Origin of the sequence: Pseudomonas sp. RV120224-01b (assembly GCF_003208145.1) — a bacterium.
Classification (GTDB): domain Bacteria; phylum Pseudomonadota; class Gammaproteobacteria; order Pseudomonadales; family Pseudomonadaceae; genus Aquipseudomonas; species Aquipseudomonas monteilii.
On record NZ_QKMQ01000021.1, the window covers coordinates 56,067 to 111,473 of the forward strand.

Genomic DNA, 55,407 nt, shown 5'->3' on the forward strand with positions numbered 1-55,407 from the left:
TATCGGGGAACAGCGTTTTGCCCTGAGCGTGCACGAGGTCATCGAGGTGTTGCCGCGCCAGCCGCTGAAACCGATAGCCCAGGCGCCAGGCTGGGTCGCGGGCATCCTTTCCCATCGTGGGCAACTGGTACCGGTGATCGACCTTGCTGCGCTGAGTTTTGGCCAGCCTGCGGCGCACCGCACCAGTACCCGTCTGGTGTTGGTGCATTATCGGGGTGGCCTGCAACTGGGTCTGATCCTGGAGCAGGCCACCGAGACGTTGCGCTGCCGCCCCGACGAGTTCCAGCCCTATGGTGTGGACAGCGGCGAAGCCCCGTACCTGGGGCCGGTACGCCAGGATGACCAAGGCCTGCTGCAACGTATCGAAGTCAACGATCTGTTGCCTGATGCCGTGCACCAACTGCTGTACACGGTCGAGCCGACAGGGATGCCGACATGAACGAACGTTTCTTCCGCTTCTTGCGCGAGCGCATTGGCCTGGACGTCGAATCGGTGGGTGCGCCCATGGTCGAGCGCGCGCTGCGCCAGCGTTGCGTGGCCATGAACGCCATCGACCTGGATGATTACTGGCTGCGCCTGCAGCAGTCGGCCGATGAGCAACAGGCGTTGATCGAAGCGGTGATCGTCCCGGAAACCTGGTTCTTTCGCTACCCGGAATCCTTCACCGCCCTGGCCAGCCTGGCACACAAGCGCCTGGCCGAGTTGGCCGGGGCACGGCCACTGCGCCTGCTCAGCCTGCCTTGCTCGACAGGCGAGGAACCCTATTCGCTGGCCATGGCCCTGCTCGACGCCGGCATCGCGCCGGGGGCGTTTCTGATCGACGGCATGGACATCAGCCCCAATTCGGTGGCCAAGGCCGGGCAGGCCGTATACGGGCGCAACGCCTTCCGGGGCAGCGACCTGGGCTTTCGCGAGCGCTACTTCGACGCCCTCGACGAAGGCCATCGCCTGCATGAGCGGGTGCAGCAGCAGGTGAGCCTGCAAGTGGGCAATGTGCTCGACCCGGCGTTGGCCACCCGCGATGGCCTGTACGATTTCGTGTTCTGCCGCAACCTGTTGATCTACTTTGACGTGGCGACCCAGCAGCGTGTGTTCGAAGTGCTCAAGCGTCTGCTGCATCCCCAGGGTGTATTGTTCATCGGCCCGGCCGAAGGCAGCTTGCTGGCACGGATGGGGATGCGCCCGCTGGGCATTGCCCAATCGTTCGCCTACGTGCGCCAAGAAGGCAGTAGCGCCCCGCAGGCCGTGGCCCCGGCACAACCTGCACGGCGTACCGTGCTACCGCAGGCTCCGACGGGTTATCCACCCCCCGTCGCGCCATTGCCGCGTCCGTTACGGGCAGTACCGGTAATCGCTAGACCCGCGCCGGCCCGCGAACCCAAGCGCGAGGACGCAAACGAACTGCTGGCCAGTATCGCCCGGCTTGCCAATGCTGGCGCCAGCGAACAGGCGCGTGCCGAATGCCAGCGCTACCTGGGCCAGTACGCGCCCTCGGCACAGGTTTACTACTGGCTGGGGTTGCTCAGTGATACCGACGGCGATGCGCAACAGGCACTGACCCACTACCGCAAGGCGCTGTACCTTGAGCCGCAACACCCTGAGGCGCTGGTGCACCTGGCGGCCTTGCTGGCGGCCCAGGGCGACCAGGCCGGTGCCCGACGCCTGCAGGAGCGTGCAGCGCGGGTTGGCCGGGAGCCTGAACGATGAAGGGTGACACTGCGATGCAGCTACTCGCCGAAGACGACGCGCACATCGACGATTGCTGGAACCGCATTGGTGTGCACGGGGACAAGCAATGCCCACTGTTGGCGCGTCATGTTCACTGCCGCAATTGCGACGTGTATGCAGCTGCGGCCACACGTCTGCTTGACCGCTACGCACTGATGCAGGACCACCAGGCCGCGGCGGCGCAGCCGGTCGAGGAAAACACCGGCCGTTCCATGCTGTTGTTCCGTCTGGGCGAAGAGTGGTTGGCACTGGCCACCGCCAGCCTGGCCGAAATCGCCCCGTTGCAGGCTGTGCATTCGCTGCCGCACCAGCGCTCGCGGGTGTTGCAGGGGGTTGCCAATGTTCGCGGTGCCCTGGTGCCGTGCCTGTCACTGGCCGATTTGCTGGGCGTACAAGCCGGCACCGCCGAACAACGTAGCGGCAGGGCGATGCCACGCATGCTGATACTGGCTGCCGAAGGTGGCCCTGTGGTGATGGCCGTTGAGGAAATCGACGGTATTCACCGGCTCGACCCGCTGCTGCTGGGCAGTGGCCAGGACGCCACGCGCTTCACTGCCGCAGTACTGCAGTGGCGCGGTCGTAGCGTGCGAGTGCTGGACGATCAACACTTACTGTCTGCCGTGCAGCGGAGCCTGTCATGACCCCAGAGCAAATGCGCGATGCATCGTTGCTCGAACTGTTCAGCCTGGAGGCCGAGGCGCAAACCCAGGTGCTCAGCGCCGGCCTGATGGCGCTGGAGCGCAACCCCACCCAGGCCGACCAGCTCGAGGCCTGCATGCGCGCCGCCCATTCGTTGAAGGGGGCCGCGCGTATCGTCGGGGTGGATGCCGGTGTGAGTGTCGCCCACGTCATGGAAGATTGCCTGGTAGCCGCCCAGGAGGGCCGCTTGCGGTTGAGCGCCGAGCACATCGACGCGCTGTTGCAGGGGACCGACTTGCTGATGCGCATCGCCACACCAGGCGATACCGTGGCGCAGGCGACCTTGCCGGTATTTCTTGCGCAAATGGCCAGCTTGCTCGACCCGGGCGCTGCGACCGTGCCTGCGGCGCCGCTGGCTGCCCCGCTGCAAGCGGAACCGCAGGTGGCAACCTTGCAGTCTGAACCGCTGGTAGTGCCAGTCGACCTGGCTGAACCCGAGCCGGAGCCCGAGCCTGCCCTGCGGCGCAAGCCCGGCAAGCGCGTTGGCGAAGGGGCCGAGCGGGTACTGCGTGTCACCGCCGACCGTCTTAACAGCCTGCTCGACCTGTCCAGCAAGTCGCTCGTGGAAACCCAGCGGCTCAAGCCGTACCTGGCCACCTTGCAGCGCCTCAAACGCATGCACGGTCAGGGCATGCAGGCGCTCGACGGCCTGCGCATGCAACTGGAGGACAGTGGCCAAAGCAATGAGGTGCTCGAAGCCCTGGCGCAAACCCAGCGGTTGCTGGCGGAAACCCAGCAGATCCTGCAGCAGCAGGCGGCCGACCTGGACGAGTTCGGCTGGCAGGCCAGCCAGCGTGCACAGTTGCTCTACGACACCGCCCTGGCCTGCCGGATGCGCCCGTTCGCTGACGTGTTGACCGGGCAAAGCCGTATGGTGCGTGACCTTGGGCGCTCGCTGGGCAAACCGGTGCGACTGGTGGTGGACGGCGAGAAAACCCAGGTCGACCGCGATGTGCTGGAAAAGCTCGAAGCGCCCCTGACCCACCTGTTACGCAATGCCGTCGACCACGGTATCGAGCTGCCAGAAAGGCGGCTGCTGGCGGGCAAGCCAGACGAGGGCGTGATCCGCCTGCGCGCTTCGCACCAGGCCGGCATGCTCAGCCTGGAGTTGATCGACGATGGTGCCGGCATCGACCTGGAGCGCCTGCGCAGCAGCATCGTCGAACGCGCCCTGTCACCTGCCGACACGGTGGCGCGGATGAGCGATGCGGAGCTGCTGACGTTCCTGTTCCTGCCCGGTTTCAGCTTGCGTGACAAGGTCACCGAAGTGTCCGGGCGCGGCGTGGGGCTGGATGCGGTGCAGCACATGGTTCGCGAACTGCGCGGCTCGATCGAGCTGACGCAGGTGGCGGGGCAGGGCTGTCGCTTCCACTTGCAGGTGCCGCTGACCCTGTCGGTGGTGCGTAGCCTGGTGGTCGAGGTGGGCGGTGAAGCCTACGCTTTCCCGCTGGCCCATATCGAACGCACGCTGGAAGTGACCGCGGAACAGATTGTTCAGATCGAAGGCCGTCAGCACTTCTGGCACGAAGGCCGGCACATTGGCCTGGTGGCGGCCAGCCAGTTGCTCAACCGCCCAGCCGGGCACAGTGACGAAGCCAGCCTGCGGGTGGTGGTAATCCGTGAGCGCGAGCAACTGTACGGCGTGGCCGTGGAGCGGCTGGTGGGCGAGCGTGTGTTGGTGGTGATGCCTCTCGACCCACGGTTGGGCAAGGTGCAGGACATTTCCTCCGGCGCCTTGCTGGATGATGGCTCGGTGGTACTGATCGTCGATGTCGAAGACTTGCTGCGCTCAGTGGAAAAACTGCTCAGCACCGGCAGCCTGGAGCGCATCGAGCGCGGCAGCAGTGGCGTTCGTGGCGTGACCCGCAAGCGGGTGCTGGTAGTCGATGACTCGCTGACCGTGCGCGAACTGCAGCGCAAGCTGCTGGGCAACCGTGGCTATGACGTGGCGGTAGCGGTAGATGGCATGGACGGCTGGAACGCCCTGCGCGGCGAGGACTTCGACTTGCTGATCACCGACATCGACATGCCGCGCATGGACGGTATCGAACTGGTGACCCTGGTGCGCCGTGATCAGCGCCTGCAATCGCTGCCCGTGATGGTGGTGTCCTACAAAGACCGTGAGGAAGACCGACGGCGTGGCCTGGATGCCGGCGCCGACTACTATTTGGCAAAGGCCAGTTTCCACGACGATGCGTTGCTGGATGCTGTGGTGGAGCTGATCGGAGGTGCTCAGGGATGAAGATCGCCATCGTCAATGACATGCCCATGGCCGTCGAGGCGCTGCGCCGGGCAGTTGCCTTGGAGCCTGCGCATCAGGTGGTGTGGGTAGCCAGCAATGGCGCCGAAGCAGTGCAACGCTGCGCCGAGCAACTGCCGGACCTGATCCTCATGGACCTGATCATGCCGGTGATGGACGGCGTGGAGGCCACCCGACGGATCATGGCCGAAACCCCGTGCGCCATCGTCATCGTTACGGTCGACCGCAAGCAGAACGTGCATCGGGTGTTCGAGGCCATGGGCCATGGCGCCCTCGACGTGGTCGATACGCCGGCGCTGGGGGCGGGTGATGCCCGTGAAGCGGCCGCACCACTGCTGCGCAAAATTCTCAATATCGGCTGGCTGGTCGGCCAGCAGCGAGCCCCGGCAGCAAGGCCGGTGGCTACACCGCTGCGCGAGGCTTCCCAACGTCGCGGGCTGGTGGCGATCGGCTCGTCGGCGGGCGGCCCGGCAGCGCTTGAAGTATTGCTCAAGGGCTTGCCGGCCGCGTTTCCGGCGGCCATCGTGCTGGTTCAGCATGTGGACCAGGTGTTTGCCGCCGGCATGGCCGAATGGCTCAGCAGCGCAGCAGGCCTGCCGGTGCGCCTGGCCCGTGAAGGCGAACCGCCGCAGCCCGGGCAGGTGTTGCTGGCCGGTACCAACCACCACATTCGGCTGCTACAGAACGGCCAACTGGCCTACACTGCCGAACCTGTCAATGAAATCTACCGGCCCTCGATCGATGTGTTCTTCGAGAGCGTGGCACGTTACTGGAATGGCGATGCGGTGGGTGTGCTGCTTACCGGCATGGGGCGCGACGGCGCCCAAGGCCTGAAACTGATGCGCCAGCAGGGTTTTCTGACCATTGCCCAGGACCAGGCCAGCAGTGCGGTGTACGGCATGCCCAAGGCCGCTGCGGCCATCGATGCCGCCGTGGAAATCCGCCCGCTGGAACGCATCGCCGGGCGCTTGATGGAATTTTTCGCAAAATGACGAAATGTATTGAATCACGCCGCCAGACCGGTCGTGATCGGGTGAACAGGTATGAATGATTTACCGATCGAAGGTTTCGCGACCCCCAACGAAAACTCGGCGATGGTGCTGCTGGTCGACGACCAGGCCATGATCGGCGAAGCGGTGCGGCGTGGCCTGGCCAATGAAGACAACATCGACTTCCACTTCTGCGCCGACCCGCACCAGGCGGTGGCCCAGGCCATGCGCATCAAGCCCACGGTTATCCTCCAGGACCTGATCATGCCTGGCCTGGACGGCTTGACCCTGGTGCGCGAGTACCGTAACAACCCGGCAACCCAGGACATCCCGATCATCGTTCTGTCGACCAAGGAAGACCCGCTGGTCAAGAGCGCGGCCTTTGCCGCCGGTGCCAACGATTACCTGGTCAAGCTGCCGGACACCATCGAACTGGTGGCGCGCATTCGTTACCACTCGCGCTCCTACCTCACCCTGTTGCAGCGCGACGAGGCTTACCGCGCCCTGCGCGTCAGCCAGCAGCAGCTGCTTGATTCCAACCTGATGTTGCAGCGGCTGATGAACTCCGATGGCCTGACCGGGTTGTCCAACCGCCGCCATTTCGACGAGTACCTGGAGCTGGAATGGCGCCGAGCGATGCGTGAACAGCAGCAGCTGTCGTTGCTGATGATCGACGTCGATTACTTCAAGGCCTATAACGACAGCTTCGGTCACCTGGCCGGTGATGAGGCACTGCGTCAGGTCGCCGAGGCCATTCGAGGCTCCTGTTCGCGTCCTACTGACCTGCCAGCGCGTTACGGTGGCGAAGAATTCGCCCTGGTGTTACCCAATACCTCGCCAGGTGGCGCTCGCCTGGTGGCGGAAAAGCTTCGTCAGACGGTGCTTGGGCTGAACATCCCGCACAGCGCGCCCCATGCTGATTCGCGGCTGACCGTGAGCATTGGCCTGGCGACCCAGACGCCCAGCGTTGGCAGCCATTGCCGGCAACTGATTTCGGCTGCGGACAAGGGGTTGTACCTGGCGAAGAATAATGGCCGCAATCAAGTGGGCGTCAGCTGATTGATAGTCAAAAGGCAGAGGCAAACCAGTGCCTCTACCTCTGCTGCCTACGGTGTTTCGAGTTAGCGGACTACCTTGTATGTCTCGGATACCTTCTCGTGTTCTTCTTTGCGACCATCGTTGAACTCGTAGACTAATTTATAGGCAGGCGTTGCCTCGGTGCCAAAGTGCCCATCTACTAGTTTGAGCCCAAATTCGCCGGGCTCGGCACTCGACCCTAATCCAACTCTAAATTCCTGAAAGGATGTTCTGTTGTTGGTCCTGGAGTAGATGGTTACGTAGCAGGACTTAAGGTTTGGTACCGCTGAATGGCCTGGGTATTTGAAGACTGCGTAAACGTATTCGTGGGGTAGTTGCAGGTTCAATGTTGGGCTTTTGCCGGGTTTTAGTTTTTCGTTACCGTAGGGTGATTGTATGCCTGCGTTTTCAATGTCTTTAGGGGCTTCTGACTGTTCGTTAGAAAATGAGAGGCTGTATTTGACTTCTTCTACAGGGGGCGGCAGCTGCGTGAGGTGATTTTTTTTGGGATTGTTGCTCATGTTGCATCTCCGGGGCGTTGATTCAGGGGTGGCGTATTACTGCTTTCAGGTTCGTATGTTGTATTTCACCGGTTTCGAATTACCGGTGCAACTGACAAAAAAGACAGGTGCTCCCTGTGCGTTTGCGCGTTAAAGTTACCTGTTTGACTTCACTGGACTGAGTTCGGCTGGCGATGAGGCCAGCAGTCGCATTGCCGGGCGCGGCTTTATCCGCATTCGGTGATTGAATACGCGGTGAGCGCAGTAAAAAGTTCGGATTGAGAGTGCAATTGATTTTCAGCGTATTCTGCAATCCCGTGCCACAGGTATAGCGACTAAATTTTGGTATTGCCTGGCTCCGCAGTTACCAATATATCGTGCTCTCGGGTACCGATGATAACGTTTTCGCCTGGGTTTTTCAGAATGGCTACGAACTGAGCGCGCCCCTTGATTGTGTCGCCGGGCTTGGGCTTGATGAACAATGGCACGCTTCCTGTCAGCTTTTGCTCATCTCTTGTGAGGTGCCAAGGGTCGAAGTTATCGCCAAACTCAAACATTGCCAAGACTTCAATCAGCCGGTCCGGGTCCTCGCATTCGATGCCAGGGTATGTGTAGGTGTAATGGAGTGTGTTGTCGGTGAGGCGCTGGATGTTGATCTGGTGCGGCGTCGTAGTTTGATCCTCTTCTTTGAAGTGGAGCTCATCAAGCGGTTTGACCGGCGTGCAGCGTGCATTTCCGGTGGTGATCCCGTTCTGCAAGATTTTAAAGAGAGTGTTTGCTATCGCTTGTTGGTTTGGCTTTTTGGGTGCAGCCGACTTGCCCGACGTTTTTGCGGTTTTACTCATGGCTTGCCTCATGCATTGAGCGTTTGTAGGGAGTCCCTACGCTTCACCAAGTGTGTGCGGGTCTATTCGACTAGGTTATGTGTGATGGGACAACTGGCAAAAATGACAGGTGGTCCCGTACCGCATTTCATCAGGCCGCTCTTTGGGAATCTCGCTGTGTTGTCAGCCCGAGGTGTTCATTTCTGGTCCGAGACCAAACGCGATGAACCTGCTTGCCGGTAGTGGAACCCACTCGGAAACCGCGCCGCCCGGCGGGCCTGCCGCCGTGCTCAAGACTGGGTTATACTCGCGGGCTTTTCACCGAATTCGCACGAGAGCTGCCCGCCCATGGAAATCCAACCGATCCTGAACACCATCAAGGACCTCACCGAGCGTTCCCAGTCCATTCGGGGGTATCTTTGACTACGATCACAAGCATGACCGCCTGATCGAAGTCAACCGCGAGCTGGAAGACCCCAACGTCTGGAACAAGCCCGAGTACGCCCAGGCCCTGGGCCGTGAGCGTGCCATGCTGGCGCAGGTTGTCGAGACCCTGGACAAGCTGTCCAACGGCCTGGGCGACTGCCAGGACCTGCTCGACATGGCCGTCGAGGAAAATGACGAAGGCGCCGTCAGCGACGTCGTGACCGAGCTGGAAGGCCTGGAAGAAAACCTGGCCCAGCTTGAGTTCCGTCGCATGTTCAGCGGCGAGATGGACATGAACAACGCCTACCTGGACATCCAGGCCGGTTCCGGTGGTACCGAAGCGCAGGACTGGGCCAACATCCTGCTGCGCATGTACCTGCGCTGGGCCGACAAGCGTGGTTTCGACGCCACCATCATCGAGCTGTCCGAAGGCGAAGTCGCCGGTATCAAAGGCGCGACCGTGCACATCAAGGGTGAATACGCCTTCGGCTGGCTGCGGACTGAAATCGGCGTGCACCGTCTGGTGCGCAAGAGCCCGTTCGACTCCGGTGCCCGTCGTCACACCTCGTTCTCGGCAGTGTTCGTGTCGCCCGAAATCGACGACAAGGTCGAGATCGAGATCAACCCGTCCGACCTGCGCATCGACACCTACCGCTCCTCCGGTGCCGGTGGTCAGCACGTGAACACCACCGACTCGGCCGTCCGTATCACCCACGTGCCGACCAACACCGTGGTGGCATGCCAGAACGAACGTTCCCAGCACGCCAACAAGGACACCGCCATGAAAATGCTGCGGGCCAAGTTGTACGAACTGGAAATGCAGAAGCGCAACGCCGCCTCGCAGGCGCTGGAAGACAGCAAGTCGGACATCGGCTGGGGCCACCAGATCCGCTCGTACGTGCTGGATGACTCGCGCATCAAGGACTTGCGTACCGGCGTCGAGCGTAGCGATTGCCAGAAGGTGCTGGACGGCGACCTCGACCAGTACCTGGAAGCGAGCCTCAAGCAAGGGCTGTAAGCCGCACACCACTGCCGCGATACCTGGCTACCCGCCGGTATCGCGTGCCCTGCCCGAAAAGGGCAACGAATACCTGATGGAAAGAATGACGACATGAGCGACCTCAAGACCGAATCGCAAGACCTGCAACAGGAAGAAAACGCCCTGATCGCCCTGCGCAAGGAAAAACTTGCCGCCGAGCGTGCCAAGGGCAACGCCTTCCCCAACGACTTCCGTCGCGACAGCTACTGCAACGACCTGCAGAAGCAGTACGCGGACAAGACCAAGGAAGAGCTGGAAGCAGCCGCGATCCCGGTCAAGGTAGCCGGCCGTATCATGCTCAACCGTGGTTCGTTCATGGTGATCCAGGACATGACCGGTCGCATCCAGGTCTACGTCAACCGCAAAACCCTGCCAGAAGAAACCCTGGCCGCCGTCAAAACCTGGGACCTGGGCGACATCATCAGCGCCGAAGGCACCCTGGCCCGCTCCGGCAAGGGCGACCTGTACGTCGAAATGACCAACGTGCGCCTGCTGACCAAGTCGCTGCGCCCGCTGCCCGACAAGCACCACGGCCTCACCGACACCGAGCAGCGCTACCGCCAGCGTTACGTCGACCTGATGGTCAACGAAGAAACCCGCCACACCTTCCGTGTGCGTTCGCAGGTGATTTCGCACATCCGCAAGTTCCTCATCGAGCGTGACTTCCTCGAAGTGGAAACCCCGATGCTGCAGACCATCCCGGGTGGTGCCGCGGCCAAGCCGTTCGAAACCCACCACAACGCCCTGGACATGGCCATGTTCCTGCGTATCGCGCCGGAGCTGTACCTCAAGCGCCTGGTCGTGGGTGGCTTCGAGAAGGTGTTCGAGATCAACCGCAACTTCCGTAACGAAGGCGTTTCGACCCGTCACAACCCAGAATTCACCATGCTTGAGTTCTACCAGGCCTACGCCGACTACCGCGACAACATGGACCTCACCGAGGAACTGTTCCGCGAACTGGCGCTGCTGGTACTGGGCAGCACCGACGTGCCGTACGGCGACAAGGTGTTCCACTTCGGCGAGCCGTTCGCCCGCCTGTCGGTGTTCGACTCGATCCTCAAGTACAACCCGGAGCTGACCGCTGCCGACCTGCAGGACGTTGACCGCGCCCGCGACATCGCCAAGAAGGCCGGTGCCAAGGTGCTGGGCCACGAAGGCCTGGGCAAGCTGCAGGTGATGATTTTCGAAGAGCTGGTCGAGCACAAGCTGGAGCAGCCGCACTTCATTACCGAGTACCCGTTCGAAGTGTCGCCGCTGGCCCGCCGTAACGACGACAACCCGGCCGTTACCGACCGCTTCGAGCTGTTCATCGGTGGCCGCGAAATCGCCAACGCCTACTCCGAGCTCAACGATGCCGAAGACCAGGCCGAGCGCTTCCTGGCCCAGGTGGCCGAGAAGGACGCCGGTGACGACGAAGCCATGCACTACGACGCCGACTTCGTGCGTGCCCTGGAGTACGGCATGCCGCCGACCGCCGGTGAAGGCATCGGCATCGACCGTTTGGTGATGCTGCTGACCAACTCGCCGTCGATCCGCGACGTGATCCTGTTCCCGCACATGCGTCCGCAGGCCTGAGTGAATTGAACAAGCCGCCTTTCGAGGCGGCTTTTTCTTGCCTGAAGCTTTATGTTGTCAGTGCCGGCCTCTTCGCGGGCAAGCCCGCTCCCACAGGTCTTGCACAGGTCCTGAATGTTGTGGGGTCCCTGTGGGAGCGGGCTTGCCCGCGAAGAGGCCGGCACTGACACCCCATATCCATGAGGTATCCCCGTGACACCCGCCATGCCTGACCAGGGCGCCGCCGGCATCGCCACCGCCGTCGCCGAAAGCGTGCAATACCAAGGCCGCAAGACTGCCCGCCAAGGCAGCGAGCAGCGCCGCCAGCTGATCCTCGATGCCGCCATGCGCATCGTCGTGCGCGATGGCGTGCGCGGTGTGCGCCACCGTGCCGTGGCCGCCGAGGCCGGTGTGCCGCTGTCGGCCACCACCTACTACTTCAAGGACATCGAAGACCTGCTCACCGACACCTTCGCCCAGTACGTCGAGCGCAGCGCGGCCTACATGGCCAAGCTGTGGGCCAACACCGAGGTCGTCTTGCGCCAGTTGCTGGCCCAGGGTGACGGCAGCCCGCAGGCACGGGCGCGGCTGGCTGACGATGTGGCCCGCATGACGGCCGACTATGTACAGCGGCAACTGTTGACCCGGCGCGACTTCCTGATGGCCGAACAGGCCTTCCGTCAGGAGGCATTGCTGTGCCCACGGCTGGCCGAGCTGGTGCGTGCCCATGAGCAGATCCTGTTGCACGGTACCCGGCAATTGCTGCAGGTGGTGGGTTCGCGGCAACCGGAACAGGACGCCCAAATGTTGACGGCGATTATCGAGCAGATGGAATATCAGGGCCTGCTCAAGGATGCGAATGCGCAAGCCGATGGGCAGATGCTCGCTATGCTTACCCGATACCTGCAGCTGGTGCTGGCGTCGGCCTGAGCCGAGACCGACTTTTCAAGGAGAACCTGATGAAAGCCTGGCGTGTGGTGCTGTTGACTTTGTCATTCCTGCTGCTGGGCGGTTGTCTGGTGACCTTCCATGAGCCGTTGCCGAGTAACCAGGCGGCGCCCAAGGCCCTGTTGGGCAAGTGGAGCAGCAAGGACGCCTGGGGCGAGCCGTTGAAGCTGACCATCAGCCGCAGCGGTGCAGATGCCTACAAGGCCGTTGCCACGGCCAAGGGCAAGAAGCCCGAGGAATATGTATTCACCGTTTCCCGCCACGGCAACCGCTGGTACCTGTCGGCCGGCGTGCCCAAGCGCCTGGGTGGCAATTTCCTGATTGGCGGTTTCGATATCGTCGATGGCAAGGAACTGGTGGTGTACAACCTGGACGTCGAGCAGGTGCAGCAGGCGGTGGACAAGAAGGAGTTGACCGGGCGTGGCACCGAGGTGCCGGAAGACAACGGCGACGGTGTGCTGATCGATAGCCCGTCGGCGCGGGTGCTGGCGTACCTCGATGACCCGGCCAACTCCGACCTGTTCGTTGAAGTGGCGCGGTTCCAGCGGTCCGGCAAATGACCGTGTCGGCGCCATCGCCGGCAAGCCAGCTCCCACAGGTATATCACTGCTTTTGAGCCCTGTGGTGTACTTGTGGGAGCTGGCTTGCCGGCGATGAGGCCGGTACAGGTTTCTTGTACTCAAAAGGAGTCCCCGGTGGACGAATACCAGCAAACCATCCGCGCCCTGTCCGACCGCATCGTCGCGGCGCAAACCCCCATCCGGGTGCTGGACGCGGTGAAGTGGGACGACAACATTCGCCAGGGTTTCCTCAAGGCCAAGGGCAAGGAGCCGCCGGCCGTCGACCGCGCCTATTACCAGTCGCGCCCGCTGGCGTTCGACTCCGGCGCGGTCAAGGCCGAGTTCCAGGCCATCGAGCGCGACATCATTCGCCAGCTTGGCCAGTTCAACCCGGTCGGGCAGATCATGAAGCGCATGTGCCGCGAATACCGCATGGTGGTGCGCATGCTCGAAGCGCGTGGCACCGAGGACTTCGGCCTCATCTCTCAGGAATTGTACGGCGCCGCCTCCGATGCCTTCCACGCCGGTGACCCGACCTTGGCCGACCTCGGCCTCATGCTCTCGGATTACCTGAACAACATCGATGGCCGTGGCGATCTCAAGGACGAACCGAAAAACCTCACCGCCAAGGAGGCCGTGGATATCCTCCAGCGCCGGCTGAACAAGGTGTTCGGTGAAGCCGAGGAGACCATTCGGGTATTCGAATCTGACGGGATCGTGGCCGATGCCGCCGCTGGCGCCGACTACATCAAGGTGCGCGCCGATGCCATGTTCAACAGCCGCGATGTGCGTGCCCTGGAAGTGCACGAAGGGCTGGTCCATGTGGGCACCACGCTCAACGGCCTGAACCAGCCGATCTGCACCTTCCTGGCCAAGGGCCCGCCCTCGTCGACGGTAACCCAGGAAGGCCTGGCGATTCTCATGGAGGTCATCGCCTTTGCTTCCTACCCCAGCCGCCTGCGCAAGCTTACCAACCGCACCCGCGCCATCCACATGGTCGAGGAGGGCGCCGATTTCCTCCAGGTGTTCAATTTCTTCCGCGAGCAAGGCTTCGAGATGGCGCAGAGCTACAGCAACGCCAGCCGGGTGTTCCGCGGCTCGGTGCCCAATGGCCTGCCATTCACCAAGGACTTGTCCTACCTCAAGGGCTTCATCATGGTTTACAACTACATTCAGTTGGCCGTGAAGAAGGGCAAGCTCGAACAGATCCCGTTGCTGTTCTGTGGCAAAACCACGCTGGAAGACATGCGTACCTTGCGCCAGCTGGTGGAGGAGGGGCTGGTCGAGCCGCCCAAGTACCTGCCCGAACAGTTCCGCGACCTTAACGCACTGTCGGCCTGGATGTGCTTCTCCAACTTCCTCAACCACCTGAGCCTGGACCGTATTGAAGCCGACTACGCGAACATTCTCTGAGTGCTGCCGCCTGCTGGCGCTTGGCCTGGTCCTGCTGGGCCTTGGCGGCTGCAGCAGCCTGCTGTTCTATCCCGAGCGTGGCCAGGCATTCACCCCCGAACGGGCCAAACTCGACTACCGCGATGTCACCCTTGTCACGTCAGACGGCCTGCGCCTGCACGGCTGGTGGTTGCCGGCCAAGGCGGGTGTCGAGCTGAAGGGCACGGTACTGCATTTGCACGGTAACGGCGGCAACCTGCCTGGGCACCTGGGGGGTAGCTATTGGCTGCCGGAGCAGGGCTACCAGGTGCTGATGATCGATTACCGCGGCTATGGCCTGTCGCAGGGCACGCCGACCCTGCCTGAGGTGTATGAAGACATCGCGGCGGCCATGGCCTGGCTGGACCAGGCACCCGAGGTCAAGGGCAAGCCGTTGGTGCTGCTGGGGCAAAGCCTTGGCGGCGCCATGGCAATCCACTACCTGGCGGCCCACCCCGAGCAGCGCCAGCGCTTCAGCGCCTTGGTGTTCGATGGCGTACCGGCCAGTTACCGTGGGGTGGGGCGCTATGCCCTCAGCACGTCATGGATGACCTGGCCGTTGCAGGTGCCGCTGTCGTGGCTGGTGCCGGACGGCGACAGTGCAATCCGCTCGATCGAGCAGTTGAGCAGCCCGCCCAAGCTGTTCTTCCACAGCATCGACGACAACCTGGTGCCGATGGACAACGGCATCCGCCTGTACCAGCACGCGCCGCCCCCACGGGTACTGCAACTGACCCGAGGCGGCCATGTGCAGACCTTCGCCGACCCTACCTGGCGCCAGGTGATGCTGCGTTTTCTTGACGACCCCAGCCATTTCAACGGCCTTCGGCGCCTGGCCGAAGTGCCCAATTACCCTGACGAGAAGAACAAGCAATGAGTGAAGAACGCAACGCCATCCCGCTGATCCTGACCGGCGTCGGCAGCATCATCGTGACGGTGGGGGCCTTGTGGTACTACGGTTACCTGCATTTCGCCAAACCCGAGGATGCCCTGTTGTTGCAGGACTTCACCATGCTCAAGACCATCCCGGGCGAGGATTACAAGGTATCGCTGGACCCGGCGCCGCAAGTGGCCCAGTGCGTCGATGGCGTGCTGGTGCTGTTCGACACTCAGCAGAAAGGCCTGACCGGCGTACTGGTGGACAACCGCAAGCGTGCCGTGCGCTGCATGGGCGAGGAAACACCGCAGCAGGTGCAGTGAGCCAGCCTCTCTATAGCCTGCGCGGTCCCTGTGGGAGCGGCTTTAGCCGCGAAAGGGCCGGCACAGGCCATGAAAATCCTTCAGGTCACTCCAGGCGTAAGCGGGCAGCATCATAAATATCGCCTCGCTCTCGCTTGCCTACCGCGATGACGATCACCACCACGCGCTGATCGACAACCCGATAAACCAAGCGATAACCAGCCGACCTCAGCTTTATCTTGTAGCAGTCCGCCATGCCGGAAAGTTTGTCCTTCTCCACCTTCGGCTGAACCAACCGCTCTTTTAGTTTTTTGGCGAAATGAACCTGCAATACGCCATCGAGCTTTTGAAATTCCTTCCTTGCCCGCACATCAAATTCAAGGTCGTAGCTTTTGGCTTCCTTCGGCTTCGGCGATGAGCTCATCGATATCCACTCTGACGGTGGGCCCACCACGCCGCTGACGAACAAGCTCTGCCAACTGCATGTCGTCGATCAACTCCATCATCGCTTCATAGCGTTCGGGCGGAACCGCATAGAATGCGGGCTCGTTCCGATTGAGGATGACCACCGTTTCACCAGCAGCTTCGCGGATAGTGCCCATGGGGTCTTTCTTCAGGTCTGTGATGGATGCTGCCAGATCGGCAAGAACCGGGTAGGTCATAGTTGTTTCAACCCATGAGTGTGGTTGGCGATGCTGGAAATTCTAGTGCTTCATAAAGTGCTTTTAAAGGTGCTTCTGTCGATTGGAACGTAAGAAAAACCCCGCCACAAGGGCGGGGTCGGGGTTAGCCAGCCTTACTGCTGAACCTGGCTCACCGAACGTGGCGCAACTGGCTGGTTGTCGTTGGAGATGGTCACCTCCACCCGGCGGTTTTGCGCACGGCCCGAGTTGCTGCCGTTGTCCGCGACCGGGTACTCCTTGCCGTAACCCTGGGCGACGATGCGCGCAGGGTCTACGCCGGCACGCACCAGCGCCATGCGCACGGAACCGGCGCGGCGTTCGGACAGGCTCTGGTTGTAGTTGGCCGAGCCGACGCTGTCGGTGTAGCCCTCGACAATCACCTTGCGCTCAGGGTTTTCCTGAAGGAACTGGGCCAGCTTGGTGATGTTCGGGTAGGCGTTGCTCTTGAGTTCGGCCTTGTTGAAGTCGAACAGCACGTCACCGAAGGTGACCAGCGTACCGCGGTCGGTCTGCTTGGCGTTGAGGCTGTCCTGCAGCTTGGCAATCTGTGCGTCGCGGGCGTCCAGCTTGGCCTGGGCGCGTTGCGCCGCGGCGTTTTTCAGCTCGCCTTCGGCGGTACGCAGGGCGATGGTCTGCTTGGCCACCTCGACACGCTGGTTGGTCAGGTAGGCGAGCTGGTCGACCTTCTTCTGGTCTTCCCGGTCCATGTAGGCCTTGTCGGCCTTGTTCAGCCAGTCCTGGGCGTCCTTGGTCTCCAGCGCCGCCACCTTGCTCGATTGCGGGTCGCTCTGCAGCGAGGAGAAGTTGGTGCGGGCCGCCTCCAGGTTGGCGTTAGGGTCGTGCGAGCAGGCAGCAAGGCCGACGCTCAGGGCCAGCAGGGCGGGAATCATGACGTAATTGCGCATAGTGTTCATCCTTTGATCGTGTGCGAAGGCTAAGGTTGGCGGGGCAGGGCTCACTGAGCGCTGCGCAGGCCTTCCTCACGTACGTCCTGGACACCCTGGCGGGCGTCCTGCACGGCCTTCTGGGCCTTGGCCGCCTGGGCCTTGCGTTCGGCGAGGCGTGCGTCCCACTCGGCTTGCTGGGCCAGCAGTTTGGCTTCGTCATACTTTTTGTCGTGCATGGCGATTTCGGCCTGCTTGAACTTGTCCTGGGCCGCTTTCATCTCCACGGCGGCGAACTCGGTACCGCCAGCGCTGACGGCGGCGTTCACGGCGGACTGGGTAACGGCATACTGCTCGGTAGGCGGGTTGCCCGCACAGCCGGCCAGGACCAGGCTACTGCCCAGGGCCAGCGCGGCCAGCTTGAACCCGCGCACGTGAGTGGATGACAGTTTGCTAGTGCGGGTTTTCATGGTGGTCAGCTCCATTGGATCACTCCTGATTACGACGATGTCCGTAGCAGTCCATCGCTCATTCCCTGACAAATCCGTGCGCTTCAGCTGAACGGTGCACAAGGGCAGGTGTGCAGGGTTTTAGCGTGATGGCTATTGGCTCCGACTCGATCGTTTTTCGAATGGTTCAGAAAAAAGTGATCCGCACGAGCAATTATTTCTGACTGATTGGTCAGTGAGGATTTTCTTGAACTTTCGCGGGCGGGAGCGGTATTCCGGGCCTCCAGCAGGCCCGGAACGGTGGCGCGGGGAGTTATTTGTCGCTGTCGGCAGCGGTGTTGCTCAGGCTGTGCAGGTGCTGGCGCGAGAGTGACAGAAAGCGCGGGGTAGGCCCTACATCTTCGTACAGCGGGTCGCCTTCTTCATCGGTGGCGATGACCTGACGGCCCTGCACATAGGGGAAGCTGGCCTCCACTTCTTCAAGGGCGGCGGCTACCAGTTCGCCGAGCAATTCCTCGGCGGTACGCTTGGGGTACATGTCGATCAGCGCGGCCAGACGCGCCTCTGACTCCAGGTCAAGGTGCAGGACATGGCCCGTGCGGCTGAGGGTGCCGGCGGCATTCTGTTCCCAGTGCTGGGCGAGTTCACGGATTTTCATGATGACCTCTGGTTACGCCTGCTAAGGCTGCATGGCATGGGAGTGCTATGCCTTCACTTTAGTTTGCTTTGGCCGATCACGGCTTGCCATCGCGGCTCGGCTGGGGGCACTCTTCAGTGCAGATGCAGTGCCTGTGGGAGCGGGCGTGCCCGCGAAGAATCAAAACACAGTGCCTGGCACCGGCTGCGCCGGTGTTCGCGGGCATGCCCGCTCCCACAGGGATCGCGTGGAGCCTGAAAGGGATGCAACGGAGAGAGGGCCAATGACCGATATCGATGTGCGTTTGCGTGAAGATGTCCATGTGTTGGGTGAGCTGCTCGGCGAAACCATTCGCCAGCAGCATGGTGATGCGTTCCTGCAGAAGATCGAGGACATCCGCCACAGTGCCAAGGCCGACCGGCGTGGCCCCGGCGAGCAACTGAGCTCGACCCTGGCGGACCTGGCCGAAGAAGACCTGCTGCCCGTGGCCAGGGCCTTCAACCAGTTTCTCAACCTGGCCAACATGGCCGAGCAGTACCAGTTGATCCGCCGTCGCGACGCCGACCAGCCCGAACCCTTCGAGGCCCGTGTGCTGCCCGAGTTGCTGGCGCGCCTGAAGCAGGCCGGGCTTGGCAACGATGCCCTGGCCCGGCAACTGGCCAAGCTCGACATCCAGCTGGTACTGACCGCACACCCTACCGAAGTGGCCCGCCGCACCCTGATTCAGAAGTACGACGCCATCGCCGGCAAGCTGGCTGCCCAGGACCACCGCGACCTGACTCCGGCTGAACGCCAGCAGGTACGCGAACGCCTGCGCCGGCTGATTGCCGAGGCCTGGCACACCGAAGAAATCCGCCGCACCCGCCCCACGCCGGTAGACGAAGCCAAGTGGGGCTTTGCAGTGATCGAGCATTCGCTCTGGCACGCCATCCCCAGCCACCTGCGCAAGGTCGACAAGGCGCTGCTGGAGGCCACCGGCCTTCGCCTGCCGCTTGAAGCCGCGCCAATCCGCTTTGCCTCGTGGATGGGCGGCGACCGTGACGGCAACCCCAACGTGACTGCCGCCGTCACCCGCGAAGTGTTGCTGCTGGCCCGCTGGATGGCCGCCGACCTGTTCCTGCGTGACATCGATGCACTGGCTGCGGAGCTGTCCATGCAGCAGGCCAACGAGGCCCTGCGCGAACGGGTTGGCGACAGTGTTGAGCCCTACCGCGCCGTGCTCAAGCAGTTGCGCGACCGGCTACGGGCGACGCGTGCCTGGGCGCATTCGGCATTGACCAGCAGCCAACCGGCCAGCGCCGACGTGCTGGTGGATAACCGCGACCTGATCGCACCGCTGGAGCTGTGCTACCAGTCGCTGCACGAATGCGGCATGGGCGTGATCGCCGAAGGCCCACTGCTGGACTGCCTGCGCCGCGCCGTCACCTTTGGCCTGTTCCTGGGTCGCCTGGATGTGCGCCAGGACGCTGCCCGTCACCGCGACGCACTGACCGAGATCACCGACTACCTGGGCCTGGGGCGCTATGCCGACTGGGATGAAGAGCAGCGCATCGAATTCCTCCAGGCTGAGCTGAAGAACCGTCGGCCCCTGCTACCTGCGCATTTCAAGCCGCAAGCGGATACCGCCGAAGTGCTGGCAACCTGCCGGGAAGTCGCTGCCGCGCCGGCTGCCTCCCTGGGCTCCTACGTCATTTCCATGGCCGGTGCCGCTTCGGATGTGCTGGCGGTGCAACTGCTGCTCAAGGAAGCCGGCCTTACCCGCCCCATGCGTGTGGTACCGCTGTTCGAAACCCTGGCCGACCTGGACAACGCTGGCCCCGTGATGCAGCGACTGCTTGGCCTGCCAGGCTACCGCGCCGGGCTGCGCGGCCCGCAGGAAGTGATGATTGGCTACTCCGACTCGGCCAAGGACGCTGGCACCACGGCGGCGGCCTGGGCGCAGTACCGGGCCCAGGAAAACCTGGTGCGCATTTGTGCCGAACATCAGGTTGAGCTGCTGCTGTTCCACGGCCGTGGCGGCACGGTAGGGCGCGGCGGTGGCCCCGCCCACGCGGCGATCCTGTCGCAACCGCCGGGATCGGTGGCGGGACGTTTCCGAACCACCGAACAGGGCGAGATGATCCGCTTCAAGTTCGGCTTGCCGGGCATTGCCGAGCAAAACCTCAACCTGTACCTGGCTGCCGTGCTCGAAGCCACGCTGTTGCCACCACCGCCCCCGCAGCCGGACTGGCGTGAGGTGATGGACCAGCTGGCTGCCGATGGCGTCAAGGCCTACCGCAGCGTGGTGCGGGACAACCCCGACTTTGTCGAATACTTCCGCCAGTCGACGCCAGAGCAAGAGTTGGGGCGCCTGCCACTGGGCAGCCGCCCCGCCAAGCGCCGCGCTGGAGGCATCGAAAGCCTGCGGGCCATCCCGTGGATTTTCGGCTGGACCCAGACGCGCCTGATGCTGCCGGCCTGGCTGGGCTGGGAAGCGGCGTTGAGCAACGCACTGGCCCGTGGCCAGGGCGAGCTGCTGGCGCAGATGCGCGAACAGTGGCCGTTCTTCCGCACCCGTATCGACATGCTGGAGATGGTGCTGGCCAAGGCCGATGCGCAAATTGCCGAGGCCTACGACGAACGTCTGGTGCAACCGCACTTGCTTCCTTTAGGTGCGCACCTGCGCGACCTATTGTCGCAGTCCTGCCAGGTGGTACTGGGCCTGACCGGGCAGCCGGTGCTACTGGCGCACAGCCCCGAAACGCTGGAATTCATCAGCCTGCGTAACACCTACCTGGACCCGCTGCACCGCCTGCAGGCCGAGTTGCTGGCCCGCTCGCGCAGCCGCGAAGCCGCTCTGGATAGCCCGTTGGAGCAGGCCTTGCTGGTGACCGTGGCGGGTATTGCCGCCGGGCTGCGCAACACGGGCTGAGTGCGCACACAGGCTGCCCTGGATGAGTGCCGCGCAGGCCATGCCGGGGCAAGGGGAGGGTGGTTGCGCCGGGCGCAACCGCCTGCCCGGTCAGCCGCAAGTGGCGCATTCCTGCAACTTTGGGACGCTTGTCTGGCTGCCGGGCGCTGTGTATCTTGAGCAGCCTTCTGACCGATTTTGGGTCATACCCGATTTTCCGGACTTGGCCCTGGTTGCCGAATCCATTGAATTTCATAAAAAAATTTGAGGAGCACAAGATGCGCGTAATTCTGCTGGGAGCTCCCGGGGCCGGTAAAGGTACTCAGGCAAAGTTCATCACCGAAAAGTTCGGTATTCCACAGATCTCCACCGGTGACATGCTGCGTGCCGCTGTCAAGGCCGGCACCCCGCTGGGCCTGGAGCTGAAGAAAGTCATGGATGCCGGCCAGCTGGTCTCTGACGAGCTGATCATCAGCCTGGTCAAGGAGCGCATCGCTCAGCCAGATTGCGCCAACGGCTGCCTGTTCGACGGCTTCCCACGCACCATCCCGCAAGCCGAAGCCATGGTCGCTGCCGGTGTCGACATCGACGCCGTGGTCGAAATTGCCGTGGACGACGAAGAAATCGTTGGCCGCATGGCGGGCCGCCGCGTGCACCTGGCCTCGGGCCGCACCTACCACATTCAGTACAACCCGCCGAAAGTGGAAGGCAAGGACGACGAGACTGGCGAAGACCTGATCCAGCGCGACGACGACAAGGAAGAAACCGTTCGCCATCGCCTGTCGGTCTACCACAGCCAGACCAAGCCGCTGGTGGACTTCTACCAGAAGCTGTCGGCCGCCAACGCCGGCAAGCCGAAGTACAGCCACATCGAAGGTGTCGGCTCGGTTGAAGCCATCACCGCCAAGGTCCTGGCAGCCCTGAGCTGATCCAGCGCCTGACGCCCATCGACAACGGCCCGCTAGCGGGCCGTTGTCGTTTATACTGCCGCTCTTTTCCCTGCTCCTGGATACCTGTTCGATGACCACCCTGCTGGCCCTGGATACCGCCACCGAAGCCTGTTCCGTTGCGCTGCTGCATGACGGCAAGGTAACCAGCCATTACGAGGTGATCCCACGTCAGCACGCGCAGAAGCTGCTGCCGATGATCAAGCAGCTGCTGGCCGAGTCGGGCGTTGCGCTGAATCAACTGGACGCCATCGCCTTTGGCCGCGGCCCGGGCGCCTTCACCGGCGTGCGCATTGCCATTGGCGTGGTGCAGGGCCTGGCCTTCGCCCTAGAGCGCCCGGTGCTGCCGGTTTCCAACCTGGCCGCGCTGGCCCAGGGCGCATTGCGCGAGCAGGGCGTGCAACAGGTGGCAGCCGCCATCGATGCACGCATGGACGAAGTGTACTGGGGTTGTTACCAGGCCACAGCCGGCGAAATGCGCCTGGTCGGCCGTGAGGCAGTATTGCCGCCCGAGCAGGTGGCACTGCCCGAAGGGAGTCATGGCGAGTGGTATGGCGCCGGCACCGGTTGGGGCTATGCCGAGCGCCTGGCGGTGCAGGTGGCTGGCAGCAATGCCAGTGCCTTGCCCAACGCTCTGGACGTGCTCAGCCTGGCCAGCTTCGCCTGGGCCCGTGGCGAAGCGATCGGCGCCGAGCAGGCGCAACCGGTTTACCTGCGCGATAATGTCGCTACGCCAAAGAAGCACTGAATGCTGTTCGTCGGTTATCGACGGTAACCCCCAAACCTTCTGCGCGATCTGTGGTCCAGTTATCACTTAAGCATTAGCGACGGAACACTGATGCTGCTAAATTGCCATCATTGGTCCTGAGTATTCATGCCATGCGTATCGACGGTTTCTCATCGCAGTCCTACCCGATCAAGCGCGCGCCGCGCAAGGCAGCGGTGCGTGACGAGGCCATCGATGACGCCGAGGTGATCGAAGAGAACACCGCGGCGCCGCAGGAAACCACCGCCCGCCGCCGCAGCGGTGGCTTGCCCGCCCGCCAGCAGGACATGATCTTCCCCCGCGCCCGTGACCGCCGCACAGCCACCGCACTGGCCAGTTACCTGAATACTGCCGGTTTCACTGATTGGGACATGGAAGTACTGGGGCTCGACCTGTACATTTGATGGATGAGTCCATCACCACTGCCTTATTTTCTCGGTTGCCCGTCGTGGAGTGAAAACGCCTGGCGTGACTACCTGTACCCCGCCGACGCCAACAGCAATGAAATGCTTGGCTTTTACAGCCAGGTGTTCAACGCCGTCGAGGGCAACACCACCTTCTACGCACGCCCCGCCCCCGGCACCCTTGCCCGCTGGGCGCAGGTGATGCCTGAACACTTTCGTTTCACCGCCAAGTTTCCCCGTGACATCAGCCACGAGGGTGACTTGCGTGATCAGCTTGAGCCTGCCTTCGATTTCACACGCCTGATGGCCCCGCTGGGCCAGCGCGTGTCGCCGTACTGGTTGCAGTTGCCGGCGCTGTTCGGCCCGGCACGGCTGGGCGAGCTTTGCCACTTCCTTGATGAAATCGGCGTGCCGGTGGCGGTGGAGGTGCGCAACCAGGCCTTTTTTGCCAAGGGTGACGAAGAGCGCCTGCTCAACCGCCTGCTGCACGAGCGCAGGGTGGAGCGCATCTGCCTCGACCCGCGTGCGTTGTTCAGTTGCACTTCACGTGATGCTGCCGTGCTGCATGCGCAGTCCAAGAAGCCCAAGGTGCCACCACGCCCTGCGGCCTTCAGCCAGCACCCGCAGGTGCGCTTCATTGGCCACCCTGAGCTGGAGGCTAATGAGGCCTTCCTTACCCCCTGGGTAGAAAAGGTCGCCGCCTGGATCGAAGAGGGCCGCAGCCCTTACATCTTCCTGCACACCTCGGACAATCGTCTGGCCGCAGCCTTGGCTCAGCGGTTCCATCAACGCCTGATGGCACGCCTGCCGGGCCTCGCTTCTTTGCCTGAATTGCCGCGCGCGCCCGAGGTCGAACAACTGGGGCTACTCTGACCTTTCCTGACTGCCGGAGGTTGATTCATGGATGTGCAAACCCTGCGAGCCGAAGCCTTCAAGGCACTGCATGAACGTAATGGCGCGTTCGTCATCCCCAACCCGTGGGATGCCGGCTCCGCCAGGTTGTTGGCCAGCCTGGGCTTCGAGGCGCTGGCCACGACCAGTGCCGGCCTGGCCTTCAGCCTGGGCCGCCCGGATGCCGAAGGTGCCTTGAACCTGGAGGACACCCTGGACAATGCCGGGGAGATTGTCGATGCGACCCCCTTGCCAGTGGCTGCCGACCTGGAAAACGGCTTTGGCGACCTGCCCGAGGATTGCGCCAATACCATCTTGCGTGCCGCTGAAGCGGGCTTGGTGGGCGGCTCCATCGAGGATGCCAGTGGCCGCAGCGAATTGCCCATCTATGACGTGGGGCTTGCGGTGGAGCGCATTCGCGCCGCCGTGCAGGCTGCCCGTAGCCTGCCGTTCCCGTTCACCCTGTGCGCCCGGGCAGAAAACCTGCTGCACGGGCGCATGGACCTGGACGACACCATCAAGCGCTTGCAGGCCTACGCCGAAGCCGGCGCCGATGTGCTTTACGCACCGGGCCTGCGGACCGTCGAGGAAATTCGTGCTGTGGTGCAGGCCGTGGCGCCGCGCCCGGTGAACGTGTTGATGGGCATGGCAGGCGTGCCGCTGAGCGTGAACCAGTTGCAGGACCTGGGTGTGCGCCGCATCAGTGTCGGCTCGTCGCTGGCTCGCACCGCCTTGGGGGCGTTCCACCGGGCAGCGCTGGAAATTCGCGATGAGGGTACATTCGGCTATGGGGAGCAGGCACTGCCGTTCGCCCAGCTGAACGACCTGTTCCGCCGCTGACTTCAGGCGTGAACGCGCACGTTGTTCAGCACCACCGGGCGCGCCCAGTGGATGTCGAACTCCAGGTCGTTCTGCTGCTTGGCCAAGGTTGTGTCATCAAACGGTTCGGGCGCCGGGTCCAGCAGGTCGGTTTCGAATTCGGCGATAGGCAGGAACAATGCGCGCGGGGTAGGGCCTGGGCCGGGTTCGGCAATCGGTTGGCCCTGGCTCATCACCACCGGGCGCATCCAGTTGTTGCTGATATCCAGCTGACGCTGCTGCTCGATCAGTTCCAAAGCACTGAATGGCTCGGGAGCTGGGGGCAGCAGCTTGGCTTCTAGCTCTGCCTTGGGCAGGAACAGCGGCTCGGGCGGTGCCACCTCGGTGTCTTGCACCGGGCAGGCGCGCTGGGCGTCGATCAGCGCCAGTGCGCGGGCGCCGCCGATGGGTTCGCCGCTGTCCTGGTCATAGTGCACGAACGACTGGCTGACGCTGTCTACGGGCTCTTCCTGCTGCTCGGCCATGGCCCGGGCAAAAAAATCCTGCCACAGGTGGCTGACGCCCCCGAGTGCCTGGGTGTTGTGCTGACTGTAGTTGCCGACAGGCGACAAATAGGTCAAGCCGATGGGAAGAGTATCTGACATGGCAGTCGCGCGCGTTGTGCTCTGGCAGAATAGCGGGATATTGCCTGTATCGGCCGTGGCTGCCGATTCATTAAGGCTTGGTTTGACTTTTTAGGTGTGGACGATGGAAGAGCAAGGCACGGGTATCAGGGTCGAAGCGATGTCGACTGAGTATGCGGAACAGGCCAAGGCGTGGGCCGAGCGTCTAAGCCTGCCGCTACAGGACGATAGCGCCGGCTTCGCCGTGCAGGTGGGCGCCGAGGGTTTGCAGATTCAGCAACTGGGCCCGCAGGCACCGGGGCCGGTGCGGGTGGACTTTGTCGAAGGCCAGGCGGCGCACCGACGCCAGTTTGGCGGTGGTAACGGGCAGATGATCGCCAAGGCCGTGGGCATTGCCCAAGGCGTGCGACCGCAGGTGCTGGATGCCACGGCAGGTCTTGGCAAGGATGCGTTCGTGCTGGCCAGCCTGGGCTGTCAGATGACCCTGATCGAGCGCCAGCCACTGATTGCCGCGTTGCTGGAGGATGGCCTTGCGCGGGCCCGTGTGGATGAAGAAGTGGGGCCGATTGTCGGGCGCATGCGCTTGCTGACCGGCAACGCCATCGAGCGCATGCGCAGCTGGGAAGGGGAGGCGCCGCAGGTGATCTACCTCGACCCGATGTTCCCGCACCGGGACAAGAGCGCCTTGGTGAAAAAGGAAATGCGCGTGTTCCGGCCTTTGGTGGGCGACGACCTGGATGCCCCGGCCTTGCTCGAAGCTGCTCTGGCGCTGGCCAGCCACCGGGTGGTGGTGAAGCGGCCGCGCAAGGCGCCGATCATTGATGGGCCCAAGCCCAGCCATAGCCTGGAGGGTAAGTCGAGCCGTTATGACATTTACCCGAAGAAGGCGCTGAAGGCCTGACTTTCCATTCCTGGTCGGTCAACGCGGTCAATGTGGGAGCGGGCGCGTCGAGGCGTCGAACCGCCGCGAAGTAGACTACGCGGTGGATGGCACGGGCTGCGCCCGTGTTCGCGGGCATGCCCGCTCCCACAGTGGCCCGCGTAGGCTTCAGGGTTTGAACGCCCGCACAAACACCCCCACCACCTCCCGCACATGCGTCTCGGCCTCTTCGCCCTCCAGCGGCCCCGCACAGCCCAGCAGCAAACGATAATCCGGCGCGCCTTTCACCAGGCAGAAGAAGTGCTCTGCCGCTCGCAGCGGGTCGTCAATGCGCAGTAGCCCGCGTTCATCCGCCCCGCGCAGCAGCGCTTCCATCCCTGCCAGCACACGCTTGGGCCCGGCCTCGTAGAAATACTCGCCAAAACTCGGGTCCAGGCTGCCCTGAGCCATGATCAGGCGGCTGAGCTTGACCGCTTCGTCACTGCTGATCAGTGCCTGGAAACCACGGGCAATGGTCAGCAGTACCTCTTCTACCGGTACACCCTCGGGGTACTCGAACAACAGGTCAGGCAGCTGGATCTGGCAGGTGGCCATGACTGCCGAGCAGAACAAGGTCTGCTTGTCGGTGAAGTGGCTGTACACGGTGAGCTTTGAAACACCTGCCGCCGCAGCGACCGCATCCATGCTGGTGTTGGCATAGCCAAGGCTGAGAAACAGCGCCTTGGCCGCTTCGAGAATCGCTTCGCGCTTGGCCAGGTCCTTTGGCCGGCCTGGGCCGATGGGTGCGTCGTTGGGCATTGTGGTCTGCATCTGGTTGAAGAGTCGTTCATCTTAACGGGTCAGGCGCCATCCGGCTAAAACCAACCCGCAAAACCTGCTGTTCGCCAGTAGACAGTTGATCGACACTGGTGTCGTCACGCAGGCATTGGATGTGTTGCTTTGTTTTATAAGGTACTGATTTATAACAATTAATTTGTTGGCATGAATCGTGTTGATAGAGCAGTAAGGGCACCTTGCAAGGGTGCCGAGCCTATCGAACAGGAGTCCCCATGCCACGTGAAATTCGTTTGAACGCCTTCGAAATGAACTGTGTCGGCCACCAGTCGCCCGGCCTGTGGCGCCACCCCAAGGACCGCGCCTGGCAGTACAAGGACCTGGACTACTGGACCGACCTGGCCAAGCTGCTGGAGCGCGGCAAGTTCGACGGCATCTTCATCGCCGATGTGATCGGCATCTACGATGTGCTGGGCGGTAATGGCGACGCGGCCATCCGCCAGGCGGCCCAGGTGCCGGTGAATGACCCGCTGGCACTGATCACGCCCATGGCGCTGGTCACCGAGCACCTCGGTTTCGGCCTGACGGCCTCGCTCACCTTCGAGCACCCGTACCCGTTCGCCCGTCGGCTATCGACCCTCGACCACCTGACCAAGGGCCGCATCGGCTGGAACATCGTCACCTCTTACCTCGACAGCGGTGCGCGCAACCTTGGGCAGAAGGCGCTGAGCGACCATGACGCCCGCTACGACTACGCCGACGAGTATCTGGAGGTGCTGTACAAGCTGTTCGAAGGCAGCTGGGAAGACGGTGCGGTGGTGCGCGACCGCGAAACCGGCCTGTTCACCGACCCGCGCAAAGTCCACGAGATCCGCCACCACGGCAAACACTTCCAGGTCCCGGGCATCCACCTGTGCGAGCCGTCGCCGCAACGTACACCGGTGCTGTACCAGGCCGGTGCGTCCAGCCGCGGCAAAAATTTCGCGGCCGGCCACGCCGAATGCGTGTTCGTCGCCGCGCCGTCCAAGGTCATTTTGAAAAAGACCGTGGCCGACATTCGCCGCCGTGCCGCCGAGGCCGGGCGCGACCCGCGCAAGGTGCTGATCTTCAACATGCAGACAGTGATCGTCGACGAAACCGATGCCAAGGCCCAGGCCAAATGGCAGGAGCTGAAAAGCTACGCCAGCTACGAAGGCGCCCTGGCGCTGATTTCCGGCTGGACCGGCATCGACTTCAGCAAGTACCAGCCTGACCAGGTGCTGGAGCATATCCACACCAATGCCATCCAGTCGGCGGTGGAAGCGTTTTCCACCGCCGACCCGAACAAGCGCTGGACCGTGCAGGAACTGGCCGACTGGGTCGGCATCGGCGGCTTTGGCCCGCTGATCGTCGGCAGTGCGCAGACCGTAGCGGACGAGTTGCAGGCCTGGGTTGAAGAAACCGATGTCGACGGCTTCAACCTGACCTATGCCCTGGCCCACGAAACCTTCCGCGATGTGGTCGAGCTGCTGGTGCCCGAACTACAGCAACGGGGGGCCTACAAGACCGAATACCGCCCCGGCACCCTGCGCGAGAAGCTGTTCGGTGACGGCCCACGGCTGCCGGCCACGCACCCGGCTGCCGGTTACCGCGACCTGAGCCGCCAACCCACCCCGGCCAGCATTACCGAGCCGGCCTGAGCCGACAGGGAGCCACGCGATGAATGTGCATGAATTTACCCCGCCGCAGGCTGATGCCGTGGCCGACAGCCACTTGCAGGCCCTGCAGCGCTGGGCCCGGGAGCGTCCAACCCGGGTCGCCCTGCGCCATCGGCGCCTGGGCGTATGGAAGGCCTGGCGCTGGATCGACGTACAGCGAGAAGTCGAACGCCTGGCCGATGGCTTGAGCCAGCAGGGCTTTGTGGCAGGTGCGCGGCTTGCCTTGAGCGGTGCCTACGAGCCCAGCCTGGTGTTGCTTGCGTTGGCCGCACGGCGCCTGAATGGCCATACCCTGCTGATCCCCGCCAACAGCCGTGGCGAAGACTTGCAACGCCAGCTGCGCCTGGCCCACCCGGGGTTCGCCTTTGTCCAGCGCCGCGAACAAGTGGCGCAATGGCTACAAACGGGCTTGCACGGCCAATGGCCGCTGCAGTTGTTTGTGCCGCAAGCCGACGCCGTGCTCACAGGCCAATGGCAGGTTCAGCCGCTGTCGGCGCTGTTTGTCGGTGCTGCACCCGCAGCGCAGCGTTTGGGTTGGGCACAGGTCACCCGGGACGAGGTGCTCTGGGTCGATGAAGGCAGCGAGTGGCGCGAAGGCCTGACACACCTGCTCGACCGCTGGCTGGAGCGGGGCGAAGGCCTGGCGTTTCCGGAAACGGCCGAGTCGGCCAGCCGCGATCGCCGCGAAATCGCCCCGACGGCGTTGCTGCTGTCTGCTGAGCGGGTACAGGCACTGGCCGATGAAATAGAGGCACGGCTGCCGCCTGCCGGCAGTTGGCAACGGCGGCTGTGCGACTGGGTGCAGCAAGATCCGCAACGTGGCCTGCGGCGCTGGCTGAAAACCCGCGTGCGGCAATTGCTCGGCTTCCAGCGCCTGCAACGCATCGATGTGCCCAGCGCCCCTGTTGCCTCTGGCACGGCGCGGCCGGCCTGGCTGCGTGATTACCTGGAGCGTGCGGCATGAGCGCCTTGCTGGAGGTGCGCAATGTGTCGCTGTCGTTCAAGGGCGTCAAGGCGATATCAGACTTGTCATTCAGCGTAAGACGCGGGGAGATCTGCGCCCTGATCGGGCCCAATGGCGCCGGTAAAAGCTCACTGCTGAACATCCTCAACGGCGTCTATCGCGCTGATGCTGGCCAGCTGTTTTTCGCCGAACAGCCGCTGCGCCGGCCGCACCCGCTGACCGCCGCACGGCTGGGCATTGGCCGCACGTTCCAGAACAACGCGTTGTTCAAGAAGATGAGCGTGCTCGACAACCTGCTGACCGGGCTGTCGCGCTTTCAGCGCAGTTTCTTCCTGGAGCAGGCACTGGGTTTGCCACGTGCCCGCCGCGAGGCGCGGGCGTTTGCCGAACGCGCCGAGCAGGTGCTGGAGTTTCTGGAATTGCAGGCCTGGCGCGAGGTGGCCGTTGGCAGCCTGCCCTATGGCCTGCAGAAACGCGTGGAGCTGGGCCGTGCGCTGATCGCCCATCCGACGCTGTTGCTGCTCGACGAACCGATGGCTGGCATGAACACCGAGGAGAAGCAGGAAATGAGCCGCTTCATCGCCGATATCAATCGTGACCTTGGCACCACGGTGATCCTGATCGAGCACGACATTCAAGTGGTGATGGGCCTGTCCAGCCATGTGGTGGTGCTGGATTACGGGCGCAAGGTGGGGGATGGCTCGCCCGCCGACGTGCAGGCCAACCCCGATGTAATCGCCGCGTACCTGGGGGCAGCACACTGATGAACTTCTTCCTCGAAACCCTGATCGGCGGCCTGCTCGCCGGCACCATGTATTCGCTGGTGGCGATCGGCTTCGTGCTGATCTACAAGGCCAGCGGCGTGTTCAACTTTGCCCAGGGCGCCATGCTGCTGTTTGCCGCGCTCACATTCGTCAGCCTGCACCAGCAAGGCCTGCCGTTTGCCGTGGCGCTGGCCATTACCGTGGTGGTGATGATCATCGGCGCACTGCTGATCGAACGGCTGGTGCTGCGGCCACTGGTCAACCGCTCACAGATCACCTTGTTCATGGCCACGCTGGGCCTGTCGTTCATCATCGAAGGGCTGGCCCAAGGGCTGATGGGGGCTCAGGTGCGTGCGCTGGACCTGGGCATCGAAGACGTACCGCTGTTCGTCGGCGACATCATGATCAGCCAGTTCGACCTGGTGGCCGCTGGTGTTTCCGCCGCACTGGTAGCGCTGCTGGCCGTGCTGTTCAACCGCACCCGCATCGGCCTGGCCTTGCGCGCGGTGGCCGACGATACCCGCGCGGCGTTATCGCTGGGCATCAACCTCAACCGCATCTGGCAGGTGGTGTGGGCCGTGGCGGGCGTGGTCGGGCTGGTGGCCGGGCTGCTGTGGGGCGCACGCCAAGGCGTGCAGTTCTCGTTGTCGCTGGTGGTGCTCAAGGCGCTGCCGGTACTGATCATCGGTGGGTTCACCTCGATTGGCGGGGCGATTGTCGGCGGCCTGATCGTGGGTGCCGCAGAGAACCTGGCCGAGGCCTACATCGGGCCGCTGATCGGCGGTGGCATCACCCCTTGGTTCGCCTACTTCCTGGCGCTGATCTTCCTTTACATCCGCCCGGCCGGCCTGTTCGGCGACCGAGCCATCGAACGGGTATGACCGCATGACCACGACTGCCGCGCGCCTGACAGCGCGCTTCGACGACGCACCGCTGACCCTGGTGGCACGCCACCGCCCGTTGGGCCTGGCCCTGTTGCTGCTGGTGGCCTTTGTGGTATTGCCCTGGCTGGGCAGCGATTATTGGCTGAATGCGATCCTCATCCCGTTCCTGGTCTTGTCACTGGCCGGCCTTGGCCTGAACCTGCTGACCGGCTACACCGGGCAGACCTCGGTGGGGGCGGCGGGCTTCATGGCGGTGGGGGCCTTTGCCACCTACGGCTTGCTGCTGCGTGTGCCGGGGCTGCCATTGCCGCTGGCGCTGCTGGGCGGTGGCCTGATCGCCGGGGTGGTAGGGCTGGTGTTCGGCCTGCCCAGTTCGCGCATCAAGGGTTTCTACCTGATGGTCACCACCTTGGCCGCGCAGTTCTTCCTGGAGTGGGTGTTCGCCAAGTTCCCGTGGTTCTACAACTACGCCTCGTCCGGCACCATCAGCGCGCCGCGCCTGGAACTGTTCGGGCATAACCTGGCCACGCCAGTAGGGCGTTACCTGCTGACCCTCAGTTGCGTGGTGGTACTGACCTGGGTGGCGGTCAACCTGGTGCGTAGCCAGGTGGGCCGTAACTGGATGGCGATCCGCGATATGGACACCGCCGCCGCCGTCATCGGCATCCAGGTGGAGCGTTACAAGCGCCTGGCCTTTGCCGTCAGCGCGTTCTACCTGGGCATTGCCGGGGCGCTGTGGGCCTTTGCCTACCTGGGCACGGCCAGCGCCGGCAGCTTCGACATCAACCGCTCATTCCAGATCCTGTTCATCATCATTATCGGCGGCATGGGCAGCATTGCCGGCAACTTCATTGGCGCGGCCTTCATCAGCCTTACGCCGATTTTGCTCAGCCATGCCGGGCAGTGGCTGTTCAACGGCCATGTCGATGCCGGGCAATTGCAGAACCTGCAGAAGATCCTGTTCGGCAGCCTGATCATCTGGTTCCTGATCAAGGAACCCGAGGGCCTGGTGCGCCTGCTGGGCAACCTGCGTGAACGCATTCGCGTCTGGCCGCTGCGCTTCTGAGCGATCCCACACCCATCAACAGCACCTTGACCCGGCCACGGGAAAGGAGGTTCACAACACTTCACCTAAAAGTATCGACCATGCGAAAAACCATCATTCACGTACCTTTCAAACGTCACGCCGCCGCCCTGGGGCTTGCTCTGGGCCTTGCCTCTGCCTGGCAGCCGGTGGCCCAGGCCGCCAGCAACGAACAGTTCTTCCCGTTGGCCACCTACCGGGTTGGCGCCTACGCCTCCAGTGGCATTCCGGTATGGGCCGGGATGATCGACTACCTGCGCTACATCAACGAGGTCGAAGGCGGCATCAATGGCGTCAAGCTGGTCTGGCAGGAATGCGAAACCGAATGGACGGCCGAGAAGGGCATCGAATGCTATGAGCGCTTCAAGAATGGCCTGAACGGTGCGCCGGTGGCGTTGTATCAGCCTAACGGCGCACCGGCGGCCTACGCCCTGGCGGAAAAGGCCGAGGCCGACAAGATTCCGCTGATCACCCTGGGCTATGGCCGCACCGAAGCCACCGACGGCCGGGTGTTCCCCTACAACTTCCCGGTGATGCTGACCTTCTACAGCGAGGCCTCGGCGTTCATCAACTACGTGGCCGAGCGCGAAGGCGGGCTGGACAAGCTCAAGGGCAAAAAGATTGCCACCGTCTACCACGACTCCGCCTATGGCCGCGAAACCCAAGGGCCAATGGCGCTGCTGGCGCAGAAATACGGCTTCGAGAACATCCAGATTCCGGTGGCCGACCCGGGCAACGAACAGGCCGGGCAATGGCGCCAGGTGCGCCAGCAGAAGCCGGACTGGGTGTTCCTGCGTACCTGGGGTGTGTCCACGCCGGTAGCGATCAAGACGGCGGCACGTTTCGGCTTCCCGGTAGACCGCATCGTCGGCGACATCTGGGCCAGCTCCAACGAAGACGTGCTGCCGGCGGGCGAGGCCGGCAAGGGTTATCTGGCATTGACGCCCTATCCCGGCGGCGCCGATTTCGACATTCACCAGCGCATCCGCAAGTACATCGTCGACACCGGCAAGAGCGACCTCAAAGACCCGAAAAGCTTCGGTAGCGTGTACTACAACTCTGGCCTGGTGAACGCGGCCATCGCCGTCGAGGCCATCCGCGCCGGGCAGAAGAAGTTCGGCAACCGCCCACTGACTGGCGAGGAAGGGCGCTGGGGCCTGGAGCACCTGGACCTGGGCGATGCCCGTCTGAAGGAAATCGGCTTCCTTGGCCTGATGCAGCCGCTGAAGCTGTCGTGCAGCGACCATGAAGGGGGGGGCGCGGCCAAGGTGCAGCAATGGGATGGCCAGAAGTGGACGCTGGTGACCGACTGGGTACAGGCCGACCGTGCCACCCTGCGCCCGCTGATCGATGCCAAGGCTGGCGAGTTTGCCCGTGAAAAAGGTGTTACCCCCCGCGAATGCGCCAAAGACGAGGCCACCCCATGACCCACAGCCCGCTTGCTGCCGAGCGTGCCCACGCGCTGTTGGGCGTGCAGGATATCGAAGTGATCTACGACGGCGCGATCCTGGCCGTGGCCGGGGTTTCCCTGCGGGTCGGGCAGGGCGACATCGTCGCCTTGCTGGGTGCCAATGGCGCAGGCAAGAGCACCACGCTCAAGGCCATTTCCGGGTTGCTGCAAGCCGACCGTGCGCGGGTCAGCCGTGGCCACATCCACTTCCAGGGCCAGGACACCGCCGGCATCGCTGCCAACCGCCTGGCGGCCCAAGGCATTGTGCATGTGCTGGAGGGGCGGCACGTGTTTGCTCACCTCACGATCGAGGAAAACCTGCGTACCGGGGGCTTTCTGCGCAAGCCGGCACGTCGCGAACTGGAACAGGCGCTGGAGCGCATCTATGCCTGGTTCCCGCGTTTGAAAACCAAGCGCAAGACCCAGGCCGGGCTGACCTCGGGTGGCGAGCAGCAGATGCTGGCCATCGGCCGTGCGCTGATGACCCAGCCACGGCTGGTGCTGCTGGACGAGCCCTCGATGGGGCTGGCGCCGATCATCGTCGAAGAAATTTTCGACATTGTCGCCCAGCTCAATGCCAAGGAAGCCATGAGTTTTCTGGTGGCCGAACAGAACATCAACGTCGCCCTGCGCCATGCCGACTATGCCTACATCCTGGAGAACGGCCGGGTGGCGGGTGAGGGGGCTGCTGTGGAGTTGGCTGCGCGCGAAGACCTGCAACATTTCTACCTAGGAGGCAAGGCTGGTTGATAGATCCTGGGGGCGCGCAGCGCCCCCGGAAGTGTTGTATCGCACGCAACAGCAACTGAACAATTTGCCTGTGAAGAACATCCAAACAATTTCATAAATTTATATAAGTATTTGAAATATATAGATTTTATTGGTGGCACGGTTATTGGAATAGCAGAGCGTCCCCGCCCCGGCGGGGTTATCCAACTCATAAGGACGTTCTGCCATGCGCTCGCGCAACTACCCACCCGTCACCCTCGCCCTGGCCATCGGCCTGACCACGCCGGCATTCGCCGAAGACGAAGGTTTTCTCGACGGTACTCAACTGCAAATCATCAACCGCAACTATTACTTCAGCCAGGACTACCGCAACGGCGATTTCACCCGTAACCCCAACACCGGCGAGCGCCAGAGCCAGCACCGCGAATGGGGCCACGGCATCATCGCCACCCTGCAGTCGGGGTTCACCCAGGGCATGGTCGGCCTTGGCCTGGACGTGCAAGGCCTGGTCGGGCTGAAGCTGGACGGTGGCAATGGCACGGTGGGCAATGGTGTTGGGGTGCCGGGCATCGTCTCGCGCTCGGGCAGCAACTTCGATGGCGAGCCCAAGGATGCCTACGGCAAGGTCGGCGTAGCGCTGAAGGCGCGCGTGCGGGACACCGAACTGCGCTACGGCGACGTCAGCCCGACCAGCCCGGTGCTGCATGCCAGTGACATCCGCCTGCTGCCGCAGACCCTGCGCGGTTTCATGTTCAACGACCACTCACTGCAAGGCCTGAGCCTGCAGGGCGGCAAGCTGGAGTCCAGCAGCGACCGCAACGCCAGCAACCACCGGGGCGACCTTGGCACCGTGTACGCCGGGCGGCTGAAGGGCGCCAATGATGTGATGTACCTGGGCGGCGACTACCGCTTCAACGACCAGCTGAACCTGCGCCTGCACGCCAGCCGGCTGGACGATGTGTGGAACCAGCAGTTCTTCAACGTCGACTACGTACAGCCGCTGGGCGACAGCCTGACCCTGAAAACAGGCCTGGATTACTACCGAACCCGCGACAGCGGCCAGGCGCTGGCCGGCAAGATCGATAACGATTCCTGGAGCGTGCATGCCGGCATCAACGCAGGCGGGCATGGCTTCAAGCTGTCGTATACGCGCATCGACGGCGACACGCCGTTCGACTATGTGTGGAACACCTACGACATTCAACTGGACGCGGCATCGCAGGTGTCCGACTTCAACAACCCCAACGAACGGGCCTGGGAAGCGCGCTACGACTACAACTTCGCTGTGCTCGGCCTGCCTGGCCTGTCGCTTACCGCCCGCTATGTGCGCGGCAGCGATATCGATGGTACCCGCGCGGGCGGCGCCTACAGCTACTACAACGGCATCGAGGATGGCCGCCACTGGGAGCGCAACCTGTGGGTGCGCTACGTGGTGCAGGGCGGGCCGGCCAGGAACCTGTCGTTCAACGTGATGCAAGCCACCCACCGGGTAGGCGGCGGCCATACCGCCGAGGCCAACGTCGACGAGTTGCGGGTGATCGTCGAGTACCCGCTGGACATCAGCCTTTGAGTGGCCCCGGCGAACTGTTTGCGGGGCAACAGACAATCTGCAGTTTGTCGGCCGCGGGGCTTTTCGAGCGCCTGGATAACTCACCTAACCATATGAATTTAAAGGCTTTGTAAGGTTGGCACAGGTTCTGCTCAACAGCTGTGGAACCTGTTACGCATGGAGCAGCACATGACGACCCTTTCACCCGCATCCAGCCTGCCTGCGCAGGCCCGTTCGGCGCCACGGCGCGCCGCCCATGTCATCCGCAGCGATGCCGAAGCCATCGAAGTCGCGCAGCGCCTGGCCGAGGAATTTGCCCAGGAGGCCGCCCTTCGCGACCGTGAGCGGCGCTTGCCGTGGGATGAGCTTGACCGCTTTTCCGACAGCGGCCTTTGGGCAATCACCGTGCCCAAGGAGTACGGTGGCGCGGGCGTGTCTTACGCCACGCTCAGCGAAGTGATTGCAACCATCTCGGCGGCCGATTCGTCCCTCGGCCAGCTGCCGCAAAACCACTTTGGTGTACTCAGCAACCTGCGCCTGACCGGCAGCGAAACGCAGAAGCGTGACTACTTCGCCAAGGTGCTGCAGGGCTACCGTTTCGGCAATGCGTTTTCCGAGTCGCGTGGTCAGTACGTGACCACCTTCCAGACGCAAATCCGCTTCAACGGTGGCAGCGCCGTGGTCGATGGCGAGAAGGCGTACTGCACCGGTGCCTTGTTTGCCCATATCGTTCCTGTTGCTGGCGTTGATGAAGAAGGGCGACCGCATATCGCCTTTGTCCCGCGTGATGCCGCAGGCCTCACCGTGGTCGACAGCTGGGACGGCTTTGGCCAGCGCATCACCGCCAGTGGCCAGGTGCGCCTCGACGGCGTGCGGGTTCCGGCGGGCGATGTGATACCGGCCTGGAAGGCCTACGACCAGCCCACCGCCGATGGCCCGATCTCGCAGATCATCCAGGCTGCTGTGGACACCGGTATCGCCCGTGGCGCTTTCGCCGCGACCTTGCAAGTGGCCCGCCAGGCAAGGCCGTGGGCCGACAGTGGCCTGCAGCATGGCTGGCAGGACCCGTTGAGCCAGGCGCTGATCGGCGAACTGGCCTGGCGCCTGCAGGCAGCCGAAGCCATCTTGCGTCGTGCGGCGCAGGCCGTGGACCTGGCGGTTGCCCAGCCTGACGAAGAGCACGTGGCGCAAGCCTCGGTGGTGGTCGGCCAGGCCAAGGTGCTGTCCACGGCCATTTCGCTGGAGGCCTCCAGCCGCCTGCTGGAACTGGGCGGTACGCGCAGTGTTTCGGCCAGCCGGGGGCTGGACCGCTTCTGGCGCAATGCCCGCACGCACACCCTGCATGACCCGGTGCGCTGGAAGTACCACCTGGTCGGTAACCAGTTGCTTAACGGCATCAAGCCGCAACGTCACGCCTGGAACTGAGGAGGCGCCCATGTCCAATACCCATTCCCACGGCCGGAACGACCTGGCCTATGCCCGTCAGGTGGAAGCGGCCCTGCTTGAGTTCTTGCGTGACCGCAATGCCCGCCACGAAACTCTGGTGATTGCCACGGTGGGTGAGGTGCGCATTGCAATTGATGCGGCCGATGCATTGCTGGAGCGGGCCGATGATTCGCAGGCGTCGGCAATTGCATTTCGCCTGGCGGCTGCCGAGGGCGCTCGGCTTGCTGGCGAGGCGTATTTCGAGTTGGCCGGTCGCAGCGTGGCGCGGCCAGAGGTGAGCGGTGGTGAGCCTGTGCTGGCCACCCAACGGCGGTTGTTGGGGGATCACTACCTCAATGGTGCGGCGTTGGCCGACGGCTTGGGTTAGCTGCTGATAGTGCCGGGGCCGCTTTGCGGCCCATCGCCGGCAAGCCAGCTCCCACAGGGGATGTGCAGCTCTTCAGTATTGCGCAGCCCCTGTGGGAGCTGGCTTGCCGGCGATGGGCTGCGCAGCAGCCCCAATGCGGTTACTCAGGACTGCTTGGCCCCCCCACCAATCTGCCACACATACGGCGGTTCAGTACCGTTCACATGCCAGTCGCCGACAATGCGCTCCTTGTAGATTACCGGGTTGTGCGAAGCCGCCGTACGGGCGTTGCGCCAGTGGCGATCGAGCTGGCGGCTGGTGCTGGTGGTGGAGGCACCCAAGGCATTGAACAGGTCGCTGGTGGCGCGCAGTACCAGGTCGATGGCTGCCACCTGGGCCTGGGCCGACTCCAGTTCGGCCAGCACATTGGCCTGCTGCTCTGCGGCCGGGTCATTGGCAAAACGTGCCAGGTAAGCCTGTTGGCTGGCCTCGGCGGCGCGCAGGGTCGCGGCTTCGGCGGCATACACCTGGCCCGAGGCCTTGCCGATCACTTGCAATACCTGTGGGTCCTCACTGACTGCCGCGCCGTTGCCATGGCTGAACACCCGGGTGCGCTTGCGGGTCTCGTGGCTGAAGTCGCGCACGGCGGCACGCCCGGAACCGGTGATCACCGCCAGCAGCACCAGCTGGTAGAACGCGGTCTGGTATTTGAAGCGGGTGGCGAAGTCGATGATGTTCTCTTCCTCGACCACGGCATTTTCGAACACCGAGGTACCGCTGCCGGTGGTGCGCTGTCCGAATCCGTCCCAGTCGTCGCTCTGGCGGATGCCGGGTTGTTGGGTGCGAATGGCTGCGATCACGTCGGCCCCGGTGTCGTCGCGGCGGGCGAACAGGTCGATCCAGTCGGAGAACAGGCTGCCGGTGCTGTAGTACTTGGTGCCGTTGACCACCCACTGTTCGCCCTGACGCGAGACGCGGGTGATGACATCGCCAATCTTCACCGCGCCGATCTCGGTCCAGGCGCAGCCCACCAGGTCACCCGCAACGAAGCGCTTGAACCACACATTTTGTGGCGCGCTGGCATGGGCGTTGAGGCGGTCTTCGACGAAGGCGAAATGGCCGCGCAGGGCCTGGGGCACGTTGGAGTCGGCTTCGGCCAGTTCGATCAACAACTGGAACAGCTGCGGCAACGAAGCGCCGCCACCGCCGTGCTCGACCGGTACGCGCACGGCACCAAAGCCGGCCTCCTTCAGCCAGCGGATCGGTTCGTGGGGCAGGGTGCGGTTGCGTTCGCGTTCCACGCTGCTTTCGGCAATGCGCGTGAAGATGGGCCTGAAGCGTGCTGCGAGCGTGGCGTAGTCGGCGCCGTTGGCGGGGACGGGCAGGTGTTGTTCGAGGGCAGTCATCGGAATACTCCAGGTACATGAAGGAGGGGGTGTACCGTTGAATGCACAGGTCGTGCCGGCTGGTGGAACGCCCGTGATACGGGGCTTGCGGCGTATATGAGGGATTTCTGGCTGTGGCGGGGTGGGGCAAGTTGTTGATTGGCTGTGGGCTGTGCAACAGCTGACGGCCGTTGAAAAACCGTCTGGATTTCTTTGTAACGCCAGCTTCCCGGCACCGACGGCCTGATTTAATATACTTGCCAGTATAAATATTCGATGTACACCTCTGCGAAAGGATTCATCATGTTGCGCCATGCCTTGTCCATCGCTCTGCCCGCCGTTGCCGTGCTGTTACTGGCGGCGTGCGGTCAGGAAGCCACACCACCTGCAGCGCCGCGCCCGGCGCTGGTGGTGCAGCCGCAGCCGGCTGAAGCCGCTGCCGACAGTTACCCCGGTGAAGTGCGTGCGCGCTTCGAGCCGGAGCTGGCTTTCCGCATTGGCGGCAAGGTCAGCAAACGCCTGGTCGAGGAGGGGCAGCGGGTCAAGGCCGACCAGCCGCTGGCTGAACTGGACCCGCAGGACGTGCGCCTGCAACTGGAAGCCAACCGCGCCCAACTGGCAGCCGCCGAGGCCAACCTGGCACTGGTGCGCGCCGAGCGCGACCGCTACCAGAAACTGCTGGACCGGCAGATGGTCAGCCATTCCCAGTTCGATAACGCTGAAAACCTCTACCGTGCCGGCCTCGCCCGCTTGAAGCAGGCCAAGGCCGAATTCGATGTGGCCGGCAACCAGGCCGAATATGCCGTGCTGCGTGCCCCACAGGCCGGGGTGATCGCCAAGCGCCAGGTTGAAGTGGGCCAGGTGGTCGCCGCCGGGCAGACCGTGCTCACCCTGGCCGCCGATGGCGAACGGGAAGTGGCTATCGGCCTGCCAGAGCAGCAGTTCGCCCGCTTCGCCGTGGGCCAGCCGGTGAGCGTGGAGCTGTGGTCGCACCCACAGGAGCGCTTCCAGGGCCGTATCCGCGAGTTGTCGCCGGCCGCCGACCCGCGTTCGCGCACCTTCGCGGCGCGCATCGCCTTTACTTCGGCCGCTGCACCGGCCGAACTGGGCCAGAGCGCCCGGGTGTTCATTGCCCATGAGGGGCTGATTCCGCTGTCGGTGCCGCTGTCGGCGGTTACCGCAGAAAACGGTCAGGCGTATGTATGGCGGGTCAACAAGGACAGCCATCTGGAGCGGGCCGTGGTGCGTCTGGGGGCGTATGGCAGCGACAGTGTGCCAGTGCTCGAGGGCCTTGCCCCGGGCGACTGGGTGGTCGCCGCCGGCGGTCATGTGCTGCGCGAGGGCCAGGAGGTTCGCCCTGTGGACCGCAGCAACCGTGTAGTGAACCTGACGGCCAAGGAGTAAGTCCCGATGGGTTTCAACCTTTCTGCCTGGGCGCTGCGCAACCGCCAGATTGTCCTGTTCCTGATGATTCTGCTGGCGGCCATTGGCGCCATGTCCTACACCAAGCTGGGCCAGAGCGAAGACCCGCCGTTCACCTTCAAGGCCATGGTCATCCGTACCCTGTGGCCCGGTGCCAGCGCCGAGGAAGTGTCGCGCCAGGTTACCGAGCGCATCGAGAAGAAGCTGATGGAAACCGGCGAGTACGAGAAGATCGTCTCGTTCTCGCGCCCCGGCGAATCGCAGGTCACCTTCATGGCCCGCGACTCGCTGCATTCCAAGGACATCCCCGAGCTGTGGTACCAGATTCGCAAGAAGGTCGCGGACATCCGTCACACCTTGCCACCGGAAATCCAGGGCCCGTTCTTCAACGACGAGTTCGGCACCACCTTCGGTAATATCTATGCGCTGACCGGTGAGGGCTTCGACTACGCGGTGCTCAAGGATTACGCCGATCGCATCCAGATCCAGCTGCAGCGGGTCAAGGATGTGGGCAAGGTCGAGCTGGTCGGCCTGCAGGACGAGAAAATCTGGATCGAGCTGTCCAACCTCAAGCTGGCCACCCTTGGCGTGCCACTGCAGGCGGTGCAACAGGCCCTGCAGGAGCAGAACGCGGTGAGCACCGCCGGCTTCTTCGAAACACCCAGCGAGCGCCTGCAACTGCGGGTGAGCGGGCGCTTCGACAGCGTCGAGCAGATTCGCCAGTTCCCCATCCGAGTGGGTGACCGCACCTTCCGCATCGGCGATGTCGCCGAGGTGCACCGCGGCTTCAACGACCCGCCCGCGCCGCGCATGCGCTTCATGGGTGAGGATGCCATTGGCCTGGCCGTGTCGATGAAGGACGGTGGCGACATTCTGGTGCTGGGCAAGGCCTTGGAAAGCGAGTTCGAGCGCCTGGCACGCAGCCTGCCGGCCGGCATGGAGCTGCGCAAGGTGTCGGACCAGCCAGCGGCGGTGAAGGCCGGCGTGGGTGAGTTCGTGCAGGTGCTGGTCGAGGCCCTGGTTATCGTGCTGCTGGTGAGCTTCTTCTCGCTGGGCCTGCGCACCGGCCTGGTGGTGGCGCTGGCCATCCCGCTGGTGCTGGCCATGACCTTCGCCGCCATGCATTACTTCGGCATCGGCCTGCACAAAATCTCCCTCGGCGCTTTGGTGCTGGCGCTGGGCTTGCTGGTGGACGATGCGATCATTGCGGTAGAGATGATGGCGATCAAGATGGAGCAGGGCTACGACCGCCTCAAGGCGGCCAGCTATGCCTGGAGCAGTACTGCCTTCCCGATGCTCACCGGCACCCTGATTACCGCAGCAGGCTTCCTGCCCATCGCCACGGCTGCCTCCAGCACCGGCGAATACACCCGCTCGATCTTCCAGGTGGTGACCATCGCGTTGCTGACTTCATGGGTGGCGGCGGTGGTGTTCGTGCCTTACCTGGGCGAGCGCCTGCTGCCAGATCTGGCCAAGTTGCATGCCGCACGCCACGGCAAGGACGGCCATGCGCCAGACCCTTACGCCACGCCGTTCTACCAGCGTGTGCGGCGAGTGGTGGAGTGGTGCGTGCGGCGGCGCAAGACCGTGATCCTGCTGACCATCGCCGCCTTTGTCGGCAGCATCCTGCTGTTCCGTTTCGTGCCCCAGCAGTTCTTCCCGGCCTCAGGGCGCCCGGAACTGATGGTTGACCTGAAGCTGGCTGAAGGGGCCTCGCTGGCCAATACCGCCGAGCGGGTCAAACAGTTGGAGGCGCTGCTCAAGCAGCAGGACGGCATCGACAACTACGTGGCCTATGTGGGCACTGGCTCGCCACGCTTCTACCTGCCGCTGGACCAGCAGCTGCCGGCCGCCAGCTTTGCCCAGTTCGTGGTGCTGGCCAAGTCGATGGAAGACCGCGAGCGCCTGCGCAGCTGGCTGATCAGCACCGTGGACCAGCAATTCCCCGACCTGCGCGCCCGCGTTACGCGCCTGGAAAACGGCCCGCCCGTGGGCTACCCGGTGCAGTTCCGGGTGACCGGCGAGCACATCGAGAAGGCCCGCGCGCTGGCGCGTGAAGTGGCTGACAAGGTGCGGGAGAACCCGCATGTGGTCAACGTGCACCTGGACTGGGAAGAACCGAGCAAGGCGGTGTTCCTGGAGATTGACCAGGACCGCGCCCGTGCCCTGGGCGTGAGCACCGCGCACTTGTCCAGCTTCCTGCAAAGCTCACTGACGGGCACCACGGTCAGTCAGTACCGCGAAGACAACGAACTGATCGAGATTCTGCTGCGCGGCACACAACAGGAACGCGGCGAACTGGGCAACCTCGGCAGCCTGGCATTGCCCACCGATAACGGCCAGAGCGTGGCGCTGTCGCAGGTGGCCACCCTGGAATACGGCTTCGAGGAGGGCATTATCTGGCACCGCAACCGCTTGCCGACCGTGACTGTGCGTGCCGATATCTACGACAAGGAGCAACCGGCCACGCTGGTGAAGCAGATCGAGCCGACGCTGAAGGAAATACGCGCCAAGTTGCCAGATGGCTACCTGCTTGAAGTGGGTGGTACGGTGGAGGATTCCGAGCGCGGTCAGAAGTCGGTCAACGCCGGCATGCCGCTGTTCGTGGTGGTGGTGCTGAGCTTGCTGATGATCCAGCTGCGCAGCTTCTCGCGCACGGTGATGGTGTTCCTCACCGCGCCGCTTGGGCTGATTGGCGTCACCCTGTTCCTGCTGGTGTTCCGCCAGCCGTTCGGCTTTGTCGCCATGCTCGGCACCATTGCCCTGGCGGGGATGATCATGCGCAACTCGGTGATTCTGGTGGACCAGATCGAGCAGGACATCGCAGCGGGCATGGAGCGCTGGCAGGCAATCATCGAAGCCACGGTGCGGCGCTTCCGCCCGATTGTGCTGACCGCGCTGGCGGCGGTGCTGGCGATGATTCCGTTGTCGCGTAGCGTGTTCTACGGGCCGATGGCGGTGGCGATCATGGGTGGTTTGATCGTGGCCACGGTGTTGACCCTGTTGTTCCTGCCGGCGTTGTATGCGGCGTGGTTCAGGGTCAGGAAGGGCTGAAGACCGCAGGGGAGGGCTTTGCCCTCCTTTCGCCGGCAAGCCAGCTCCCACAGGTACTGCACATGGCCTAAAGTCAATGCAATCGAGGTGGGAGCTGGCTTGCCGGCGATGGGCTGCAAAGCAGCCCCCGGGGCTATCACAGGGCGCCGAATACCTTCTTGGCCAGGCTGGTAGCTGCCTGGGCCGGGTTCTGGCGAATGCTCTGCTCCTGCTTGCCAATCATCTCGAACAGGCCATCCAGTGCTTTCTCGGTCACGTAGTTCTCGATGTTGGCGTCATCTTTGACCAGCCCAAGGCCTTTGGCCTGTGCGGCAAAGGCATTGTACTGCTGCGCCACGCCAACCTTGTCGGTAGCTTGCTTCACAATCGGCAGGAACTTGGCGCGGATCTGCTCGCGGCTGCTCTTGTTCAGGTACTGGGTGGCCGAGTCGTCACCGCCGCTGAGGATGCCTTTGGCATCGGTCACGCTCATGTTCTTCACGGCATCCACCAGAATTGCCTGGGCCTGCGGCACGGCAGCTTCGGCGGCCTTGTTCATGCTGGTTTCCAGGGCTTCGACCTGTTCACCTTTGCCGAACATTTTCATTGCCTTGGCGGCTTTGCCCAGGTTGCCCGGCAATTCGATGCGCACGTCCGGGTTGTTGCTGAAACCGCCCGGGGTGCTCAGTTGCTTGACGGCCAGTTGCGCGCCTTGGGTCAGGGCATCTTTCAGGCCGCCGGTGGCGTCTTTCTGGGTCAGGTCACCCAGCGACAGGGCCAGGGCACTGGCCGACAGCAGCAGGCCGGCGCACAGGGTGGTGAAACGCAGGGAGGTGCGGATCATGAAGCTTTCCTTGTAAACAGATAGAGGCGGGTATCAGCGAACCTGGTCGACCTTGATGCGTACTGATTTCGGGTCGCTGCCGTCGAGCATCACACCATGGTGCTCGGTACTGATGAACAGCAGTTTGCCATCCAGCTCGATGCGCGCACTCACCGAGTAGCGGTGGCCGGGCTTGACCTGCGCAGGGTCGTAGGTGAGGTGGAACGGCAGCGGCACGTTGCCTTTGACCGGGCCGGCCTGGCGGGCCAGGGTCACGGCAGGGGCGTCCATCAGCGAAACATCCTGCAGTTCCACGCTTAGGGTAGCGGCAGGCGGCAGGGCAATACGCTGCAGGTAGAAGACTTCACCGTCCAGGCTGGCCTGGGTGGATGGGGTTTGGCTGGAACAGGCTGCGAGCAGGGATGCGCAACACAGCATAAAGAGTTTTTTCATGGAGTCTCCGGTGTCCTTGGCGTTGGCTTGTGGCCAACCCCAGGGACTTTAGCGGATTTTCCCGGCAGATAAAGCGTTAGATGGTCGAAGTTTCCAGGCCATCGTCACGGTGCAGGGCCACTTGGCGGATCGACAGGCGTAGCTCCGCAGACAGCACACGCTTGGCCACGCCCTCGGCCAGTTCGCCGAGCTTGTTGTGGTAACCCAGCTTGCCTTGAGCGTCGGCATGCAGCACGCCTTGCTCAAGCAGGGTCTGGATGAAGTGGCGGAACAGCGTTTTGTCGAAGAACTCCGGTGCATTCAGGCCATGCAGGATCGACAGGCGTTGGGCCATCATCACGCACAGGTCTTCCAGCGCCTCGGCGCTGAGGCTGTTCTGCCCGTTGTTGAGCAGCAGCGAAGTGGCCATGTAGAAGCGCTGCAGGGTCTGGGTGATGGTGCGGGCGAGCAGGGTCAGCAACACGAACTGCCGCGAGCTGGGCGCAGGGCGTACATACACCTCGCCGTCCAGACGCAGCAGGCCTTGCTCCACCAGCGCGGCCAGCCACTGGTCGATCACTTCCTCCAGCTGCTCTGGCGTCCAGCGCAAGAACAGTTCGGCCTGCAGGTACGGGTACAGCGCCTGTACATACTGGCCCAGCAATTCGCGGCTCATGCGCGAGCTGCTGAGGAAGAAGCTGGCCAGCAGCGCCGGCAGGGCGAAGATGTGCAGCACGTTGTTGCGGTAGTAGGTCATCAGGACCGCATTGCCTTCATCCAGGTACAGGATGCGGCCCAGGGCGTCCTTCTGTTCGGCCACCAGGTTCATGCTGCGCACATGTTCGATCAGCGCCTGACCGTCGCCGTCGGGCAGGGTGGTATGGGGCGAGTAGGGCACTTGGCGCAGCAGGGCCAGGTACAGGTCCAGTACGCGGGTCAGGGCACGTTCGTCCAGGGCCAGGCGGCTGGTGGACAGCAGCGCCAGGGCCACCAGGTTGACCGGGTTGATGGCGGCCGCCTCGTTCAGATGACGGGCCACAGTCTCACCCAGGCGGGTGGTGGTAGCGTTGAGCCATCCCGGGCGGTACTGCGGGCCATGGTCTTGCTCACGCCAGCCGGGCTGTTGTTCGTCGAGGAAGCCGGCCAGACGGATCGGCTCGCCGAAGTTGACGTAAACCTGGCCAAAGCGCTGCTTGAGCGCGCCAAACACCTTGAAGATGTCGAACACCGACTCCTTCTTCTTGCTGGCACCGCGCAGTTCGCCCAGGTAGGTGCGGCCTTCGAGTACGCGCTCGTAGCCGATGTACACCGGCACGAACACGATCGGCGTACGCGACGAGCGCAGGAAACTGCGCAGGGTAATGGCCAGCATCCCGGTACGTGGTTGCAGCATACGCCCGGTACGCGAACGGCCGCCTTCAACGAAGTATTCGACCGGGAAGCCCTTGGTGTACAGGGTGTGCAGGTACTCGTTGAACACGGCGGTGTACAACGGGTTGCCCTTGAACGTGCGGCGCATGAAGAACGCACCGCCACGGCGCAGCAGGTTGCCCACTACCGGCATGTTGAGGTTGATGCCCGCAGCCACGTGCGGCGGGGTGAGGCCGTTGCGGAACAGCAGGTATGACAGCAGCAGGTAGTCGATGTGGCTGCGGTGGCACGGGACGTAGATCACTTCGTGGCCGGGGGCGATGCCCTGCACGTGCTCGATGTGGTTGACCTTGATGCCGTCGTAGATCTTGTTCCAGAACCAGCTCAACACCACTTCAAGGAAGCGGATGGCGGTGTAGGTGTAGTCCGAGGCAATCTCGTTGCCGTAGCGCAGCGCCTGGGCTTCGGCCTTGGCCAGCGGCAGGTTTTCGCGCTGTGCCTCGTCGACGATGGCCTGGCGCACTTGCGGTGCGTGCACCAGGCCTTTGACCAGGTTGCGCCGGTGCGAGATGTCCGGGCCGATGACCGCCGTCTTGAGGTTGCGAAAATGCACGCGCATCAGGCGTTGGGCCATGCGCACTGTGCGTTCGTGCCCCTTGTTGTGCTGCACCAGTTCGCGCAGGTGGATCGGCGCGGAGAACTGCACCCGGGTCTTGCGCCCCAGAATCAATACGGTCAGCAGCCGGCGCAGGCGCCCGGTAACCGCCCAGCTGTCGGCGAACAGCAGCTTCCACGGGCTGGATTCACTGGCCGGGGTCTGGCCCCAGAACACGCTGACGGGAATGATCTGCGCATCTTCCTCGGCATGCTGGGTGACGGCAGCGACCAGGCGCTCAAGCGTTGGTGGCGCGCCGCGTTTGTCCTGGCGGCCCAGCCAGTCCGGGTCGGGGGTGAGGTAGAAGAACCCGGCCGGCTCCTGCAGTGGCCCCACGGCTACCGGCAATACCGGGCGCGGCAGCCCCGCTTTGGTGCATTCGTGGTCGAGCACGGCCAGGTCGGTGAGCGCGGGCGACGGCAGCGCATAGAACACCGGCCGGCTGCGGTCGAGGTTGAGGGACATGGACGACTGGTTGATGGTCTCGGAGCGCACCCACAGGTACAACAGGCGACGCAGGCCGCCGAAGATCAGGCGGTGCAGGGGGGAACGGGTCATGGGGTGTGTGCCCTGGGTGTGATGTTCAGGTGAGTATCCAGCTAATTAGTCTGCCGTATCGGCGTAAGTTCAGCAAAAATCGGCCAACTGCGGGACCGTCATCAATTTTTTTTGTTCTGTGTCATATACTCGGCCTGCCACTTGCAGGATATTTCGGCAAGCGGCGTTGGCACGGGGCCGTGAGCTCATGCCTACAAGGCGATCTTCACAATAAAAATCCGGAGTAGTTCAGATGTCGTCTCGTGAGACTGGGAATGTAAAGTGGTTCAACGATGCCAAGGGTTATGGCTTCATTCAGCGCGAAGGTGGTGCGGATGTATTCGTCCACTACCGGGCGATCCGTGGTGAGGGGCATCGTACCCTGGTCGAAGGGCAGCGCGTGGAATACGCCTGCGTGCAGGGCCAGAAAGGCCTGCAAGCCGAAGACGTAGTGGGCCTCTGAGCCTTTTGCGGTAGGCCTCAAGCTGCAAGTTGACCGTGTAACTTGCAGCCTGAAGCAACCTGTTTCAGCTGGTGCGCCAGGTGATTTCCTCTTCACCGTCGGCGCTGATGCGGACCCAGCGGTCGGCATCTTCTTCCCCGTCTTCCTCCACCCAGCCACCTGGCGCACAGCGCACTTCCACACCCAGTGCGGCGAAGGCGGCGCGGGCGCAGGCGACATCATCAGCCCATGGCGTCTGGTCGCTTTCCAGGTACAGGCTGTTCCATTTCCCTACAGCCTTGGGTAACCAGGTGACCGGAATGTTACCGGCCTGGCATTTGAAGGTATGACCTTTCTGCTTCCATTCGCTGCACGGGCCGATTGCCTGGGCGAGCCACTCGGCAATCTGCTTGTGGTCGACGTCGGCGTCCTTCAGGTAGATCTCGATATCAGGTTGGCGCATAAGGGCTCCGGGTGTGCTCAGTCTTGGCGCACGAAATAGTCATAACGCATGGAAACCGTAACCTCGAACGGCTCGGCCTGGTCGATGACCAGCGCGCGTTTTTCGGCGCTGGCGCGCCAGCCGTGCGGGGTCATGGCCAGCAGGTCGGCGCGGGCCTTGGGTTCGGCCAGGCTCAGGCGGAACTCGAGGGTTTCGCTGTGGGCATGGGCCATGCCGTCGGGGACCAGGGCCAGGTGTTTGTCGTCGGCGTAAGGGCGTACTTCATCGTAGAGCACTTCGCGCAGCTCCATCAGGTGGCCGCTGGTAGGGCCGACCCGCATCAGGCCGCCGCCGGGGCTGAGCAGGCGCCTGGCCTCGGCCCAGTCCAGGGGGCTGAATACGCTGGCGATGAACTGGCAACTGGCGTCGGCCAAGGGCACGCGGGCCATGCTGGCAACCATCCAGGTGACTTCCGGTGCACGACGGCAGGCACGCTTGACCGCCTCGCGGGAAATGTCCAGCGCGTAACCGTCGGCGGCCGGCAGGGCTTGGGCGATCTGTGCGGTGTAGTAACCCTCGCCGCAGCCGATGTCCAGCCAGGCGCCGGGCTGGCGCTCGGCGGCAAGCTCGGCCAGGCGGCTGGCCACCGGGGCATAGTGCCCGGCATCGAGGAAATCGCGACGGGCTTCGACCATGGCCTGGTTGTCACCCGGGTCGCGGCTGTTCTTGTGCTGTACTGGCAGCAGGTTCAGGTAACCCTGGCGGGCGCGGTCGAAGCGGTGGCCGGCGGGGCACACCACACCGTTGTCGAGCCGGCTCAGCGGCGCCTGGCAAAGGGGACAGGCGAGCATCAGGCGAGCAACCGGACCAGGGTCTGGTAGTAGATTTCGGTCAGCAGGTCGAGGTCGCTGGCCAGAATCCGCTCGTCCACCTGGTGAATGGTGGCGTTGACCGGGCCCAGCTCGACCACCTGCGTACCCATGGTGGCGATGAAGCGGCCATCGGAGGTACCGCCGCTGGTGGACGGCTGGGTGTCGCGGCCGGTGACGCCCTTGATGCTGGCCGCCACAGCGTCCAGCAGTTCGCCCGGTTCGGTGAGGAATGGCAGGCCAGACAGCACCCAGTCGATCGACCAGTCCAGTTCATGCTTGTCTAGAATCGCCGAGACGCGCGCTTGCAGGCCTTCGACGGTGGACTCGGTAGAGAAGCGGAAGTTGAACAGTGCAGTCAGCTCGCCCGGGACCACGTTGGTGGCGCCGGTGCCGGAATTGAGGTTGGAGATCTGGAAGCTGGTAGGCGGGAAGAACGCGTTGCCTTCGTCCCAGTGCTCGGCTGCCAGCTCCGCCAGGGCCGGAGCGGCCAGGTGGATCGGGTTGCGCGCCAGGTGCGGATAGGCCACGTGGCCTTGCTTGCCGCGCACGGTCAGTTTGGCACCCAGCGAACCGCGACGGCCGTTCTTGACCACGTCACCCAGCAGGGTGGTGCTGGAGGGTTCGCCGACGATGCACCAGTCCAGGCGTTCGTTGCGCGCTTTCAGGCGTTCGACCACGGCCTTGGTGCCGTGGTGAGCCGGGCCTTCCTCGTCGCTGGTGATCAGGAAGGCGACCTTGCCACGGTGGTTCGGGTAGTCGTGCACGAAGCGCTCGCTGGCGATCACCATGGAGGCCAGGCTGCCCTTCATGTCGGCAGCGCCACGGCCGCAGAGCATACCGTCGGCGTCGATCAGCGCTTCGAACGGTTCATGCTGCCATTGCTGCACCGGGCCGGTAGGCACCACGTCGGTGTGGCCGGCAAAGCACAGTACAGGACCGTCCTGGCTGCCGTGGGTAGCCCAGAAATTGTCGACGTCTTCAATGCGCATCGGCTCCAGCTGGAAGCCCACGGCGCCCAGGCGGTTCATCATCTGCGCCTGGCAGTCGGCATCGACGGGGGTGACCGAGGGGCGACGGATCAGGTCGCAGGCCAGTTGAAGGGTAGGCGAGAGCTCGGCAGGGGCCGTCATGGGGGACTCCGGGGCAAGGCAAGGCGGGAAAACTGAGGGGCGTTATCTTATATCAAACCGAGGGGGCGGTGGGGCCGCGTTGCGGCCCCACAAGTCTCAAGCCTGTTGCGGTTCTGCAGCCTTCTCCACCGGCTTGGGCAGCGAAGACAGCAAGGCCATCACCAACGCCGCTACATATGGCAACGACTGCACCAGCAACATCGCCACCCAGAAGCGCATGTCCGAACTCGGCAGCCCTTGCACCAGGTAGATGCCCAGCGCCGCGCCCCACAGCAGCAACATGATGAACAGCTCTTCGCGTGCTTCGGACAGCGCCACCAGCAACCCATGGCTGTCGGCATTCTTCGGTGTGCGGAAGAACGGCATGCTGCTGGTGAAGAAACCGTACAGCACCGCCTTGGCGATGGTGTGCGACAGCGCCAGGCCGGCCAGCGCTGCGGCGAAGGCGTCTTTCAAGTTCACGCCTACTGCACGGCGATACAGGAAGATGATCTTGCCCACCTTGAAGAAGAACAGCGCCAGCGGCGGGATGGCGAAGATCATCAGCGGCGGGTCCACGCGGTGCGGGACGATGATCATCGCCGCCGACCACAGCAGCGCGCCGATGGTGAAGAAGATGTTCATGCCGTCGGCGATCCATGGCAACCAGCCGGCCAGGAAGTGATAACGCTGGCCGCGGGTCAGCTCGCTGTCCTTGCCGCGCAGCAGGGCGCTGGCGTGGTGCTTGATGATCTGGATGGCGCCATAGGCCCAGCGGAAGCGCTGCTTCTTGAAGTCGATGAAGGTGTCAGGCATCAGGCCCTTGCCGTAGCTGTTGTGGGCGTAGGCCGCCGACAGGCCTTTTTCGAACACGCGCAGGCCCAGTTCGGCGTCTTCGCAGATGCACCATTCGGCCCAGCCCAGTTCTTCCAGCACCGTGCGCCGGGTCATGGTCATGGTGCCGTGCTGGATGATCGCGTCACGGTCGTTGCGGGTGACCATGCCAATGTGGAAAAAGCCCTTGTACTCGCTGTAGCACAGCTTCTTGAACGCGCTTTCGTGCTGGTCGCGGTAGTCCTGCGGCGACTGCACCACGGCAATTTTCGGGTCGGCGAAGTGCGGCACCATGTGCTTGAGCCAGTTGCGGTCGACGCAGTAGTCCGAGTCGATCACCGCGATCACTTCGGCGTCCTTGGCGGTGTGCGGGATCAGGTAGTTCAGCGCGCCACCCTTGAAACCGGCCAGGGGCGCGACGTGGAAGAACTTGAAACGCTCGCCGAGCTTCTCACAGTGAGCCTTAAGCGGCTCCCACACGGCCGGGTCCTTGGTGTTGTTGTCGATCACCAGCACTTCGTAGTCGGGGTAGTCCAGTGCGGCCAGGGCATCGAGGGTCTGCTTCACCATCTCGGGCGGCTCGTTGTAGCACGGCACATGCACCGACACCTTGGGCCGGTAGGCGCTGTCGGCCTGCACCGGCAGGAACTCGCGGCGGCGCTTGTGTATCCATACCGCCTCGGCCAGTTCGTGGGCTTCGGTCAGCAGCACGATGAACACGCCCAGCGCGCCAAGTGCCAGCAGCACGCCCACGGTCAGGCTGAACCAGGTGCTGTATTGCTGGCTGTAGTCGTAGGCGATCCACACCAGCACCGACCCACACAGGAAGGTGATGAAGGTGAGGAAGGTGCGGCCGCGCTGGCGCAGGGCCGAGCCATCGATGAATAGCACCATGAGGGCAATCATCGCCAGCACTACCGAGGCTACGGCCAGGGCGCGCCACTGCGGGATCGCCACCACCGGGCCGTCAAAGTTGAACTTCTGCTGGCGCTCGGCGTTGTACACGCCCCAGTAGGCGCCTACCGAGCCTTCATCGCTGGCCTTCCACGGCTGGTCATAGGCTTCGATGACGAAGTAGTTGTAGCCACGGCGGTTGAGGGTGTTGACCAGGGTGCGCAGGTAGATGGCCTGGTCGGCCTGGGTGGCATCGGCACCTCCGCGCATGCGGCCGTTGCTCGGCCAGCCGACCTCTGACAGCAGCAGGGGTTTACGCGGGAACTGGTGCCGCAGTTCACGGGCACGGTCGAGCACGAACTCGACCGAATCCTTCATTGGCACGAACTCCCAGTAGGGCAGGATGTGCGCAGCAATCAGGTCGACGTGCTTGGCAATTTCCGGGTTTTCCTTCCAGATGTGCCACTGCTCACTGGTGGTCACGGGTACCTTCACAGCTGCACGCACGCGGTCCAGGTACTTGATCAGGTTTTCCGGGGTAACCTCTTCACGGAACAGCGCCTCGTTGCCGACCACGACCCGCACCACACTGCGCGAGGTGTTGGCCAACTGGATGGCGGTGGCGATTTCGCGTTCGTTGCGTTCCAGGTCCGGGCTGATCCAGATGCCCAGCGTTACCCGCAGGCCGAATTCCTCGGCCAGGCGCGGGATGTCGGCCTGGGTGCCCTCCACGGTATAGATACGGATACTGTCGGTCAGTTTGCTCAACTGCTCCAGGTCCTGGCGCATCTCGTCGTCAGTGGGGTACTGGCCTTTTTGCGGGCTTTCGCCCAGGCGGAACGGCGAATACGAAAAGCCAGAGATCTGCTCTGGCCAGGCGGGGGCGGAAACCGGGCGGTTGATCAGTGCCCAGAACCCGGTGAACAACGCGGCGATGGCCAGGACCACGACCAGGTTCAGGCCGAATTTACGTGAAGACATTGTCGTCCATTTGTGTCGAAGTGATAGGACATTAAAGCAGGGTTGGCAGTGTCTTTCCTAACGATGCAGGCCATGGGCCGGCTGGCATATAATGCGCGCCGGTTTTTTGGGGTATGAAGATGAGCACAGAAGATCCACGCTTCGCCGGCGTTGCCCGGTTATACGGCGACCAAGGGCTGCAGCGCCTGGGCCAGGCCCATGTGGCTGTGGTCGGGATTGGCGGGGTAGGCTCGTGGGTGGCTGAAGCGCTGGCCCGAAGCGGCGTAGGGGAAATCACCCTGTTCGACCTGGACGATGTGTGCGTCAGCAACACCAACCGCCAGGCCCATGCCCTGGAAGGCCAGGTGGGGCGGCCCAAGGTCGAGGTCATGGCCGAGCGCCTGCGGGCGATCAATCCGGCGTGCACGGTGCATGCGGTGGCCGACTTCGTTACCCGCGAGACCATGGTCGAGTACATTACCGAAAACCTCGACTGCGTGATCGACTGCATCGACAGCGTCATGGCCAAGGCGGCGCTGATTGCCTGGTGCCGTCGGCGCAAGATCGCCATCGTCACCACCGGTGGTGCCGGTGGGCAGATCGACCCCACGCAAATCCAGATTGCCGACCTGAACAAGACCTTCAACGACCCGCTGGCTTCGCGGGTGCGTTCCACCTTGCGTCGCGATTACAACTTCTCGCGCAATGTCAGCCGCAACTATGGCGTGCCATGCGTGTTCTCCAGCGAACAGCTGCGCTACCCCAAGGGTGATGGCAGCGTTTGTCTGCAGAAGAGTTTCGTGGGCGAGGGGGTGCGGCTGGACTGCTCGGGTGGCTTTGGTGCGGTAATGATGGTGACCGCGACCTTTGGCATGGTGGCGGCGAGCAAGGCGATCGAGAAGCTGGTGGCCGGCGCGCGGCGGCCTTCGGAGCGGGTCAAAGCTGAATAAATTGCGTGGGCTTCTTCGCGGGCTCGCCCGCGAAGAAGCCAGCACCGATTTAGCAGTTGGAGGCCAACTCTGCCATCCGCTGTAACACTGCATGCAGCCCATTACTGCGCGATGGCGACAGCTGACGCTCCAGCCCCAGCTGAGTGAACCACTCACGCAGGTCCAGCCCGGCCAGCTCATCGCTGGGCAAACCTTGAACCCTTACCAGCAACAAGGCCAGCAGCCCACGCAACAAGCGTGCATCGCTGGTGGCCTTGAACTGCCAAAGCCCATCAACGTGCTCGGCCACCAGCCAAACCAGGCTTTCGCAGCCATGCACCCGGTTGGCGTCGGTCTTCTCGGCATCATCCAGCGGTTCCAGCCGCTCTCCCCACTGCATCAGCAGCCGCGCCCGCTGTTCCCAACTCTTGCCCTGTTCAAAAGCCTCCAGCGCCTGACGTGCTTGCTCCGGCATGCTCATCGCAGCAGCTCCAGGCCCTGATCCAGCGCAGCGAAGAAGCGCTGAAGGTCATCGCTGTCGTTGTACACGCCCAGCGACACTCGAATTGCGCCTTCAAGGCCCAAGCCTTTCAGCAGTGGCATGGCGCAATGGTGCCCGGCTCGTACGGCAATGCCTTGCTCGGTGAGCAGGTGGGCGATATCGGCATTGTGCACCCCCTTGATGACGAAGCTGGCCAAGGCCGCCTGTGGCGTACCGAGCACCCGCACGCCCTCGCGGTCGGCCAGCCCACGGAGCAGGTGCTGGTGCAGGCTGGTTTCATGGGCTTCGAGCGCCTGGGTGTCGAGGCTGGCCAGGTAGTCCAGGGTTGCGCCCAGGCCAATCACCCCGGCGATTGGCGGCGTTCCCGCCTCGAACCCCAGCGGGGCCGGGCGGAAGCTGGCGCTCTGGTACTCGGCCAGTTGCACCATCTCGCCCCCGAACTGCCAGTGGCGCAACAGTTCCAGCGCCTGAGGGCGGCCATACAGCACGCCAACCCCGTCCGGGCCATACAGCTTGTGGCTGGAGAACACATAGAAGTCGCAACCCAGATGCTGCACATCATGGCGACCATGCACCACCCCCTGGGCACCGTCGACCACGGTCAGTGTGCCCTGGGCGCGGGCATGGGCCAGTAGCGCCGGCAGCGGCTGCCAGGTGCCCAGCACGTTGGACAGCTGGCTGACCGCCAGCACCCGGGTGCGGGGGCCGATCAGTTGCAGCGCCTGCTCCAGGTCGATGCGGCCGTGGGCATCCAGCGGCAGCACCACCAGGCGTAGGTTGCGCCGGCGCGCCAGCTGTTGCCAGGGCAGCAGGTTGGCATGGTGCTCCAGCGCGCTGACGGCGATTTCGTCACCGGCTTCGAGGCGGTGTTCCAGGCCGTAGGCCAGAAGGTTCAGCGCCGAGGTGGCGCCGTGGGTGAACACGATCTGCCGGGAGTCTGCAGCATTCAGCCAGGCGGCGACCTTGTCGCGGCTGGTCTCGAACGCCTGGG

54 protein-coding genes (2 of these 54 running past the window's edge) are annotated in these 55,407 nt (G+C 63.5%); 35 read left to right on the forward strand and 19 right to left on the reverse strand.

Features of this window, described 5'->3' with window-relative positions; all coding sequences use genetic code 11:
• The 6 genes in view from N436_RS25135 to wspR are tightly spaced (at most 51 nt apart) and all read left to right on the forward strand, a layout consistent with a single transcriptional unit that may run on beyond the window.
• Positions 1-439 carry the 3' portion of a chemotaxis protein CheW gene (locus tag N436_RS25135; protein ID WP_105946845.1) on the forward strand. 68 nt of this gene lie to the left of the window's left edge, so 439 of the gene's 507 nt are visible here — the last part of the coding sequence; its start codon lies off the left edge, out of view; the stop codon is at positions 437-439.
• Positions 436-1,707, forward strand: a complete 1,272-nt coding sequence (locus tag N436_RS25140; protein ID WP_110742224.1) for a protein-glutamate O-methyltransferase CheR — start codon at positions 436-438, stop codon at positions 1,705-1,707. The genes N436_RS25135 and N436_RS25140 overlap by 4 nt, the downstream gene beginning before the upstream one ends.
• Complete coding sequence (locus tag N436_RS25145; RefSeq protein ID WP_110742225.1) at positions 1,704-2,369, forward strand: chemotaxis protein CheW; 666 nt, start codon at positions 1,704-1,706, stop codon at positions 2,367-2,369. Before N436_RS25140 ends, N436_RS25145 begins: the two co-directional genes overlap by 4 nt.
• Entirely contained in the window at positions 2,366-4,669 is a 2,304-nt protein-coding gene (locus N436_RS25150) for a hybrid sensor histidine kinase/response regulator (protein WP_110742226.1), read from the forward strand. The genes N436_RS25145 and N436_RS25150 overlap by 4 nt, the downstream gene beginning before the upstream one ends.
• A complete protein-coding gene (gene wspF, locus N436_RS25155; protein ID WP_105946841.1) occupies positions 4,666-5,679 on the forward strand; it encodes a Wsp signal transduction system protein-glutamate methylesterase WspF in 1,014 nt (337 codons plus the stop codon). The genes N436_RS25150 and wspF overlap by 4 nt, the downstream gene beginning before the upstream one ends.
• 51 nt (positions 5,680-5,730) lie before the next feature.
• The gene (wspR, locus tag N436_RS25160) at positions 5,731-6,735 is read left to right on the forward strand and encodes a Wsp signal transduction system regulator diguanylate cyclase WspR (protein WP_105946840.1); all 1,005 of its coding nucleotides are present in this window, start codon (positions 5,731-5,733) and stop codon (positions 6,733-6,735) included.
• A 62-nt stretch (positions 6,736-6,797) separates the two neighbouring features.
• On the opposite strand, the gene N436_RS28445 is transcribed toward wspR, so the two are convergent.
• Positions 6,798-7,274 carry a hypothetical protein gene (locus tag N436_RS28445; protein ID WP_146232453.1) on the reverse strand — a complete coding sequence of 159 codons (477 nt, stop codon included), beginning with the start codon at positions 7,272-7,274 and terminating at the stop codon, positions 6,798-6,800.
• A gap of 314 nt (positions 7,275-7,588) precedes the next feature.
• Positions 7,589-8,098, reverse strand: coding sequence for a hypothetical protein (locus N436_RS25165; RefSeq protein WP_110742227.1), 510 nt, complete (start codon positions 8,096-8,098; stop codon positions 7,589-7,591).
• Between the two features lie 327 nt (positions 8,099-8,425).
• Here N436_RS25165 and prfB point away from each other — a divergent pair.
• The 7 genes from prfB to N436_RS25200 all read left to right on the forward strand — a co-directional run bounded on the left by prfB (position 8,426) and on the right by N436_RS25200 (position 15,235).
• Positions 8,426-9,521 (forward strand): peptide chain release factor 2 gene (prfB, locus tag N436_RS25170; RefSeq protein WP_097083287.1). Its coding sequence is split into 2 segments (ribosomal slippage): positions 8,426-8,497 and positions 8,499-9,521, totalling 1,095 coding nucleotides; the frame shifts between segments, so codons are not numbered across the junction.
• A 93-nt stretch (positions 9,522-9,614) separates the two neighbouring features.
• Positions 9,615-11,117, forward strand: coding sequence for a lysine--tRNA ligase (gene lysS, locus N436_RS25175; RefSeq protein WP_016712972.1), 1,503 nt, complete (start codon positions 9,615-9,617; stop codon positions 11,115-11,117).
• A 204-nt stretch (positions 11,118-11,321) separates the two neighbouring features.
• Entirely contained in the window at positions 11,322-12,026 is a 705-nt protein-coding gene (locus N436_RS25180; RefSeq protein WP_016712971.1) for a TetR/AcrR family transcriptional regulator, read from the forward strand.
• Positions 12,027-12,055: 29 nt separating this feature from the next.
• Positions 12,056-12,604, forward strand: a complete 549-nt coding sequence (locus N436_RS25185) for a hypothetical protein (protein WP_105946837.1) — start codon at positions 12,056-12,058, stop codon at positions 12,602-12,604.
• A gap of 93 nt (positions 12,605-12,697) precedes the next feature.
• A complete protein-coding gene (locus N436_RS25190) occupies positions 12,698-14,017 on the forward strand; it encodes a flavohemoglobin expression-modulating QEGLA motif protein (protein ID WP_177410278.1) in 1,320 nt (439 codons plus the stop codon).
• Positions 13,989-14,912 (forward strand): alpha/beta hydrolase, encoded by a 924-nt coding sequence (locus N436_RS25195; RefSeq protein ID WP_105946836.1) that lies wholly within the window; start codon positions 13,989-13,991, stop codon positions 14,910-14,912. Before N436_RS25190 ends, N436_RS25195 begins: the two co-directional genes overlap by 29 nt.
• Positions 14,909-15,235 carry a hypothetical protein gene (locus N436_RS25200; RefSeq protein WP_003252219.1) on the forward strand — a complete coding sequence of 109 codons (327 nt, stop codon included), beginning with the start codon at positions 14,909-14,911 and terminating at the stop codon, positions 15,233-15,235. The genes N436_RS25195 and N436_RS25200 overlap by 4 nt, the downstream gene beginning before the upstream one ends.
• 85 nt (positions 15,236-15,320) lie before the next feature.
• Here N436_RS25200 and N436_RS25205 read toward each other — a convergent pair whose 3' ends face one another.
• From N436_RS25205 to N436_RS25225, 5 genes are all read right to left on the reverse strand, one after another.
• Positions 15,321-15,638, reverse strand: coding sequence for a type II toxin-antitoxin system RelE/ParE family toxin (locus N436_RS25205; protein ID WP_105946835.1), 318 nt, complete (start codon positions 15,636-15,638; stop codon positions 15,321-15,323).
• Positions 15,592-15,876, reverse strand: a complete 285-nt coding sequence (locus tag N436_RS25210; RefSeq protein WP_105946834.1) for a type II toxin-antitoxin system Phd/YefM family antitoxin — start codon at positions 15,874-15,876, stop codon at positions 15,592-15,594. The genes N436_RS25205 and N436_RS25210 overlap by 47 nt, the downstream gene beginning before the upstream one ends.
• A gap of 134 nt (positions 15,877-16,010) precedes the next feature.
• The gene (locus N436_RS25215; protein ID WP_105946833.1) at positions 16,011-16,802 is read right to left on the reverse strand and encodes an OmpA family protein; all 792 of its coding nucleotides are present in this window, start codon (positions 16,800-16,802) and stop codon (positions 16,011-16,013) included.
• 50 nt (positions 16,803-16,852) lie between these two features.
• Complete coding sequence (locus tag N436_RS25220) at positions 16,853-17,266, reverse strand: DUF4398 domain-containing protein (protein ID WP_016712966.1); 414 nt, start codon at positions 17,264-17,266, stop codon at positions 16,853-16,855.
• Positions 17,267-17,543: 277 nt separating this feature from the next.
• Positions 17,544-17,888 (reverse strand): pilin assembly protein, encoded by a 345-nt coding sequence (locus N436_RS25225; protein WP_105946832.1) that lies wholly within the window; start codon positions 17,886-17,888, stop codon positions 17,544-17,546.
• A gap of 262 nt (positions 17,889-18,150) precedes the next feature.
• Here N436_RS25225 and ppc point away from each other — a divergent pair, with 262 nt between their 5' ends.
• From ppc to N436_RS25260, 7 genes are all read left to right on the forward strand, one after another.
• Positions 18,151-20,778 carry a phosphoenolpyruvate carboxylase gene (gene ppc / locus N436_RS25230; protein WP_110742228.1) on the forward strand — a complete coding sequence of 876 codons (2,628 nt, stop codon included), beginning with the start codon at positions 18,151-18,153 and terminating at the stop codon, positions 20,776-20,778.
• Between the two features lie 22 nt (positions 20,779-20,800).
• Positions 20,801-21,025, forward strand: coding sequence for a hypothetical protein (locus N436_RS25235; protein ID WP_110742229.1), 225 nt, complete (start codon positions 20,801-20,803; stop codon positions 21,023-21,025).
• 10 nt (positions 21,026-21,035) lie between these two features.
• On the forward strand, positions 21,036-21,686 hold the full coding sequence (gene adk, locus N436_RS25240) for an adenylate kinase (protein WP_016712963.1): 651 nt from the start codon (positions 21,036-21,038) through the stop codon (positions 21,684-21,686).
• A gap of 91 nt (positions 21,687-21,777) precedes the next feature.
• The gene (gene tsaB, locus N436_RS25245; protein WP_110742230.1) at positions 21,778-22,452 is read left to right on the forward strand and encodes a tRNA (adenosine(37)-N6)-threonylcarbamoyltransferase complex dimerization subunit type 1 TsaB; all 675 of its coding nucleotides are present in this window, start codon (positions 21,778-21,780) and stop codon (positions 22,450-22,452) included.
• A gap of 131 nt (positions 22,453-22,583) precedes the next feature.
• Positions 22,584-22,874 carry a hypothetical protein gene (locus N436_RS25250; RefSeq protein WP_110742231.1) on the forward strand — a complete coding sequence of 97 codons (291 nt, stop codon included), beginning with the start codon at positions 22,584-22,586 and terminating at the stop codon, positions 22,872-22,874.
• A 3-nt stretch (positions 22,875-22,877) separates the two neighbouring features.
• A complete protein-coding gene (locus tag N436_RS25255) occupies positions 22,878-23,747 on the forward strand; it encodes a DUF72 domain-containing protein (RefSeq protein ID WP_110742232.1) in 870 nt (289 codons plus the stop codon).
• 27 nt (positions 23,748-23,774) lie between these two features.
• Positions 23,775-24,605, forward strand: a complete 831-nt coding sequence (locus N436_RS25260; RefSeq protein WP_110742233.1) for an oxaloacetate decarboxylase — start codon at positions 23,775-23,777, stop codon at positions 24,603-24,605.
• A 2-nt stretch (positions 24,606-24,607) separates the two neighbouring features.
• Here the strand turns inward: N436_RS25260 and N436_RS25265 are convergent, their stop codons facing one another.
• Positions 24,608-25,228, reverse strand: coding sequence for an energy transducer TonB (locus N436_RS25265; RefSeq protein WP_110742234.1), 621 nt, complete (start codon positions 25,226-25,228; stop codon positions 24,608-24,610).
• Between the two features lie 103 nt (positions 25,229-25,331).
• On the opposite strand from N436_RS25265, the gene N436_RS25270 reads away from it, so the two are divergent.
• Positions 25,332-26,108 (forward strand): class I SAM-dependent methyltransferase, encoded by a 777-nt coding sequence (locus N436_RS25270; protein WP_060497356.1) that lies wholly within the window; start codon positions 25,332-25,334, stop codon positions 26,106-26,108.
• A 147-nt stretch (positions 26,109-26,255) separates the two neighbouring features.
• Here the strand turns inward: N436_RS25270 and N436_RS25275 are convergent, their stop codons facing one another.
• Complete coding sequence (locus N436_RS25275) at positions 26,256-26,897, reverse strand: TetR/AcrR family transcriptional regulator (RefSeq protein WP_110742235.1); 642 nt, start codon at positions 26,895-26,897, stop codon at positions 26,256-26,258.
• Between the two features lie 239 nt (positions 26,898-27,136).
• Here N436_RS25275 and N436_RS25280 point away from each other — a divergent pair, with 239 nt between their 5' ends.
• The 10 genes from N436_RS25280 (at position 27,137) to N436_RS25325 (ending at position 37,795) form a co-directional block, all read left to right on the forward strand.
• Positions 27,137-28,540 carry an LLM class flavin-dependent oxidoreductase gene (locus tag N436_RS25280; RefSeq protein WP_110742236.1) on the forward strand — a complete coding sequence of 468 codons (1,404 nt, stop codon included), beginning with the start codon at positions 27,137-27,139 and terminating at the stop codon, positions 28,538-28,540.
• Between the two features lie 19 nt (positions 28,541-28,559).
• On the forward strand, positions 28,560-29,522 hold the full coding sequence (locus tag N436_RS25285; RefSeq protein ID WP_060497353.1) for an AMP-binding protein: 963 nt from the start codon (positions 28,560-28,562) through the stop codon (positions 29,520-29,522).
• Positions 29,519-30,286: an ABC transporter ATP-binding protein gene (locus N436_RS25290; protein ID WP_060497352.1), complete on the forward strand. Its 768-nt coding sequence runs from the start codon at positions 29,519-29,521 to the stop codon at positions 30,284-30,286. The genes N436_RS25285 and N436_RS25290 overlap by 4 nt, the downstream gene beginning before the upstream one ends.
• Positions 30,286-31,167, forward strand: a complete 882-nt coding sequence (locus N436_RS25295) for a branched-chain amino acid ABC transporter permease (protein ID WP_060497351.1) — start codon at positions 30,286-30,288, stop codon at positions 31,165-31,167. The genes N436_RS25290 and N436_RS25295 overlap by 1 nt, the downstream gene beginning before the upstream one ends.
• Positions 31,168-31,171: 4 nt before the next feature.
• The gene (locus N436_RS25300; RefSeq protein ID WP_025753727.1) at positions 31,172-32,236 is read left to right on the forward strand and encodes a branched-chain amino acid ABC transporter permease; all 1,065 of its coding nucleotides are present in this window, start codon (positions 31,172-31,174) and stop codon (positions 32,234-32,236) included.
• Positions 32,237-32,316: 80 nt separating this feature from the next.
• On the forward strand, positions 32,317-33,681 hold the full coding sequence (locus tag N436_RS25305) for an ABC transporter substrate-binding protein (protein ID WP_371920933.1): 1,365 nt from the start codon (positions 32,317-32,319) through the stop codon (positions 33,679-33,681).
• On the forward strand, positions 33,678-34,454 hold the full coding sequence (locus tag N436_RS25310; protein WP_110742237.1) for an ABC transporter ATP-binding protein: 777 nt from the start codon (positions 33,678-33,680) through the stop codon (positions 34,452-34,454). Before N436_RS25305 ends, N436_RS25310 begins: the two co-directional genes overlap by 4 nt.
• A 205-nt stretch (positions 34,455-34,659) precedes the next feature.
• Entirely contained in the window at positions 34,660-36,003 is a 1,344-nt protein-coding gene (locus N436_RS25315; RefSeq protein WP_110742238.1) for an OprD family porin, read from the forward strand.
• Between the two features lie 168 nt (positions 36,004-36,171).
• Positions 36,172-37,407, forward strand: a complete 1,236-nt coding sequence (locus tag N436_RS25320) for an SfnB family sulfur acquisition oxidoreductase (protein WP_105946818.1) — start codon at positions 36,172-36,174, stop codon at positions 37,405-37,407.
• A gap of 10 nt (positions 37,408-37,417) precedes the next feature.
• The gene (locus tag N436_RS25325) at positions 37,418-37,795 is read left to right on the forward strand and encodes a hypothetical protein (RefSeq protein WP_105946817.1); all 378 of its coding nucleotides are present in this window, start codon (positions 37,418-37,420) and stop codon (positions 37,793-37,795) included.
• A 143-nt stretch (positions 37,796-37,938) separates the two neighbouring features.
• Here the strand turns inward: N436_RS25325 and N436_RS25330 are convergent, their stop codons facing one another.
• A complete protein-coding gene (locus N436_RS25330) occupies positions 37,939-39,180 on the reverse strand; it encodes an acyl-CoA dehydrogenase family protein (RefSeq protein WP_105946816.1) in 1,242 nt (413 codons plus the stop codon).
• Between the two features lie 282 nt (positions 39,181-39,462).
• Here N436_RS25330 and N436_RS25335 point away from each other — a divergent pair, with 282 nt between their 5' ends.
• Both N436_RS25335 and N436_RS25340 read left to right on the forward strand, forming a co-directional pair.
• Positions 39,463-40,563, forward strand: coding sequence for an efflux RND transporter periplasmic adaptor subunit (locus N436_RS25335; RefSeq protein ID WP_105946815.1), 1,101 nt, complete (start codon positions 39,463-39,465; stop codon positions 40,561-40,563).
• 6 nt (positions 40,564-40,569) lie between these two features.
• Entirely contained in the window at positions 40,570-43,635 is a 3,066-nt protein-coding gene (locus N436_RS25340; RefSeq protein WP_110742239.1) for an efflux RND transporter permease subunit, read from the forward strand.
• Between the two features lie 136 nt (positions 43,636-43,771).
• Here N436_RS25340 and N436_RS25345 read toward each other — a convergent pair whose 3' ends face one another.
• The 3 genes from N436_RS25345 to plsB all read right to left on the reverse strand — a co-directional run bounded on the left by N436_RS25345 (position 43,772) and on the right by plsB (position 47,453).
• Positions 43,772-44,458 carry a DUF4197 domain-containing protein gene (locus N436_RS25345; protein ID WP_060497341.1) on the reverse strand — a complete coding sequence of 229 codons (687 nt, stop codon included), beginning with the start codon at positions 44,456-44,458 and terminating at the stop codon, positions 43,772-43,774.
• A gap of 33 nt (positions 44,459-44,491) precedes the next feature.
• Positions 44,492-44,890, reverse strand: coding sequence for a YbaY family lipoprotein (locus N436_RS25350; protein ID WP_105946813.1), 399 nt, complete (start codon positions 44,888-44,890; stop codon positions 44,492-44,494).
• 76 nt (positions 44,891-44,966) lie between these two features.
• Positions 44,967-47,453, reverse strand: a complete 2,487-nt coding sequence (gene plsB / locus N436_RS25355; protein ID WP_110742240.1) for a glycerol-3-phosphate 1-O-acyltransferase PlsB — start codon at positions 47,451-47,453, stop codon at positions 44,967-44,969.
• Positions 47,454-47,685: 232 nt separating this feature from the next.
• On the opposite strand from plsB, the gene N436_RS25360 reads away from it, so the two are divergent.
• Entirely contained in the window at positions 47,686-47,895 is a 210-nt protein-coding gene (locus N436_RS25360; RefSeq protein WP_003252255.1) for a cold-shock protein, read from the forward strand.
• A gap of 64 nt (positions 47,896-47,959) precedes the next feature.
• Here the strand turns inward: N436_RS25360 and N436_RS25365 are convergent, their stop codons facing one another.
• From N436_RS25365 to N436_RS25380, 4 genes are all read right to left on the reverse strand, one after another.
• A complete protein-coding gene (locus tag N436_RS25365; RefSeq protein WP_016712948.1) occupies positions 47,960-48,337 on the reverse strand; it encodes a hypothetical protein in 378 nt (125 codons plus the stop codon).
• Positions 48,338-48,354: 17 nt separating this feature from the next.
• Positions 48,355-49,167 carry a putative RNA methyltransferase gene (locus tag N436_RS25370; protein WP_110742241.1) on the reverse strand — a complete coding sequence of 271 codons (813 nt, stop codon included), beginning with the start codon at positions 49,165-49,167 and terminating at the stop codon, positions 48,355-48,357.
• Positions 49,167-50,318, reverse strand: a complete 1,152-nt coding sequence (gene dapE, locus N436_RS25375; RefSeq protein WP_110742242.1) for a succinyl-diaminopimelate desuccinylase — start codon at positions 50,316-50,318, stop codon at positions 49,167-49,169. Before dapE ends, N436_RS25370 begins: the two co-directional genes overlap by 1 nt.
• Positions 50,319-50,414: 96 nt before the next feature.
• Positions 50,415-53,006, reverse strand: a complete 2,592-nt coding sequence (locus N436_RS25380) for a glycosyltransferase (RefSeq protein WP_060497336.1) — start codon at positions 53,004-53,006, stop codon at positions 50,415-50,417.
• Positions 53,007-53,125: 119 nt separating this feature from the next.
• Between N436_RS25380 and tcdA the strand changes: the two genes are divergently transcribed.
• Positions 53,126-53,935 carry a tRNA cyclic N6-threonylcarbamoyladenosine(37) synthase TcdA gene (tcdA, locus tag N436_RS25385; protein WP_164524974.1) on the forward strand — a complete coding sequence of 270 codons (810 nt, stop codon included), beginning with the start codon at positions 53,126-53,128 and terminating at the stop codon, positions 53,933-53,935.
• A 49-nt stretch (positions 53,936-53,984) separates the two neighbouring features.
• Here tcdA and N436_RS25390 read toward each other — a convergent pair whose 3' ends face one another.
• A complete protein-coding gene (locus N436_RS25390) occupies positions 53,985-54,395 on the reverse strand; it encodes a SufE family protein (protein WP_110742243.1) in 411 nt (136 codons plus the stop codon).
• Positions 54,392-55,407, reverse strand: partial view of a cysteine desulfurase gene (locus N436_RS25395; protein WP_110742244.1) — the 3' portion only. Its footprint extends 190 nt past the window's final position; the window shows 1,016 of its 1,206 coding nt (coding positions 191-1,206); its start codon lies off the right edge, out of view; it ends in the stop codon at positions 54,392-54,394. The genes N436_RS25390 and N436_RS25395 overlap by 4 nt, the downstream gene beginning before the upstream one ends.

What these genes read in the sequence shown, in the direction of transcription:
- adk (WP_016712963.1), top strand. Translation starts at nt 21,036, where the DNA reads ATGCGCGTAATTCTGCTGGGAGCTCCCGGGGCCGGTAAAGGTACTCAG.
- N436_RS25365 (WP_016712948.1), bottom strand. Translation starts at nt 48,337, where the DNA reads ATGCGCCAACCTGATATCGAGATCTACCTGAAGGACGCCGACGTCGAC.
- N436_RS25350 (WP_105946813.1), bottom strand. Translation starts at nt 44,890, where the DNA reads ATGAAAAAACTCTTTATGCTGTGTTGCGCATCCCTGCTCGCAGCCTGT.
- N436_RS25180 (WP_016712971.1), top strand. Translation starts at nt 11,322, where the DNA reads ATGCCTGACCAGGGCGCCGCCGGCATCGCCACCGCCGTCGCCGAAAGC.
- N436_RS25250 (WP_110742231.1), top strand. Translation starts at nt 22,584, where the DNA reads ATGCGTATCGACGGTTTCTCATCGCAGTCCTACCCGATCAAGCGCGCG.
- N436_RS28445 (WP_146232453.1), bottom strand. Translation starts at nt 7,274, where the DNA reads ATGAGCAACAATCCCAAAAAAAATCACCTCACGCAGCTGCCGCCCCCT.
- N436_RS25360 (WP_003252255.1), top strand. Translation starts at nt 47,686, where the DNA reads ATGTCGTCTCGTGAGACTGGGAATGTAAAGTGGTTCAACGATGCCAAG.
- N436_RS25215 (WP_105946833.1), bottom strand. Translation starts at nt 16,802, where the DNA reads ATGCGCAATTACGTCATGATTCCCGCCCTGCTGGCCCTGAGCGTCGGC.
- dapE (WP_110742242.1), bottom strand. Translation starts at nt 50,318, where the DNA reads ATGACGGCCCCTGCCGAGCTCTCGCCTACCCTTCAACTGGCCTGCGAC.
- N436_RS25165 (WP_110742227.1), bottom strand. Translation starts at nt 8,098, where the DNA reads ATGAGTAAAACCGCAAAAACGTCGGGCAAGTCGGCTGCACCCAAAAAG.
- N436_RS25325 (WP_105946817.1), top strand. Translation starts at nt 37,418, where the DNA reads ATGTCCAATACCCATTCCCACGGCCGGAACGACCTGGCCTATGCCCGT.
- N436_RS25145 (WP_110742225.1), top strand. Translation starts at nt 1,704, where the DNA reads ATGAAGGGTGACACTGCGATGCAGCTACTCGCCGAAGACGACGCGCAC.
- N436_RS25210 (WP_105946834.1), bottom strand. Translation starts at nt 15,876, where the DNA reads ATGACCTACCCGGTTCTTGCCGATCTGGCAGCATCCATCACAGACCTG.
- N436_RS25150 (WP_110742226.1), top strand. Translation starts at nt 2,366, where the DNA reads ATGACCCCAGAGCAAATGCGCGATGCATCGTTGCTCGAACTGTTCAGC.
- ppc (WP_110742228.1), top strand. Translation starts at nt 18,151, where the DNA reads ATGACCGATATCGATGTGCGTTTGCGTGAAGATGTCCATGTGTTGGGT.
- N436_RS25220 (WP_016712966.1), bottom strand. Translation starts at nt 17,266, where the DNA reads ATGGAGCTGACCACCATGAAAACCCGCACTAGCAAACTGTCATCCACT.
- tcdA (WP_164524974.1), top strand. Translation starts at nt 53,126, where the DNA reads ATGAGCACAGAAGATCCACGCTTCGCCGGCGTTGCCCGGTTATACGGC.
- N436_RS25320 (WP_105946818.1), top strand. Translation starts at nt 36,172, where the DNA reads ATGACGACCCTTTCACCCGCATCCAGCCTGCCTGCGCAGGCCCGTTCG.
- N436_RS25345 (WP_060497341.1), bottom strand. Translation starts at nt 44,458, where the DNA reads ATGATCCGCACCTCCCTGCGTTTCACCACCCTGTGCGCCGGCCTGCTG.
- N436_RS25380 (WP_060497336.1), bottom strand. Translation starts at nt 53,006, where the DNA reads ATGTCTTCACGTAAATTCGGCCTGAACCTGGTCGTGGTCCTGGCCATC.
- N436_RS25330 (WP_105946816.1), bottom strand. Translation starts at nt 39,180, where the DNA reads ATGACTGCCCTCGAACAACACCTGCCCGTCCCCGCCAACGGCGCCGAC.
- N436_RS25185 (WP_105946837.1), top strand. Translation starts at nt 12,056, where the DNA reads ATGAAAGCCTGGCGTGTGGTGCTGTTGACTTTGTCATTCCTGCTGCTG.
- tsaB (WP_110742230.1), top strand. Translation starts at nt 21,778, where the DNA reads ATGACCACCCTGCTGGCCCTGGATACCGCCACCGAAGCCTGTTCCGTT.
- N436_RS25285 (WP_060497353.1), top strand. Translation starts at nt 28,560, where the DNA reads ATGAATGTGCATGAATTTACCCCGCCGCAGGCTGATGCCGTGGCCGAC.
- lysS (WP_016712972.1), top strand. Translation starts at nt 9,615, where the DNA reads ATGAGCGACCTCAAGACCGAATCGCAAGACCTGCAACAGGAAGAAAAC.
- N436_RS25295 (WP_060497351.1), top strand. Translation starts at nt 30,286, where the DNA reads ATGAACTTCTTCCTCGAAACCCTGATCGGCGGCCTGCTCGCCGGCACC.
- N436_RS25280 (WP_110742236.1), top strand. Translation starts at nt 27,137, where the DNA reads ATGCCACGTGAAATTCGTTTGAACGCCTTCGAAATGAACTGTGTCGGC.
- N436_RS25205 (WP_105946835.1), bottom strand. Translation starts at nt 15,638, where the DNA reads ATGAGCTCATCGCCGAAGCCGAAGGAAGCCAAAAGCTACGACCTTGAA.
- N436_RS25305 (WP_371920933.1), top strand. Translation starts at nt 32,317, where the DNA reads ATGCGAAAAACCATCATTCACGTACCTTTCAAACGTCACGCCGCCGCC.
- N436_RS25310 (WP_110742237.1), top strand. Translation starts at nt 33,678, where the DNA reads ATGACCCACAGCCCGCTTGCTGCCGAGCGTGCCCACGCGCTGTTGGGC.
- N436_RS25200 (WP_003252219.1), top strand. Translation starts at nt 14,909, where the DNA reads ATGAGTGAAGAACGCAACGCCATCCCGCTGATCCTGACCGGCGTCGGC.
- N436_RS25290 (WP_060497352.1), top strand. Translation starts at nt 29,519, where the DNA reads ATGAGCGCCTTGCTGGAGGTGCGCAATGTGTCGCTGTCGTTCAAGGGC.
- N436_RS25235 (WP_110742229.1), top strand. Translation starts at nt 20,801, where the DNA reads ATGAGTGCCGCGCAGGCCATGCCGGGGCAAGGGGAGGGTGGTTGCGCC.
- N436_RS25370 (WP_110742241.1), bottom strand. Translation starts at nt 49,167, where the DNA reads ATGCTCGCCTGTCCCCTTTGCCAGGCGCCGCTGAGCCGGCTCGACAAC.
- plsB (WP_110742240.1), bottom strand. Translation starts at nt 47,453, where the DNA reads ATGACCCGTTCCCCCCTGCACCGCCTGATCTTCGGCGGCCTGCGTCGC.
- N436_RS25390 (WP_110742243.1), bottom strand. Translation starts at nt 54,395, where the DNA reads ATGAGCATGCCGGAGCAAGCACGTCAGGCGCTGGAGGCTTTTGAACAG.
- N436_RS25335 (WP_105946815.1), top strand. Translation starts at nt 39,463, where the DNA reads ATGTTGCGCCATGCCTTGTCCATCGCTCTGCCCGCCGTTGCCGTGCTG.
- N436_RS25300 (WP_025753727.1), top strand. Translation starts at nt 31,172, where the DNA reads ATGACCACGACTGCCGCGCGCCTGACAGCGCGCTTCGACGACGCACCG.
- N436_RS25260 (WP_110742233.1), top strand. Translation starts at nt 23,775, where the DNA reads ATGGATGTGCAAACCCTGCGAGCCGAAGCCTTCAAGGCACTGCATGAA.
- N436_RS25270 (WP_060497356.1), top strand. Translation starts at nt 25,332, where the DNA reads ATGGAAGAGCAAGGCACGGGTATCAGGGTCGAAGCGATGTCGACTGAG.
- N436_RS25255 (WP_110742232.1), top strand. Translation starts at nt 22,878, where the DNA reads ATGAGTCCATCACCACTGCCTTATTTTCTCGGTTGCCCGTCGTGGAGT.
- N436_RS25315 (WP_110742238.1), top strand. Translation starts at nt 34,660, where the DNA reads ATGCGCTCGCGCAACTACCCACCCGTCACCCTCGCCCTGGCCATCGGC.
- N436_RS25275 (WP_110742235.1), bottom strand. Translation starts at nt 26,897, where the DNA reads ATGCAGACCACAATGCCCAACGACGCACCCATCGGCCCAGGCCGGCCA.
- N436_RS25140 (WP_110742224.1), top strand. Translation starts at nt 436, where the DNA reads ATGAACGAACGTTTCTTCCGCTTCTTGCGCGAGCGCATTGGCCTGGAC.
- N436_RS25340 (WP_110742239.1), top strand. Translation starts at nt 40,570, where the DNA reads ATGGGTTTCAACCTTTCTGCCTGGGCGCTGCGCAACCGCCAGATTGTC.
- N436_RS25265 (WP_110742234.1), bottom strand. Translation starts at nt 25,228, where the DNA reads ATGTCAGATACTCTTCCCATCGGCTTGACCTATTTGTCGCCTGTCGGC.
- wspR (WP_105946840.1), top strand. Translation starts at nt 5,731, where the DNA reads ATGAATGATTTACCGATCGAAGGTTTCGCGACCCCCAACGAAAACTCG.
- N436_RS25225 (WP_105946832.1), bottom strand. Translation starts at nt 17,888, where the DNA reads ATGAAAATCCGTGAACTCGCCCAGCACTGGGAACAGAATGCCGCCGGC.
- wspF (WP_105946841.1), top strand. Translation starts at nt 4,666, where the DNA reads ATGAAGATCGCCATCGTCAATGACATGCCCATGGCCGTCGAGGCGCTG.
- N436_RS25190 (WP_177410278.1), top strand. Translation starts at nt 12,698, where the DNA reads ATGAGGCCGGTACAGGTTTCTTGTACTCAAAAGGAGTCCCCGGTGGAC.